Origin of the sequence: Chryseolinea serpens (assembly GCF_900129725.1) — a bacterium.
Taxonomy (GTDB): Bacteria; Bacteroidota; Bacteroidia; order Cytophagales; family Cyclobacteriaceae; genus Chryseolinea; species Chryseolinea serpens.
The window spans coordinates 1,326,447-1,384,117 of record NZ_FQWQ01000002.1 but is presented as its reverse complement, the minus strand read 5'-3'; the positions used below and the strand labels follow the sequence as shown (position 1 = coordinate 1,384,117).

The 57,671-nt window shown below is 52.5% G+C and carries 45 protein-coding genes (2 of these 45 cut by a window edge); 39 read left to right on the top strand and 6 right to left on the bottom strand.

Annotated elements, in window-relative coordinates:
• The 9 genes from BUB30_RS19750 to BUB30_RS19710 all read left to right on the top strand — a co-directional run.
• Positions 1-1,411 carry the 3' portion of a Na+/H+ antiporter gene (locus tag BUB30_RS19750; RefSeq protein WP_073137202.1) on the top strand. 176 nt of this gene lie to the left of the window's left edge, so 1,411 of the gene's 1,587 nt are visible here — the last part of the coding sequence; the start codon falls outside the window, past its left edge; its stop codon occupies positions 1,409-1,411.
• Between the two features lie 19 nt (positions 1,412-1,430).
• A complete protein-coding gene (locus BUB30_RS19745) occupies positions 1,431-2,180 on the top strand; it encodes a hypothetical protein (protein WP_073137200.1) in 750 nt (249 codons plus the stop codon).
• A gap of 217 nt (positions 2,181-2,397) precedes the next feature.
• The gene (locus BUB30_RS19740) at positions 2,398-3,669 is read left to right on the top strand and encodes an MFS transporter (RefSeq protein ID WP_073137198.1); all 1,272 of its coding nucleotides are present in this window, start codon (positions 2,398-2,400) and stop codon (positions 3,667-3,669) included.
• A 240-nt stretch (positions 3,670-3,909) separates the two neighbouring features.
• Entirely contained in the window at positions 3,910-4,467 is a 558-nt protein-coding gene (locus BUB30_RS19735) for an RNA polymerase sigma factor (protein WP_073137196.1), read from the top strand.
• On the top strand, positions 4,460-6,376 hold the full coding sequence (locus tag BUB30_RS19730; protein WP_073137194.1) for a porin family protein: 1,917 nt from the start codon (positions 4,460-4,462) through the stop codon (positions 6,374-6,376). Before BUB30_RS19735 ends, BUB30_RS19730 begins: the two co-directional genes overlap by 8 nt.
• Positions 6,377-6,386: 10 nt before the next feature.
• Positions 6,387-7,202: a cytochrome c gene (locus tag BUB30_RS19725; protein ID WP_084138244.1), complete on the top strand. Its 816-nt coding sequence runs from the start codon at positions 6,387-6,389 to the stop codon at positions 7,200-7,202.
• A gap of 83 nt (positions 7,203-7,285) precedes the next feature.
• Positions 7,286-7,831 (top strand): YceI family protein, encoded by a 546-nt coding sequence (locus BUB30_RS19720; RefSeq protein ID WP_073137190.1) that lies wholly within the window; start codon positions 7,286-7,288, stop codon positions 7,829-7,831.
• A gap of 9 nt (positions 7,832-7,840) precedes the next feature.
• Positions 7,841-8,719: a DUF5777 family beta-barrel protein gene (locus tag BUB30_RS19715; protein ID WP_073137188.1), complete on the top strand. Its 879-nt coding sequence runs from the start codon at positions 7,841-7,843 to the stop codon at positions 8,717-8,719.
• 68 nt (positions 8,720-8,787) lie between these two features.
• Positions 8,788-9,666, top strand: a complete 879-nt coding sequence (locus BUB30_RS19710) for a hypothetical protein (protein WP_245804130.1) — start codon at positions 8,788-8,790, stop codon at positions 9,664-9,666.
• A 119-nt stretch (positions 9,667-9,785) separates the two neighbouring features.
• Here the strand turns inward: BUB30_RS19710 and BUB30_RS19705 are convergent, their stop codons facing one another.
• Positions 9,786-10,187, bottom strand: coding sequence for an OsmC family protein (locus BUB30_RS19705; RefSeq protein ID WP_073137186.1), 402 nt, complete (start codon positions 10,185-10,187; stop codon positions 9,786-9,788).
• 129 nt (positions 10,188-10,316) lie between these two features.
• A complete protein-coding gene (locus tag BUB30_RS19700) occupies positions 10,317-10,739 on the bottom strand; it encodes a response regulator (protein ID WP_073137184.1) in 423 nt (140 codons plus the stop codon).
• Positions 10,740-10,777: 38 nt separating this feature from the next.
• Between BUB30_RS19700 and BUB30_RS19695 the strand changes: the two genes are divergently transcribed.
• On the top strand, positions 10,778-11,569 hold the full coding sequence (locus BUB30_RS19695; RefSeq protein WP_143164989.1) for a tetratricopeptide repeat protein: 792 nt from the start codon (positions 10,778-10,780) through the stop codon (positions 11,567-11,569).
• Between the two features lie 32 nt (positions 11,570-11,601).
• Here the strand turns inward: BUB30_RS19695 and BUB30_RS19690 are convergent, their stop codons facing one another.
• Positions 11,602-12,168, bottom strand: a complete 567-nt coding sequence (locus BUB30_RS19690) for an HD domain-containing protein (protein WP_073137180.1) — start codon at positions 12,166-12,168, stop codon at positions 11,602-11,604.
• Positions 12,169-12,375: 207 nt separating this feature from the next.
• Here BUB30_RS19690 and BUB30_RS19685 point away from each other — a divergent pair, with 207 nt between their 5' ends.
• Positions 12,376-13,068, top strand: a complete 693-nt coding sequence (locus BUB30_RS19685) for an HAD family hydrolase (protein ID WP_073137178.1) — start codon at positions 12,376-12,378, stop codon at positions 13,066-13,068.
• Positions 13,069-13,117: 49 nt separating this feature from the next.
• A complete protein-coding gene (locus tag BUB30_RS19680) occupies positions 13,118-13,699 on the top strand; it encodes a hypothetical protein (RefSeq protein ID WP_073137176.1) in 582 nt (193 codons plus the stop codon).
• On the opposite strand, the gene BUB30_RS19675 is transcribed toward BUB30_RS19680, so the two are convergent.
• Positions 13,696-14,994 (bottom strand): DUF5690 family protein, encoded by a 1,299-nt coding sequence (locus BUB30_RS19675; protein ID WP_073137174.1) that lies wholly within the window; start codon positions 14,992-14,994, stop codon positions 13,696-13,698. The two genes, BUB30_RS19680 and BUB30_RS19675, sit on opposite strands and share 4 nt — an antisense overlap.
• Before the next feature lie 180 nt (positions 14,995-15,174).
• On the opposite strand from BUB30_RS19675, the gene BUB30_RS19670 reads away from it, so the two are divergent.
• The 5 genes from BUB30_RS19670 to BUB30_RS19650 all read left to right on the top strand — a co-directional run bounded on the left by BUB30_RS19670 (position 15,175) and on the right by BUB30_RS19650 (position 24,647).
• The gene (locus BUB30_RS19670) at positions 15,175-16,299 is read left to right on the top strand and encodes a TIGR03364 family FAD-dependent oxidoreductase (protein ID WP_073137172.1); all 1,125 of its coding nucleotides are present in this window, start codon (positions 15,175-15,177) and stop codon (positions 16,297-16,299) included.
• 494 nt (positions 16,300-16,793) lie between these two features.
• Positions 16,794-20,162, top strand: a complete 3,369-nt coding sequence (locus BUB30_RS19665; protein WP_073137170.1) for a SusC/RagA family TonB-linked outer membrane protein — start codon at positions 16,794-16,796, stop codon at positions 20,160-20,162.
• Between the two features lie 29 nt (positions 20,163-20,191).
• Positions 20,192-21,718: a SusD/RagB family nutrient-binding outer membrane lipoprotein gene (locus tag BUB30_RS19660; RefSeq protein ID WP_073137457.1), complete on the top strand. Its 1,527-nt coding sequence runs from the start codon at positions 20,192-20,194 to the stop codon at positions 21,716-21,718.
• 86 nt (positions 21,719-21,804) lie between these two features.
• Positions 21,805-22,911, top strand: a complete 1,107-nt coding sequence (locus tag BUB30_RS19655; protein WP_073137168.1) for a sulfatase-like hydrolase/transferase — start codon at positions 21,805-21,807, stop codon at positions 22,909-22,911.
• Positions 22,908-24,647, top strand: coding sequence for a metallophosphoesterase family protein (locus BUB30_RS19650; protein ID WP_084138243.1), 1,740 nt, complete (start codon positions 22,908-22,910; stop codon positions 24,645-24,647). The genes BUB30_RS19655 and BUB30_RS19650 overlap by 4 nt, the downstream gene beginning before the upstream one ends.
• Positions 24,648-24,677: 30 nt before the next feature.
• Here the strand turns inward: BUB30_RS19650 and BUB30_RS19645 are convergent, their stop codons facing one another.
• Entirely contained in the window at positions 24,678-25,715 is a 1,038-nt protein-coding gene (locus BUB30_RS19645; RefSeq protein ID WP_073137164.1) for an alkaline phosphatase family protein, read from the bottom strand.
• Between the two features lie 236 nt (positions 25,716-25,951).
• Here BUB30_RS19645 and BUB30_RS19640 point away from each other — a divergent pair, with 236 nt between their 5' ends.
• The 14 genes from BUB30_RS19640 to BUB30_RS19580 all read left to right on the top strand — a co-directional run bounded on the left by BUB30_RS19640 (position 25,952) and on the right by BUB30_RS19580 (position 46,225).
• Positions 25,952-26,920 carry a purple acid phosphatase family protein gene (locus BUB30_RS19640; RefSeq protein WP_073137162.1) on the top strand — a complete coding sequence of 323 codons (969 nt, stop codon included), beginning with the start codon at positions 25,952-25,954 and terminating at the stop codon, positions 26,918-26,920.
• Positions 26,917-28,752 (top strand): alkaline phosphatase, encoded by a 1,836-nt coding sequence (locus tag BUB30_RS19635; RefSeq protein WP_073137160.1) that lies wholly within the window; start codon positions 26,917-26,919, stop codon positions 28,750-28,752. The genes BUB30_RS19640 and BUB30_RS19635 overlap by 4 nt, the downstream gene beginning before the upstream one ends.
• A gap of 669 nt (positions 28,753-29,421) precedes the next feature.
• Positions 29,422-30,354 carry a hypothetical protein gene (locus BUB30_RS19625; protein WP_073137156.1) on the top strand — a complete coding sequence of 311 codons (933 nt, stop codon included), beginning with the start codon at positions 29,422-29,424 and terminating at the stop codon, positions 30,352-30,354.
• 35 nt (positions 30,355-30,389) lie between these two features.
• Positions 30,390-33,512: a SusC/RagA family TonB-linked outer membrane protein gene (locus BUB30_RS19620; RefSeq protein WP_073137154.1), complete on the top strand. Its 3,123-nt coding sequence runs from the start codon at positions 30,390-30,392 to the stop codon at positions 33,510-33,512.
• A gap of 30 nt (positions 33,513-33,542) precedes the next feature.
• Positions 33,543-35,159, top strand: coding sequence for a RagB/SusD family nutrient uptake outer membrane protein (locus BUB30_RS19615; RefSeq protein WP_073137152.1), 1,617 nt, complete (start codon positions 33,543-33,545; stop codon positions 35,157-35,159).
• Positions 35,160-35,282: 123 nt separating this feature from the next.
• Positions 35,283-35,438 (top strand): hypothetical protein, encoded by a 156-nt coding sequence (locus tag BUB30_RS35220; protein ID WP_178377154.1) that lies wholly within the window; start codon positions 35,283-35,285, stop codon positions 35,436-35,438.
• Between the two features lie 12 nt (positions 35,439-35,450).
• Positions 35,451-35,612 (top strand): hypothetical protein, encoded by a 162-nt coding sequence (locus BUB30_RS35215; RefSeq protein WP_178377153.1) that lies wholly within the window; start codon positions 35,451-35,453, stop codon positions 35,610-35,612.
• Positions 35,613-35,635: 23 nt separating this feature from the next.
• Positions 35,636-36,574: a sterol desaturase family protein gene (locus BUB30_RS19610; protein ID WP_073137150.1), complete on the top strand. Its 939-nt coding sequence runs from the start codon at positions 35,636-35,638 to the stop codon at positions 36,572-36,574.
• Positions 36,575-36,599: 25 nt separating this feature from the next.
• On the top strand, positions 36,600-38,504 hold the full coding sequence (locus tag BUB30_RS19605; RefSeq protein ID WP_084138242.1) for an arylsulfatase: 1,905 nt from the start codon (positions 36,600-36,602) through the stop codon (positions 38,502-38,504).
• 135 nt (positions 38,505-38,639) lie between these two features.
• Complete coding sequence (locus BUB30_RS19600) at positions 38,640-40,940, top strand: arylsulfatase (protein ID WP_073137148.1); 2,301 nt, start codon at positions 38,640-38,642, stop codon at positions 40,938-40,940.
• Between the two features lie 2 nt (positions 40,941-40,942).
• Entirely contained in the window at positions 40,943-41,422 is a 480-nt protein-coding gene (locus BUB30_RS19595; protein ID WP_143164988.1) for a hypothetical protein, read from the top strand.
• A 27-nt stretch (positions 41,423-41,449) separates the two neighbouring features.
• Positions 41,450-43,090, top strand: a complete 1,641-nt coding sequence (locus BUB30_RS19590; protein WP_073137144.1) for an arylsulfatase — start codon at positions 41,450-41,452, stop codon at positions 43,088-43,090.
• A gap of 77 nt (positions 43,091-43,167) precedes the next feature.
• Complete coding sequence (locus BUB30_RS19585; RefSeq protein ID WP_073137142.1) at positions 43,168-44,811, top strand: sulfatase; 1,644 nt, start codon at positions 43,168-43,170, stop codon at positions 44,809-44,811.
• Positions 44,812-44,833: 22 nt separating this feature from the next.
• Positions 44,834-46,225: a sulfatase family protein gene (locus BUB30_RS19580; protein ID WP_073137140.1), complete on the top strand. Its 1,392-nt coding sequence runs from the start codon at positions 44,834-44,836 to the stop codon at positions 46,223-46,225.
• Between the two features lie 89 nt (positions 46,226-46,314).
• Here BUB30_RS19580 and BUB30_RS19575 read toward each other — a convergent pair whose 3' ends face one another.
• Positions 46,315-47,202: an NmrA family NAD(P)-binding protein gene (locus BUB30_RS19575; RefSeq protein WP_073137138.1), complete on the bottom strand. Its 888-nt coding sequence runs from the start codon at positions 47,200-47,202 to the stop codon at positions 46,315-46,317.
• 123 nt (positions 47,203-47,325) lie between these two features.
• Between BUB30_RS19575 and BUB30_RS19570 the strand changes: the two genes are divergently transcribed.
• The 8 genes from BUB30_RS19570 to BUB30_RS19535 all read left to right on the top strand — a co-directional run.
• A complete protein-coding gene (locus BUB30_RS19570; RefSeq protein WP_084138241.1) occupies positions 47,326-47,694 on the top strand; it encodes a winged helix-turn-helix transcriptional regulator in 369 nt (122 codons plus the stop codon).
• A 311-nt stretch (positions 47,695-48,005) separates the two neighbouring features.
• Complete coding sequence (locus BUB30_RS19565; protein WP_073137136.1) at positions 48,006-49,418, top strand: sulfatase family protein; 1,413 nt, start codon at positions 48,006-48,008, stop codon at positions 49,416-49,418.
• Positions 49,419-49,480: 62 nt separating this feature from the next.
• Entirely contained in the window at positions 49,481-50,479 is a 999-nt protein-coding gene (locus BUB30_RS19560; protein ID WP_073137134.1) for a type 2 periplasmic-binding domain-containing protein, read from the top strand.
• Between the two features lie 27 nt (positions 50,480-50,506).
• The gene (locus BUB30_RS19555; protein ID WP_073137132.1) at positions 50,507-51,370 is read left to right on the top strand and encodes a formylglycine-generating enzyme family protein; all 864 of its coding nucleotides are present in this window, start codon (positions 50,507-50,509) and stop codon (positions 51,368-51,370) included.
• Between the two features lie 30 nt (positions 51,371-51,400).
• Complete coding sequence (locus tag BUB30_RS19550; RefSeq protein ID WP_073137130.1) at positions 51,401-53,032, top strand: arylsulfatase; 1,632 nt, start codon at positions 51,401-51,403, stop codon at positions 53,030-53,032.
• A 96-nt stretch (positions 53,033-53,128) separates the two neighbouring features.
• Complete coding sequence (locus BUB30_RS19545) at positions 53,129-55,924, top strand: carboxypeptidase-like regulatory domain-containing protein (protein WP_073137128.1); 2,796 nt, start codon at positions 53,129-53,131, stop codon at positions 55,922-55,924.
• Positions 55,925-56,117: 193 nt separating this feature from the next.
• Entirely contained in the window at positions 56,118-56,660 is a 543-nt protein-coding gene (locus tag BUB30_RS19540; RefSeq protein WP_073137126.1) for a hypothetical protein, read from the top strand.
• A 274-nt stretch (positions 56,661-56,934) separates the two neighbouring features.
• On the top strand, positions 56,935-57,671 hold the start of the coding sequence (locus BUB30_RS19535; protein WP_221408744.1) for an FG-GAP-like repeat-containing protein. 1,498 nt of this gene lie beyond the right edge of the window; only the first 737 of its 2,235 coding nucleotides appear in the window; the start codon lies at positions 56,935-56,937; its stop codon lies off the right edge, out of view.

Below are 57,671 nucleotides of genomic sequence, written 5' to 3'. Positions count from 1 at the left end.
TTTTCTGCCCCCGCTCCTGTATGAAGCGGCGTGGGCCACCTCGTGGAAAGAGCTTTGGCGTTGGCGGCGCGTGGTGTCCAGCTTTGCTTTTTTGATCGTCATTGTCACTTCCTTTGTGGTGGCAATCGTGTCGAGCGCGGTGCTGCCCGGATTCACGTTGGCCCTTGGATTTTTGTTGGGTGGTATCGTGTCACCCCCGGACGCGGTGTCGGCCACGTCGGTGTTAAAGTATGTGAAGGTCCCTCAAAGAGTGACGTCCATCGTGGAAGGAGAGAGCTTGTTGAACGATGCGTCCAGCTTGATCGTGTTTCGCTTTGCCTTGATCGCGGTGGACACGGGCCATTTCATTTTTTCTGATGCGGCCATGAGCTTTGTCATCGTCATTGCGATGGGAATCGTGGTCGGCATTGGCATCGCGCTGATCTACTATGCCATTCACCGTTGGTTGCCCACCACGGTGAACATCGACATTGTGCTGACCCTCACGGCGCCCTACATGATGTATGTCACCGCGGAATCCTTTCATTTCTCCGGCGTGCTGGCGGTGGTGAGCGGTGGATTGTTTTTGTCTATGCGAAGTCATCGGTTCCTGAGCTACCGAAGTCGTTTGCGGGGAAGTAATGTCTGGTCCACGTTGGGCTTTGTGCTAAACGGGCTGGTCTTTATGCTCATCGGCCTCGAACTGCCAACCATTGTTAACGAATTGGGTTCCACGAGTATCGTCGCCGCCATCGGCTATGGTGTGCTCATTTCGGTGGTGCTCATCGTGACCCGATTGCTGAGCACCATGTTCGCGTCGGTATTCACGGTGTTCATCAGCCGCTACATTACTACGGCCGACAACCGGCCGGGCTGGCGTGGACCGTTCATTTTGGGCTGGGCCGGCATGCGGGGGGTGGTGTCGCTGGCGGCTGCCCTGTCCATCCCAATCCACCTGACCGATGGATCCGCATTCCCGCAGCGCAACCTGATCCTGTTCATCACCTTCACGGTTATTTTACTCACCCTGGTCATCCAGGGACTGACATTGCCGCTGGTGATCCGTTGGGTAAACATGGAAGACCCCGACCATCATTTGCCGGTGGAATTGCAGGAGCAAACCCTGCGTGAAAAGCTGGCAGAGAAAAGTCTGCTCATCCTGGATACCGACCATGCCGAAAAATTAAAAACAAACCGGCACCTGCAGCATCTGAAGACCCGCTTTGAAAGTGACAAATTCCATACGGACACCGCAGAGCAGGAAGACTATCGCCAGATCTATCTCAACCTGCTGGAAAAACAAAGAACCTTGCTGGATGAATTGAACAAGGGCAACGATACCGACGAAAGCGTCGTCAGGAGACATCAGAACCTGTTGGATCTCGAAGAAGAAAAACTGCGCTCCCGTTTTGACGGTGAAGAAGAATCATAAAATAGGAAGAGGTGTTAAAATGACCGGACAAAAAACCATCGACCTGTTAAGCGGCTTGCAGGAAGTACGAACGTTGCTGACGACGATCGAACTTATGGAGATGAAGCATCACGCGCAATCGGGCGACCCGGCGGATGCTTTCCATAAAATGATTGTGCTGAGCTACAACGTTTTGAAATTAAAATTATTCATCGATAAAAAATTGCCCAAACAGGAAGGACATTCACCGGCGTTGTACCTGCAAGTGACCTTCGAAATAAACGAGGATAAATTGGAGCACAGCGGTCTGTACTGTGAGGAGCGCGACCGAGAGCCCGAAATCGCTCAGTTCATCCGGCAGTCCAAATCACCGGTTGGATTTTTATGGAGCACTAAAAAGCGCGACGTTTTCTATAGTGACAGCGTCATTCAATACCTCAGCCTGGCCGATTCGATTGCTATGCAAGCGCAACACTGTGGTTTGGGTGACGATTATCAGCCAGGCTATTATAGTGAGATCGTTTTAGAAGATGCGCGCATTCACCTCAAACAAATCAATCATTGGAATGCCCGTTCCATAGACCACCGCGACGACTACTTCCTGCGCGATTTGGAGTTCGAAATTCCCCTGCAACCGGTCGCGGCACGGTCGTCGTTTCTCAACGATGCCATTGGCGATATGCAGATCTATTTTTCCGATCGATCATCCGACAAGAATAAAGGTTGTGGTCGTAACATTCAGGAGCAAATCCAGATTGCCAAAGCGAAATTTGCCGAACGCTCATCCTGAACCGGAGATACAAACGATCGACAAAAAGCCCGTCACCATTTTTTAAACTTTTTTTAAGGCCGGTGTCGTGGGCTCGTATAAATAGGGCAACCGTTATGCAGCTCTTTCTTGCATTCACATGCTGAAATCGTCGCTCATTTTAAATTCGAACCGGAATTCGAAGTTTACCCGTATTTTTAAGTCGGGATCATGCGTACGCTGATCTCATTCTCCCATCATGGCAAAGCTTCAAATTTTAAAACCGTTTCAGAGCCGCAACTACCGGTTATATTTTTCGGGACAATCCGTTTCGTTGATCGGCACCTGGATGCAGCGAACGGCGGTTTATTGGTTGGTGTACGAGAAAACGGGTTCTTCCTTTATGCTGGGAGCCGCAGTCTTTGCCGCACAATTTCCTTCGTTCCTGTTGTCGGTTTTAGGTGGCGTGGTGTCGGATCGGTATAACCGCTATCGGGTGCTGCTGTTGACACAGGTTGCCTCTTTAGTGCAGGCGCTGTTGCTCACGGGTCTTGTTATCACGGGTCAGTATGCCGTTTGGCAGATCCTTACGCTGAGTGTGGTACTGGGCATCATCAACGCATTCGATGTGCCCGCGCGGCAGGCGATGGTCTACGATATGGTCGATCACAAAGACTATGTCCCCAATGCGATCGCCCTCAATTCCTCGATGGTGCACTTGGCGCGGCTCATCGGCCCGGCACTTTCGGGTATTGTGTTGGAGAAATTTGGGGCGCCGGTTTGTTTTCTCATCAATGCGTTTAGCTTCCTGGCGGTGATTACTTCGTTGCTGTTCATGAAGCTGCCACCCCACAAACGATCGGAGCGCGTGAACACGGCCCTTGCCGACATGAAGAATGGATTTGTCTATCTGCGCGACACGCCGGCCATCGGCAAGGTCATGATCATGCTTGCGCTCATCAGTTTGCTGTCGTTGCCCTATGTCACGTTGTTGCCGGTATATGCGCGTGAGATATTCCATGGCAGTGCATCTACCTTTGGCTACCTGAATAGTTTTGTGGGGTTGGGTGCGATTGGGGGTGCCGTTTTCCTGGCCTCGCTAAAAGCCGGCACCGATCTGAAGAAGATCTTGTTTGTAAACACGATCCTGTTTGGTGTGGGGCTCTTTGCCTTTTCGCATATGACCTATTTGCCTGTGGCGCTGTTCTTCCTGGTCATCGCCGGGTTTGGGATGATGTCGCAGACCACCATCAGCAACACGCTCATCCAACTTGCGGTGACCCCGGCCATGCGGGGGCGGGTGATCAGCTACTATGCCATGGCATTTTTTGGCATGCAGCCGATTGGAAGTTTGTTGTTGGGTGCACTGTCGCATTATATCGGCGCGGCCAACGCCATGCTCGTTCAGGGTGTTGTGACGATCCTGATCGCGCTGCTTTTTATGCCCTTTCTGCGAAAACGCGAATTGAAATCCAAAGACAAGATGAAGATCGAACAATTGAAGGAACGTTCCGTGGAGACCACGGGCTAACGCATCATTGGCGGAGTGCTCAACGTAAAGGGCATAATCCGTGCCTGAGCAGCCACCATCTGTAAACAGAAAAGTGACATGTCAACAGTTGGTAATGAAGTGTTTGAGAGATCGTGAGTGTTACCTTTTTAGTGATACACCCGCGGTTCTTTCGTAAATTCGGGGAGACGCAAATTAAGTGTCAAAACCCAGGCAACCTTTTGCGGAATCGTCCCGTCTTGGCAACAAAATAAGAAACCCTTGGAAGATCCTTCACAGCTAACCACCATCATCGATGGTTGCATGCGTGGCAACCGGGAAGCTCAGAAGATGCTTTATCAGCATTACTATGGCTATGCGATGAGTGTGTGCTTGCGCTATTCGAAGACGAGAGAGGAATCGAGGGAAATTTTGAATGACGGATTTATGAAAGTGTTCACCCGGCTTGGGCTCCGCGACGAGAAGAGTTCTTTCAAATCATGGTTGCGAAAGATCATGATCAACTCCGCCATAGACCACTATCGTAAAAACAGTAAGCACTATAAATTGGAAGACGGCGACCAGGCCATCGCCTGGATGCCGTCGCACGAAAGCGATGCGATCGGTGACCTTTCACACGAAGAGCTCATTGGCATGGTCCAGCAATTGGCACCGGCTTACCGGGCGGTCTTCAACCTGTTTGTCATCGATGGCTATTCACACGAGGAAATTGCCAGCCGTCTCGATATTTCCGTGGGCACATCCAAGTCCAACTTGTTCAAGGCACGGGAGCATCTGAAGGCAGCTTTTAAAAAAAATAATATCAAGCGGTATGCGTAAGGTCACAGATAACGAGCTCGATAAAATCTTCCGGGAAGCCGCCGACCGGAATGAGCCGGAGTTTGATCCGAAGGACTGGGAGGATATGGCCAAGCGACTGGACCAGGACGATAAGGCTGCGCTGGCGCGAAGCAAGACGCTGTATACCGTAGTAGCCTTGTTGGTCATCTCCACGTTGTGGCCTCAGTTCGATGGAAAGGATAAAACGCAAACAGCATCGGTGATGAAACCACCGGCAGCGACAGAATTGAAGGATGAAAACCTGAAAGAAGGGAATCCGGCATCGACAGGAGATCCGTCTACCAAAGATGCGGCGTCCGCTTCGAAAAATGAGGAAACTATGACGGAAGGGGCTCCTGCTTCAGAGAAAGATCTGACGATCAAGAGAGAAACTGCTGCTTCAGAAAAGAGTCAATTGGTTAAGGAAGAAGTCTTGGCGTCAGGAAAGGGTCAGACAGCGAAGAAGGAAGTTTCTGCGGGGGGAGTAGATCAAACGGTTGAGCAGAGAATTCCCGTGACGAAAGAAAGTCGGCCACTACCGTCGACCAAGAGAAATGCGACCGCAACGAATGCGTTGACATCTCCCACTCCCGCGCAGGAAAATTTGTCGTCCAGTAAAGCGAAGGCTGGATTGGGTCGGGGCAACGCAGGGCTGATCAAAGCGGAATCGAATCATGCGCCATCGGCTGTCGCGGGAGCGATCGTTTCCGGGCAGGCAAGTAAAAACATTACGAGTGCGACACCTGTTGATCAGGAACAAAACCAGGCTTCACCTGCCGTGGTGAAGGAATCTTCAGGTCTTTCAATGGAACCGTCGAATGTAGAGAGGGATGCGGCCACAAAAAAGGATGGAACAACAGCGATTTCAAAACCGGCGCAAGGCATCGTAATGGAGAACAATGTGGCGAACGACAAAGAGATTTCGGACAAAACACTTCGTAAAGAACAAAGCATTATGGGAGAGGCTGCGGCAGCAGGTAATGATCGGTTGCCGTCATCCGCAAATGGGGAGATAATTTTGATGAATGACGGACAATCGCAGTTGCAGGTTCAACCGCAGTCGCCTCCCATTATTTTATTAGAAGGAATTCCAGAGACGAAGAAAGATGGCTCCCCGGGCATTGCGGCACCGAGCGAAAGCAAAGCGAGCGGCAATGAAGAAACTTCAGCAACGGCGAACCTGACAGCGCAACCGGCAGAACATGCCGGGGCTTCTGCTAAGGACTCGACGCAACAAGCTGAAAAGAACATCGCGCCGGTTCAAACGGCTGCCGATTCGGGCACGGTTCAAAAGGATTGGAAAGATGAAAAACAGGCGGTTTCGCATTCATGGTTTGTTAAGTTGCCTGTGTCGCCCGACTTCAGTTCGATCAACTATACCACGCCAGGCAAACCGGGGATTAATATAGGATTGTTGGGAGAGTATAGCTTATCGCGGCATTTTTCCGTGAGCACCGGCGCGATTTATTCCAAGAAACTATATGACTCGAAGAACCCCGACAAGTCCTACAGCTCCGGGGGCTGGACCGCGAAGGCCAAATCGCTCAACGGCGATTGCAGGGTGTTGGACATTCCGATCAACGTGACCTACTATATCTTCCCGGAATCGAAGACCAGTCTCTTTGTGACGTTGGGCTCTTCATCCTACATCATGTTGAAGGAAAAATATGTCTACACCGTGTGGGCAAATCAACGAGACTACCAATACGAAGAGAATTTTTCTCATAAGAACAATGAATGGTTCAGCATGTTAAACATCTCCATCGGCGTACAGCGCCGCATCGGTGAACATTTTTTTGTGCAGGCCGAACCCTTCCTGAAAGCACCGATGTCTGGCGTAGGCGAAGGCAAAGTGAACCTGGTGAGCACCGGTGTGTTTTTCTCATTAAAGTATAAGCTTGGTAAATAATCTGCGTTTTATGATTTTAAGAAAGGACCCTCATCCTTATTTGCTATTCCTATTGCTGGCGTTTGCCGGATGTACCTATCGCACGGACGCGGACCTGGTGAATTGCGAGATCAATCACCCGGTGATTGCGATCGACGCCAAGACGGACCCCACGGGTTGCAACACCCTGGATGGCGACATCACCGTCTCGGCCACGGGAGGAGCGCCGCCGTATCAATTCAAGATCAACGACGGCGAACTGCAAACTTCCGGCACGTTCACGCAATTGAATGGCGGCTCGTTTACGCTTAGCGTCAGCGATGTCAATGGCTGTGGAAGCTCGTCAACCGTGGTGTTGACAGTGGCTTCCAGTGATCTGGCCGCAACCTACACCAGCCAGGAAGACAACGAATGCCTGAGCGGCAACGGTACCCTGACGGTGACCGCCACAGGTTCGAATGGGCCGTTTCAGTTTAAGTTGGGAACAGGAAGTTTTGGCGACACCAATGTGTTTACCGGATTGGAACACGGTTTGTATACGGTTGTCGTTAAAGATTCGCAGGACTGTTCCCTTTCGCTTAGCGCCAGTGTGGGCCGTGGGCAAACCGGCGTGAGTTGGAGTGCCGACATCAAGCCGATACTGTCAACAAACTGTGCGATATCGGGTTGTCATGTAAGCGGTTCACAAAGCCCCGACTTGTCGGACCTGGGCAGCGTGATGAACAATGCGAGTTTGATCAAGGCACGCACCGGTAGCCGGGCGATGCCCCCCGACGGGAGATCGATCACCCAGGAACAGATCGACAAGATCGCTTGCTGGGTAGACGACGGCGTGAAGAATAATTAATCACCATCAAGAGGCGGAAGTAAAAAAGCATCTCAAAAAAGAGGTGCATGGGAATCTTATGTTTGAAAATAACCCCTGTAACCATGTATAAAAGTTTCATCATCATTTTGCTCGCCGTGTATGGGATGCCGGTGCGGGCACAAAAATTCACCACGGAAAAAACTTCGGTCGTATTCTATTCGCACGCCTCCATCGAAGACATCAAGGCTACCAACCTGAAGACCTCAGGGCTGTTCGACGCGGGTAACGGCGACATCGCCTTTGTGGTGCCCGTGAATGAATTTCAATTTGCGAAGTCACTGATGCAGGAGCACTTCAATGAAAAATACATGGAGACGGAAAAATACCCACGTTCCACATTTCAGGGAAAGATCACCGGCTACGATCCGGCAGCCAGTGGAGAGCAAAAAGTAGTTGCCAAAGGTAAACTGACGATACACGGTGTGACACAGTCGGTGGAAGTGCCGGGCACCATTGTCAAGCAGGGCGAGGGCCTGCTCATGACTTCCGTCTTTATCGTGAAGCTGGAAGATTACAAAGTGCAGATACCAAAGTTGCTCTGGCAAAACATCGCCGAACAGGTAGAAGTGACGCTGAATTTTTCATTCAAACCCACCAATAAATCATAATCGTTTCTCATGAAGAAAAGCCACACCCTTGCGTTGACCCTTTTTCTATTGCCCCTTTTTGCTTCTGCGCAGGACGACCTGCTGGGCGAATTGGAGAAAAACACTTCGGCACCTACCTACATCGCTCAAACCTTTAAGGGCAGCCGCCTGGTGAATGGCCACACCGTGGAGACCACCGGCGCGGGAACCCTCGAGTTCATTTTTGCTCACCGTTTCGGGCGTCTCAACGGAGGTGCCTATGAGCTGTTTGGCCTCGACGATGCTTTTGTGAGGATTGGGCTGGAGTATGGCATCACCGACAACCTCAGCGTTGGTGTTGGCCGCAACTCGGTCGATAAAACCATCGACAGTTATTTAAAATACAGGGTACTTCGTCAAAGCAAGAGCGGTGTGCCGGTCACGATCACGGCGTTTGGAAGTGCCGCTTACCAAACCTCACCGCGGAAAGAAGATGCCCCGGATGGGTTTCAGAACTCCGACCGCCTGGCCTACACCGGCCAGTTGCTCATCGCCCGCAAATTCACTTCGAGCTTTTCCCTGCAACTCATGCCCACCATCGTTCACAAAAATTACGTGGCCGACAACACCGGAGCCAACGATCAGGTGGCCATTGGTGTCGGGGGAAGGATCAAGGTTTCGCGGAGTGTTTCACTGAATGCGGAATACTACTACCGCGTCAATCCGGATGCGTCCACGCCTTACAAGGATGCGCTGGGGTTTGCCATCGACATTGAAACGGGCGGCCACGTATTTCAAATCGTGCTCACCAACACTCGCGGCATGATCGAGCGCGCCTTCATCACCGAGACCGACGGCGATTTCTTCGACGGCGACATTCATCTCGGCTTCAACGTGACGCGCGCATTCCAACTGAAGAAAAGAAAGTAATCCAAAAAAATCCTGTTCTATAGTTCAGCAGTCTTTTAATCTATGTTTCACATTAAATAAAACAATCCATGAAATCAACATCAGAAGTAACCAAGACCCTGTTTAGCCCGTTGGCGCGGCTAGGCATGCTGTGCCTCATCTTTGCTGCGGCAAGTTGTAGCAAGAGCGACGACGCTCAGCCCTCGTCTGCCATAAAGATCAAACTCTCATCGAGTGCGACACTTGGCAACTACCTGACCGATGGCGACGGAAACGCACTATACTTTTTTTCTACCGACGTAGCCGGCCAGAATACGTGTACGGGTGGATGCGCCACGGTTTGGCCCATCTATTTCCAGGACGGTCTCACAGCAGAAATGTTGGGCACCGGTTTGACCCTTAGCGATTTCGCCACCATCACGGCCGCCGCAGGAAAACAGCTCACCTACAAAGGTTGGCCACTGTATTACTACGCCCCGAACGGAACGCGCGAACCCGCCAACCAAACTACGGGTGAAGCGGTGGGTGGCGTGTGGTTTGTTGCCAAGCCCGACTACACCATCATGATCGCCAAGACCCAACTGAAGGGGCTCGACGGAAACAATTACAAAGGCGACTACACCTTGGGCGATGGCGCCGTGGCATTCTTCAGCGATGCAGAAGGCAGAACGATCTATACGTTCACCGTCGACAAGAAGAACAAAAATAACTTCACCAATGGCGACGGAGCCCACGATGCAAACTGGCCCATTTATGCCGAGACGTTGGCAAGCATTCCCTCGGTCCTCGATAAAACCAAGTTCGGTACCATCGATGTATCGGGCGTCAAACAAATGACGTACAAAGGCTGGCCACTCTACTACTTCGGCCACGATGCGGTGCGCGGCGATACCAAGGGGGTGAGTGTGCCGAGCCCTGGCATTTGGCCTGTAGCCATTAAGGATGCGGAAGACGCTCCGGAGAACTAGCCGGCAAGCAACCCCGTCAAATTTTTAAATTGCGATAAACGCTCTTGGGGAGAAAGGTCTTCTCCTCAAGAGCGTTTTGCTTTGCAGCATTTTGTTTTAATGAACGACCAGGGGACAGATCACAGGGTCAGCGTCACGGCTGCACCTCTTCGCAAGGTGTTGTGGATCTCGGCAATGGAATCGACGAAGCGGACAAGGTCGCTTATTTCCTGCGGGGAATGCGCAGGTGCCTGCACATTTACGTGATAGGTGATGTCGGTGGCAGGTTCGTGCTCGCGCGTAAACACTCCGGAGACCGTGACATCGACGGATTGGATCACCATGTTTTTGCGGGCCCCTTCGCGATAGATATCATTGCAAAAGCAGGTAGCCAGCGCCAGGACCAACAGCTCGCCTCCATTTATGGAGGATCCCAAACCTCCGACCTTGCTGGGAATGTTTAGCGTCTTGGTGTTACCGTCCGTTTGAACAACGATGTCGTTGGCGTCGCGGCGATTGTGAATCGTGGCTGAAAGGGTCATGATCGCATAAGGTTTAGCGTGGCAAATCTTTGTCAACATACAAAATCTGCCGGAAGACCGGGAGCCCATCCTAAATCAAAGTGACGTGCAACGATGGGCGCGGAAAAAGCGACCTCGACCTGCGATGGTTTATTTTACAGCATTCGGATGGATGCAGGCCAACCAGTACTCCATGATGCAATTCAAGGTGGCTTGCATGCCCTGCATGGAGAATTGTTTGATAAAGAAGCCCTGGACGGTGAGTGTGTACGCTTCATTCACTTGCTCTGGGATGGCCGATGTGCTCAGGAAAACAAACGGGATGCTTTTTTGGCGCAGGTGCTCGCTTTCGTTGATCTCCCTCCTGAATTCCAGGCCATTCATGCGGGGAAGGTTGATATCGCAAAGAATAACGAATGGCTTTTCAGAGGTTTTCTTTAGGAACTCAAGAGCATCGGGACAGTTGTCGAAGAGCCGCACTTCGTGGATCCCTAATTGTTGCAGCACCTCCACCAATATGGCCTGGTCGTCTTTGTCATCGTCAATCAAAACTACCGGCCCGGGGAGGTTCATGGGAAATGGGGTTTACTTAAACTTACAAAATTACCGGGGTGACCAAAGCATCCAGGCGCAAAAATTTTGACCTCCTCCCAACCCAGTGGACAAACCCTGGGATCCCAGTCTTAAGTCCTTACTCTCAAGCCTGTGAAGACTTGGCTTTTTTTGTGGATATCAATAGACTTTTTTGTTCCTTAGGCCCTATGGTACTTAAAGTTTTAACCCTTGCACCCGTTCTTGTTGTCGGTATTTGTTTTCAGGTCGGTGCACAAGGTAAGGACCAGCGGAAGTTGCAGGATGAATTCGTGGAGGCATACTGCAAATGTGTGGAGGAACATCCGGCGCCCCACGCCCTACAGTTGATGAGTGATTCCCAAGAGCAGTGTCTAAGGGCGTTCTTCACGCAGCACCAGGATGATTACGCGCACATCCTTCAGAAAGACCACGGGCGATTTGACAACTATAAAACCGATGCCGAAAAAAGAGCTGCCCTGGAGCGCGAAATCGTGCGTAACGCTATCGACGATTTGGTTGAAGAATGTTCCGCCTATCGCAAATCGATCGTAACCTACAAGAACTATTTGTTTTCTCAATTCATGCGGGAGCAAACCGAGAAATCATTGACGCGTAAGGACGAGTTGGAAAGCATCGAGCGGGTGAAGCAAACGGTTTCATCAATAAAAGAACCCAATAAACTAGCCAATGCGTATGCCATGATTGGAGTAATGTACGAATATGTTGACGAGAAAGAACAGGCCAGGAAATACTATGAAAAATCGATCGACTTGTATCCAACCACGGCGGCAAAAGCTTTGGCTGCACTTTTGAAAACTGAAAGAGACTGATCTGCCGGTATGCTGACCATGGATTGCTAAAACTAGTCGTTTTGCAACACTATCTCTATGCGTCGCCGGAGCTCTTCCCAATCCACCAGCCCTCCGCGCGTGCTCGCCGCCTGGGCATCCCAGCGACGAAGTAAAACATACTGTTGGAAAAGAGGGTCCTGTTCAAAGGCCCTGGCTTCTCCCCGCGACATCGGGCCGCCCTGACATTCCAACGTATTCCTGCCGGCTTCACTTAAATTACTGTAATACTCACAACAAGAAAAGCTGAGGTAGCGGTTTGCCTGGACATGTCCTTCCACGAGGCGGGCAAGCCGTTCGCCGAAACCACGACGGCGAAGAAAATCGGCGCCGATCTTTTCATAGTTCTTCCGGCCATAGCCACACAGTTCGTTTGGCTGGCGTCGCATCACGCAAAGCTGACCGATGTCATGAAAAAAAGCCGCGAGTACCATTTCGTTGCAGGCCCCGTCTGCGATCGCGAGTTGTGCAGTGTGCGACATGTGTTCCAGGAGTGATATGGGATCGCCAGAGCAGGCTGGGCCGCTGGTGCGATAAAGGTCGAGCACTTCTTCGACAACGGGATCGAGCGCTGTTTCCATGGGGGTAAGGATTCACTCGAAAATAAAGACATTTATATTACGGACAGGTTATCTTTTCAGACCGTCTTTTTTAAGCGACCTTTTATATGGAAAGGCCATCGTGCCGTGTTGACTTTGTTTAGTATAAGTAAAACATAAAGAAATCTTCATGTTCATTTTTATTCCCCCGGATTTTGAGGCCTTACTTTGCCGGATAATTTAAAAACTATGACCATCGACCTTGTCGTATTCGATCTTGCAGGAACCACCGTAAAGGATAACAAAGACGTTCACCGCGTACTGCAGCAAGCGCTGGCGGTCCACGATGTCACGATCTCCCTGGAAGATGCAAATGCGGTGATGGGTATACCTAAACCGGTGGCTATCCGCCAACTGTTGGAAAAGAACTATCCCGGACCCCTGCAGATCACCGACGATTGGATCGATCAGATCCACCAGGCGTTTGTGAAGACGATGATCGAGTTTTACAAGAACGATCCCTCGGTGGGAGAGAAACCCGGCGTAAGCGAGACCTTCCGGAAACTGAAGGCGAACAACGTGAAAGTCGTGGTAGACACCGGATTTGATCGCGCCATCACCGAGCCGTTGCTGAATAGATTGGGATGGGAGGAACGGGGCCTTATCGACGGCAGTGTCACCAGCGATGAAGTGCCGCGCGGCCGGCCTTACCCGGACCTGATCTTCCGGGCCATGCAACTGGCCCACGTTACCGACGCCGCCCGCGTAGCCAAGGTTGGCGACACCGCTTCCGACCTTCAGGAAGGCAATGCTGCCGGATGTGGGATGGTCATTGGAGTGACGACCGGCGCCTTCAGCCGGGAAGCCTTGCAAGAGGAGCTTCATACCCACCTGATCGAAAATATTCCCGAAGTGCTGAATATTCTGCCGGCGCGCGGTTGATGTTGTGTTAAGAAAACATTAACTTCAGGTTACCCCAAGGTAACGTGAAGTGAAAAAGTTATTCTTCCTCTTATTAGTGTTGACTACACAAATCACCGCCCGCGAGCTCGAGTGGCACGATGGTTCGGTGGTGCTCGCTTCACGCAAAGTGCTGACGGGAAAAATCACCATAGAATCCGCCTTTGATCTCGTGTTGTTGCGAGCGGGCGACAGCTGCCTGGTCTTGCCCGCACATAAGGTCTTGTCCCTCTATTTCTATGATGCAGACGAAAACATCAATCGCAAATTTGTATCGCTAAAGGAAAACGAAGACACGCGTGCCCCTCAGCACTTTTATGAGGTGGTGCTCTACGGCAAGGTGAATGTGGTTCGTCGCCTGCCGCTCACCCGTCCACGCCGCAGGGGGGCGGATGCGCAGGACTATGTATACTTTGTTCAATGGGAGAATGCATTGACAAAGTTGGATCATTTCAAAAAAGACATTTACCCAACCCTGCTTTCCTCTTCCGGAAAAATGTTGGGCGAATTTGTTTCCGCAAACCGGTTGGATCCCGCCGATGCCGCGCAAGCCATCCGCATTATAGAATATTATGATCACACGATCGTGGCCGGAGCCCTGGCCAGACACTAAACGCTTTGAAGCTTCCAGCGCCGGTGTTTCCGGTGAAAGTAAAGCATCGAACCACCGATGAGTAAACAACCTGCCGCCGAGATAATATAGGCACACGAAATAAAGAAGTCGAGCCAGCCCACGGTGGCGTAGCCGAATTCCTTGAAGAACAATACACTCACACTGCCGAGGTATCCAAACGAATCGGCTACATACATAATGAATCCCACCGTGCCCACATACTGAAAAGTGGCCAGCATGCGATCGAAGAAGATGCTGTTGAACGGAACGTAGCCCAGATACAGCCCCAGTCCAATCAGGATCATCCACACAGTAGGAGAAACCAACTGTTGTTGGAAGAGTAGCGTAGCGACACCGATGAGCGCCATGCCCAGGAGGATAATGATATGATTGACCATCAGCGCAAGCTTGTTGCTCTTGATGATCATGATGCTGCCCATCACGACAAGTACAATGATGGAGATGGGAATTTCTGTAGCGGTAAATATTTCGGGTGAATTGCCCTGGCCGAGGGCGCGCCACACTTCCGCGGAGAAATTGTCGCGAAAGTCGCGGAAGGCCGTGAGCAGCATATAGCTTAGGGTGAACAATACGATGCCGGGCCAGAAGGTGAAGATAAACTGTGAGCGCTCGGCGGCATTCATCGGTTGCCGGCGTGTGCGCAACTGTTCATCTTCGGCGGAAGGCGGGGGTAGTTTGTCCAGTAAATACAAGAAAATCAACAGCGGCACCAGGAAGAGACAACTGGTGACAAAGGGCATCCACATTTCGGAAACGCCCCAGTCGCGGATGATAAAACCGCCGATCGACTTGGCAAAGCCGGCCGAAAAAATGAAACTCACCGAAAGACCGGCGCCCAGCACTTCCGTGAACCGCCGTCCTTCGAGATAACCGAAGACCATGCCCCAGACCAACCCGAGCGGGAAGCCATTGGTAAAAAGAAAAATGATATTATAAGGAGCGGGCACCCAGGCGAACAGCAACCACGACACACCCGCGATGGCTACCATGAGCAAGATGCCCGATGCCCGCGACGCCGACTTCAGTTCCGAGATGATCTTTATCCCGGCAAATTTAGAACAAGCATACCCGATCACCTGGAAGGTGACCAACCAAACCTTGTAGCTGATGCCGGCAAACACCAACCCATCGAATGTGGCGACGGAAAATGTTTTACGGAAAGCATACACACACGTATAGCAACAAAAAGCCATGAGCGTCGCATAGAGCGCAAATGAAAATCCGTTGACACGTTTCAACCAACGTGTAATGGGCGACTCGGAAGATAAGGACATGAGGGTGAGGGAAAGGTTTTCGGCTATGGCACAAAGAACGGGCGCGGCTGTTGTGGGCTTGTTGACCTAGTGTTAAGAAATTAATAATAAGGTAAACGATGCTTTCGCCAGTGACAGGGTTTTCACAATATCTTGCGACACCAATGATTCATTGCGTTCAAAAAAAATCATATCTCACGGATGGAAAAGAAAGCAGACATCGCCATTGTTGGCGCAGGCATAGCAGGATTGGCGCACGCCTACATGGCCTTGCGCAAAGGTTATACGGTGGTGTTGTTTGAGCGCGATCAGTTTGCCGTGGGAGCGTCGGTTCGAAATTTTGGATTGTCGTGGCCGATCGGTCAGGAGCCGGCTGTTGGGTTGGAGTATGCCTTGCGGGCACGCCATCATTGGCGCGAAGTGGCGCAGGAGGCGGGGTTTTGGATGAAGCCCAACGGGTCGCTTCATGTGGTGTACCATGATGATGAGTGGGAGGTACTGCAGGAATTCATGCGTCTTTATCGCGATGCGCCGTATGATTGCACCCTGCTTTCACCGGAACAGGTAAAAGAGAAATCGGGCGTGGTCATACAAAAAGGGTTGCGTGGCGGATTGTGGAGCAGCACCGAGGGCACGGTGAATCCGCGTGAAGCCATTCGCAAAATTCCCGTGTGGTTGAAGGAGAAATATGGATTGGTGTTGCGCTACGGTCACGTGGTCAATGAAATTGCAATGCCCCACATTCATACGGCACGCGAAACCTGGGAGGTATCGAAGGTATTTGTATGCAGTGGCGCCGATTTTGAAACGTTGTATCCCGAGGTGTTCGACAATCACCCGGTGTCGAAATGCAAGCTGCAAATGATGAAGGCTGTGCCGGAGAAACCCTTTGAGCTTGGGCCGACGTTGTGTGCGGGTCTTACCCTGCGGCACTACGCCGCTTTTGGCAAATGCCCGTCGCTTCCCGAGGTTGACGCGCGCTACGATGCCGAATCGGAAGCCTACAAAGACAACGGTGTGCACGTGCTCCTCGCACAAAACCAGGCGGGCGAATTGATCATCGGCGACTCGCACCACTACAGCCGCACGGTAGAGCCGTTTGATGACGAGGAGGTCAATGACCTGATCCTGGACTATCTGAAATCATTTGCTGATCTGGGTTCGATAAAGATCACCGAGCGTTGGCACGGCGTCTATCCTAAACTGATGGGCGACATTCATTTGATCGTAAGACCCCAACCCAACGTGACGGTCGTGACCGGCCTGGGCGGTGCGGGCATGACCCTTAGTTTTGGCATCGCCGAAAAACTAATCGACGCGCTCTGACCGGGGCGAATCGGAATCGGTACCGCAAGCTTTTTTGTTATTCGTTTATGACACCGATTGCATCGGTCATCTCGGCTATGGGAAAAACGGGCCTCATGGTGCAAATGGGCGCCTTATCACGTGTATACAAGGAATAAACAATGTATATATATAGTGAACGTGGAAAATGCGCCAACGGAGGCCTCCGGAAAAGAAGTTACAACGCGTTAAATTAATATGATGACCCTATCTCCTTGCACGACAAGCGATAGCGTTATTCTATCCCGACGCTTGGACAAAACCTTCATTGAATTTTCATTTTCTGTTTCATTTTTTAATAGAGAGGTAACGCACCTCTAAACATAGGGTGACGCCGAATGGTAACCTTTGCCCAGCGTTGAGAATCTGTAGTGATGTTTTGATTATCTGTAGCGTGTTGACCGTCATGTGGGGGAGCAGATTTGAGGAAGAGATTTTCAACGTTGGTTAAAGAAGTTAACTAACCCCCCGAATATATGAACAGGACTCTACAAAGAATTAAACACTCTTTGGCCTATCCGGCATTTCGTGCCGCGCTCGCAGCCGTACTGCTGCTCCTTGTTTCCGTTACTGCGATGGCGCAGGTAACGGTGTCTGGCAAGGTCACCTCTGGCGAAGATGCCTCGCCGATTCCCGGTGTGAACATTGTGGTGAAAGGTTCCACGCTGGGTACCATCTCCGACGCCGACGGTGCCTACACCATCAACGTTCCCTCCGCAGAAGCTACACTGATCTTTACGTTTGTGGGTTACCTCCCCCAAGAAGCGTCGCTCGCGGGCCGAACGACGGTGGACATTGCCTTGGCCACTGACACCAAACAACTCTCGGAAGTGGTGGTCACCGCCTTGGGTATCCAGAAAGAAAAGAAAAGTCTGGGCTATGCCGTGCAAAGCGTGAGCGGTGAAAACCTCACCACAGCGCGCGAGACAAACGTGTCGAATCAGCTGGCAGGAAAAATTGCCGGTGTTACGGTGGTGGGCAGCAATTCCGGAATCGGTGGATCCGCCCGCGTGACCATTCGTGGCGAGCGTTCCATAGACCTCAATAAGAACCAGCCGCTCTATGTGGTGGATGGCGTTCCCATCAGCAACGGCTTCACCGGCGCTTCGGGCAGAAACAACCTGGAAGTAGATTTTGGCAATGGTGCAGGCTTTGTCAATTCCGACGACATCGAGTCGATGACCGTGCTTAAAGGCGGCGCGGCCACGGCGTTGTATGGCTCCCGTGCGGCCAACGGTGTGATTGTGATCAAGACCAAATCCGGCAAAGGCACGAAGGGCATCGGCGTGGAGGTGAATTCCAACACCACGTTCGAATCGGTTCTTCGTTTGCCGAAATATCAAAATGTGTATGGACAAGGCAATGGTAACGGCGGCGACTTCGCATTTGTGAACGGCGGTGGCGCCGGCCTCACGGACGGCACCGACGAAAGCTGGGGCCCCGCATTTAATGGCCAGCAATATCCGCAATTCAACTCACCCCGGACCCTCAATGGCCAGCCCATTCCATATCGCGGTGGCGACATGAATGCACCCGCGGGCAGTGTCATCACGCCAACCACCTGGCTGAACGACAAGGATGGCGTGAAGAACTTTTTTCAAACGGGAAGAACCCTCACCAACAACGTGGCCCTGGTCGGCAGCAATGCCCACGGCGACTTTCGTCTTTCGTACACCGGCCTGAACGAAACGGGCACCGTGCCCAACACCGACCTGAAGCGCAATACCGTATCGTTTGGCGGTGGTTATAATTTGACGTCGAAATTTTCGGCCCGTGCGTTCGTGAGCTATATCAAAAGTGAGAGCGGCAACCGCCCTTCCATCAGCTATGGCACGGAGAACATCATGTATCTCTTCAACTGCTGGTTGCCTCGCTCCGTCGACGTAGGCGCGTTGAAAGACTATTGGATGGATGGCCAGGAAGGCCGTCGCCAATTTAACTGGAACTACAACTATCACGACAATCCCTACTTCACGATGTATGAGAACACCAACGGCCAGTCGGTGGATCGCATCATCGGGAACCTGAGTTTGAAATACGACTTCGCACCCTGGCTCAGCCTGCAAGTGCGTACCGCCACCGACTATGCTAACGACCGCCGCCAGTTCCGTCGCGCCTTCAGCACACAACGTTTTCCGTTTGGACAATACCGCGAAAACAATATTGTCACGGAAGAGCGGAATTCGGATTTCTTGTTGACGTTCAACAAGGAGATCATTTCTTCTGTGTTCACCCTCACCGCATCGGTGGGCGGGAACCAATTGCGTCAGAAGTCGGACTTTCTCGAAGTCAATGCGCCTCAGCTGAACATTCCCGGCATTTACAACCTCACCAACTCGCGCGCCCCGCTGCAGACCACGCAGACCGACACCAAGAAACGCGTGAACAGTTTGTATACTTCCGTGCAATTGGGCTACAAGAATATGTTGTTCCTCGATCTTTCTGCGCGGAACGACTGGTCCAGTGCGCTGACGTTGCCCCAGGAACTGAAGAACCTGGGCATCGGCACAGAAGACAACAGTTATTTTTACTCGTCTGCCGCCCTCAGTGCAGTGGTGACGGATATGGTGCAACTGCCGGAAGCCATATCGTTTGCTAAAGTGCGGGCCAGCATTGCCCAGGTGGGTAACGATACCGATCCGTTCACGTTCACACAATCGTATAACCCCAGCGATCCGTATGGCTCCGCGCAAGTATACGGTGAGAACGACCGCCTGGCAAACTTCAGCCTGAAGCCGGAGATCAGCACCGCCTATGAAGGTGGACTTGACCTGCGTTTCTTTGGCAATAGACTTGGGGTGGACGTTACGATGTACGAATCCCGTACGCGCAACCAGATCCTCAACATACCGCTTTCCATCACCACGGGCTACAACAGCCGGTCCATCAACGCCGGTGAGATCAAGAATCATGGGATCGAGGTCATGTTGACCACCGTACCGATCCAAACGACGTGGGGATTGCGCTGGAACTTTGATGTCAATTTCTCCAAGAACAGGAGTGAAGTATTATCCTTGTCCGATGGTCTCAATAATTTCGTGATGGCCAGCCGCCGCGTAAGCATCGAGGCACGTGTGGGTGAGCGCATGGGTGAGATGTATGGTATCGGTTTTGCCCGCGTGCAGAACACGGACCCAACGAAGCCTTACTATGACGCATCGGGTCAATACACCGGACAAATGGTATACGATGGCCAAGGCCGTCCGATCGCCACGACCGATCGCATCAATCTCGGAAATTACAATCCTGACTGGATGGCCGGTATCAACAACACCCTGACTTTCAAAGGCGTGAAGCTCGGCTTCCTGTTCGACGTCCGTCATGGTGGTAAGGTATATTCCGAAACACAAACGGTGGGACGTGAAGGCGGTATCATCATGGAAACTTTGCAGGGCCGCGAGAACGGCTACTATCCGCAAGCCTCTGTACAAAACGATCCTCAGCTTTTGAACGCGCCGGCAGGCACCTATGTGGTGGGCGAAGGCGTCAACCAAAATGCTGACGGCTCGTTCCGTGTCAACGATCATCGCGTGTTGCCGCGCCAGTGGCACTCGGCTTGGACCGGTGGCAGAAGCATTGCCGAAGGGGTGATGTATGATGCGTCCTTCGTGAAGCTCCGCGAGGTGCAGATCGGCTACACTTTCCCGGACAAGTTTTTTGGTAAGGTTCCTTTCCGCAGCGTGAGCGTTGCCCTGGTGGGAAGAAATCTCGCGTTGTGGACCGATGTGCCGCACATCGATCCGGAGGTGATGTCGTATTCGGGTGGTACGGCGCTGCCCGGTATCGAATACATGTCCATCCCGTCGTCCAGAAGCTACGGTTTTAACGTGAGTCTCAAATTCTAATTTGCCGAACAACCTTAATGATCATCACTATGAAAAATATAAGAAAGATCACTTTGCTTTTTGCCGCGGTGCTGGTGGCAGGAGCCTGCGATAAAGACTTTGAAGATGTCAACACCAATCCCAACGTACCCACCGTGGTAACCCCCGATCTGTTGTTGTCGGGTGTGATCAAGAATACCTTGAATGACCAGGTGAACGAGGCGTGGAGCATCGGCAATATTGTGGTGCAACACACGGCCAAGATCCAGTTTGTAAACGAGGACCGCTACCTGTGGGGTGAGCGTACCAGCGTTTGGAACAGCGTCTTTGGGAACATGCGCAATGTGAAGAACATCATCGACATCGCGGAGAATACCGAGCCGGTTCAAAACAATTACCTTGGCGTGGCGCTGGTCATGAAATCGTGGATGTTCTCCCTGGCCACGGACGCGCATGGAGACATTCCCTATTCGCAGGCCATACAGGCAAAATCCGATGGCGTGTATCTCACCGACTATGACACGCAAGAATCGATCTATGCCGGCATCCTGGCGGATTTGAAAAAAGCGAACGAGATCCTGGGTACCAGCAACGAAGCGGTGGGCGGCGATCTGTTGTTTGGAGGTTCACTCGCCAAATGGAAAAAGCTGGCCAATTCGCTCCGCCTGCGTTACCTCATGCGCATCTCCGATAAAAAAGATGTGAAGGCCGAAATGCAGGCCATCCTCGACAACCCGTCAACCTTCCCCATCTTTGAAAGCAACGACGACAATGCCGCGCTGGTCTACCTGGCGAGCTCGCCCAATCAATGGCCGTTGTACACGTCACGGGTTGGGTCGTTCGATGAATTCAGGCTGAGCAAAACCCTCGGCGATGTACTGACCAACCTAAACGATCCACGGTTGAAAGTATTTGCACGCCCCACGGAAAAGTCGGTCGCTGCCGGTACGCCGACGATCGAAGGGATCCCCAACGGACTGGAAGACACACAGGCGCTGAGTTATAATGGCGGTCCACTGGCGGTTTCGCGGGTGGGTCTTGTCTTCGCCTGCCTGGTGTGCAACGATGCAGGCAAACCGGCCCCCGTTGCCAATGCCTCTCGTGGATTGTTGATGACCTATGCTGAATTGCAATTTATCTTAGCAGAAGCCCGCGAGAAAAACCTCATCTCCACCGGCGATGCCGAAACATTTTATACGAAGGGCATTGAAGCCAACATGGATTACTACAAGCGGATCACCCCGGCTGAATATGGAATAGACCTCACCTTACCCGCAGACTATTTCACCCAGGATGGTGTTGCCTACACCGGATCGCAAGCCGAAAAACTCGCGAAGATCGGCACGCAAAAATGGATCGCCCTTGTATTCAATGGACTCGAAGCATGGTTCGATTGGCGAAGAACAAATCTTCCCATGTTGGTTCCCGGGGCGAGCAACCTGAACAACAATAAGATTCCGGTCCGTTATATCTATCCGTTGGCGGAGCAGTCGCTAAACGCTGCCAGTCGCGAGATCGCGGTGACACGCCAAGGACCCGACAACCTGAACACCCGTGTGTGGTGGGATGCAAACTGATGTGTAATTAGTTAGAGCAAGGGAGATCGCGAACATCCGTGTCGCTTTCTCCCTTTTTTTCTTTATACGAACCGTAACTTTATCCTATGACCAAACTTTTGAGATACCCTATCGTCATACTGCTTTTGTTGCCCGCTATGATCAGCACGGCACAGAAAAAAATGAAAACGGAAAATGTTTTTATCATCACGTTCGATGGCTATCGCTGGCAGGAATTATTTCAGGGCGCGGACAAAGCGTTGATGGGCGAAAAAAAATATGTGGAGGACACCGCGGCATTGCGGAAAAATTTCTGGGCAGAAACGGTGGTGGAGCGCCGCCAGCGATTAATGCCTTTTTTCTGGTCGGTGATTGCGAAAAAGGGGCAGTTGTATGGCAACCGGGAATACGGCAACCAGGTGAACTGTTCCAATGGCATGTGGTTTTCTTACCCGGGATATAACGAGATCCTCTGCGGCTTTTCAGATGACGCCCGTATTCACAGCAACGACAAACTGGAAAATCCCAACGTCACGGTACTGGAGTTTTTGAACAAGCAGCCGGCGTTCAAAGGGAAAGTAGCGGCCTTTGGCTCGTGGGATGTGTTTCCTTTTATCATCCATGAAAAGCGAAGCGGCATTCCGGTGAATGCGGGTTATGCGCCGGCTACCGGGACAAATCTTTCTGAGCGCGAGAAATTTTTGAACGTGTTGCAAACGGAATTACCGCGGCCCTGGAGTGAGGTTAGGATGGACGGCTTCACGCATCACTACGCCCTGGAATATATCGCCAAACAGAAACCGCGCGTCGTGTTCATCTCGTTTGGCGAAACCGATGACTTTGCCCATGGCGGCAAATATGATGCTTACCTCACGTCGGCTCATCAAACCGATAAATTTATAGAGGAGCTTTGGAACGAACTTCAATCGCAACCCGCGTACAAGGACAAGACCACCCTGATCATCACCACCGATCATGGACGCGGCACGGAGCCCTTGGACAATTGGCGCAGTCATGGAACAAAAGTGGGCGGATCGGATCAGATATGGTTCGCCGTGTTGGGCCCCGACACGCCCGCGAAAGGGGAAATGAAAGAGGCAGGACAATACTATCAAAACCAGGTCGCCAAAACCGCCGCAACGCTTTTGGGTGTGGTCTATGAAAATGAAAAGAAACCCGGCGAGGCCATAACGCCTGCGCTTCCCGCCAAATGAGAAGACTGATTTTTCTTTCGGCCGTAGTGATGATGGCGTGCGGTGGACACGAGAATGTTACAGCAACCTATAAACCATACCATACGCTGTTCGCACCCGACGACGATGTGAGACGACAGCAGCTTGTCGCGGCGTTTGAGAAATTGGATGCTCCGTCATTGCCGGCAACCGCCACATTCGACAGCGGATGGGTCTACCTGCAGGGCGAACCAAAGGAAGGCTTGCAAACCGATTGCAAAAAAGTGGACGGTGTTGGTGTCAATCTTCCGCACCGTCTGACGTTGCCCAACACGCCGATGTGGTACGCGAAGGCGATCGATCTGAGCGCACCCGGTGTCCTCACCATTCGCGCAGACGACGGGGCGCAACTCTATATTAATGGGAAGCTCATACCGCGGCTGCACAACAACGATTTTCCAGTCGACACCGTGGGCCATCTGGCCATTACCATCCGCGTGTTGAACAACGCCATGGCCGGCGGGTTGCGCCACGTATCGTTTTCCACAAGCGAACAATACAAACTATTCAATGAACAGTCTGCGCTGCACATTCGCCGGAAGCGTTTGATGGAAAAAGTGCGGCTGCTGGCCGAGCCGGTGGAGGGCGTGTCTGAAAAAATGGAAACAGCTATCCTCCAAAATGACGATGCCTCATGGGCCGCGGCCGAAGCGATCTTAAAACCGTATCCTTATTTCACCGGCCCCTGGCTGCAATGGAACGACGCGAAGCGTATGACCGTATCGTTGGAATTGGACGGTGATTTGCCGGTGGAGTTGCGCCTGCAATTGAAAGGCGATCGTTGGCAGGGGCCCATGATTCAAAAAGGAAAGAAAGTATCCTTTGTCCTTGAGAACCTGTTGCCCGACACGGCCTATTCCTACACCTTGACATCCGGCAAGACGCAATCCCCTCTTTTTACTTTCCGTACACCATCTGCTGATCGCCCGTTCAGCTTTAATGTTTGGGCCGATAGCCAATCGGGTATCGAAAATTTTCAACAAAATGTGAGCAATCTCTCCGGCTACGGCGATGCCTTTGGGGTTGGGGTGGGCGACCTTGTGAGCAACGGGGCGACGTCGGAAGAGTGGCGGATGTTTTTCAACGTGCTCGGCGCGTCGTCAGCCGAAAGGCCTTATTTCCTGGTGCCCGGCAATCACGACTATGATGGCTACTACGACGACCTGCAACCCGAACAATACAAACATTATCTTCCCCACACACCACAAAATTATTTCAGTTGGCGCTATGGCCCGTGTGCCTTTATTGCGCTGGATCCAAACGAGCGATTCCCGATAGACGTGCCGGCTTCGTCCCGGCAATACCAGTGGTTTCGTGAACAACTGGAATCCGATATGTGGAAGACCGCCACATGGCATTTTGTTTTTCTTCATCAACCACCCTACTCGCAGGGTTGGGCTGGATACGAGGGCGATGAAACGATCCGGCAGTTACTCGAACCGTTCATCGAATCTTCGGCCATTGATTTTGTCGTCGCCGGTCACACACACGACTACGAGCGTCTCACAAAAATGTATGGTCGTCAGCAAACTACGTTTTTGATTGTGGGAGGCGCGGGTGGTTCGCTGGAGCCTGCAGAGTCTTCCGCCACGCCGCAGATGGATACGGTGCTGAAGGTGCACCATATGGGAAGGTTTTATATTGCGGGAAGCTCGTTGCGTTTTGAGGCGATCGATATTTCGAAAAAAGTGGTGGATAGCTTTCAGCGAACCAAGTAGAGGCTGCAGAGCACCATGACGAAGACAATTTTACCTTCCTGTATATACCGGATACACAACCGTTCCTGCAACGGCGGGTGCTACCCGGTGTGCCGGCGAGAAGTCAACACCAAGAATGTTGGCCATGGTTTGCGCCAGTTGCTTTTGGTAGTGGCGTGTTTCGGTCCTGATCTCTCCCAGTGGCGGCGTGTCCGGCCCCATCAGTGCGAACCATGTCTGTCCGGAACCTGGAGTAAAGGTGCCATGTCTGACCCAGGATGAACGTGAACTTCTTCCACGACCGTGGTCGGTGGTGATGAGCAACGATGTTTTCTCCCGGTAATCTTCCTGCGACCGGGTCCAGGTCCAGAGGGCAGCGATCATGCGGTCTATGCGGTGCGCCGCCTGTAGGTATTGATCATAGTGTCCGCCATGGGCAAACGCGTCCGTTGCGTCGAAGCTGATGTAGAGCACTTTGGGATGGTCACGTTTCAGATAGTCGAAGGCCTGGGCGAACGTGATGCTGTCGCGTGTGAACGCCGTGGTGTGGGAATGATCGTGGGGTGGATTTGTGGTGATGTGGTTTCGCTTTGCGCGCAAAATATACGGCACCGCATCCCACGTTGAAAAAACGCCCACCCGATCACGAAAGTCCGGCCGGGCCTGTACGGCTTCCAGAATGTTGCCGTTCGGGTTTTCTTTTTTCTTGTTAGACATCAGCGACTTGTCCACAAAGCCGGTGAACAGTTCGCTGTAGCCGGGATAGGAAGCCCAGTAGGGATTGGCGCAAATCACACGATTGTGGAACGCGCGGTTGCCATAAAGCTGGCCTTGGTTGGCCAGTACCTCCCAGAGGAAAGGCATTAATTTCTCCCGCCGTTCTTCAGGGGAATCGTCCCAGAATGTCGTCGTATTGAAATCAGGGTTGCTATATCGGGTGTTGAAAAGCAAGGCGGAATCGGCGCCGGCAAATACTTCCTGCCACCGGAAACCATCGAGGGTGATCACGATCAGATTTTCGGTTTTGCGCTGCTGGGCGGCGGCGACGAAGGCGATCTGGCAAAGAATAAAAGTAACAAGTATTCGCATGTGCAAAGATCGGGTGATGAAATATTCTTATCGTTACGGGTGTGTTATGGTTTTGTGTCAGGGATGGTGGTGAAGTATTTAACGGATAAGTTTGCCCGGTTGTTGACGCGATCGATGGCGCGTCCGACATGTCCGGCTACCTTCCGGATATGAAATTTTGAATTTTGTAAAACTTCATCTACGGTTGACAATCCGTAGGGCGTGGATGATTACTTTTAAGGGAACATATTCTTAACATGAAAAACGTATACATAAAGCCGATCACCCTGTTGGTCGCGGCGATGCTCGTGATCTTTTCCCTGCCGGCCCAAACCGGCAAGGCAACCACCAGCCAAGTCCAGGTAAACCCGCAGGCGCTCAATTTTATTCTGATGGGCGACTGGGGGCGCGTGGGGGCCGATCACCAGAAAGAAGTGGCCACACAAATGGGCAAGACCGCCGAAACCGCCGATGTGGATTTTGTCATTACCACGGGTGACAATTTTTATCCGGAAGGTGTCGCCAGCGAATTTGACCCGTTGTGGAGGTATTCCTTTGAGGAAATTTATACAGCCTTTTCGCTGCAACGCGATTGGCATCCCGTGTTGGGCAACCACGACTATGGTTCCAACCCGGACGCACAGGTGGCCTATTCAAAGATCAGCCGCCGGTGGCGCATGCCCGCGCGCTATTACACCGAGGTGTTCAATCTTGGCGGCGACACCACGCAGCAAGCGCTTTTTGTTTTTATTGACACCACGCCGTTGATCAAAGGCTACTATAAGGGTGATGGCCACAAGGTGCACGACCAGGACAGCACGGCGCAGGTGAAGTGGATCGAGCAAACGCTGGCCAAGGCATCGCCGAATGTGAAATGGAAGTTTGTGGTGGGACATCATCCCATGTACACCGGCGGCAGTCGCACCGAGGGCAACGACACCCGCGCCATCCGCCGGATGCTGGAACCTGTTTTTTCAAAATATAAAGTAGACGCCTACCTGGCAGGGCACGAGCATAGCCTGCAACACATGGTGGCAACCAACGGACTGAACCATTTTGTTTCGGGCGCCGCCTCGGAACATACACCGGCGCGCATGCTGCCCATCAGCAAGTTCTCTAAATCGGAATATGGCTTTATGCTGGTTTCGCTCACCCGCGAGAAATTCCTGGTGCAGGTGATCGACTACAAAGGAACTCTTCTATACACAACTCAATTGGTAAAATGACAACAAGAAAATTACTGAGCATCTGCGCGATAAGTTTTGCTGCCGTGAGCGCATCGGCACAAGAATTTAATTCATCATCCATTTTTTCACACAACGACTACAAGAACCCTGTTCCTTTTTTTGCGGCCTATGACCGCCAGGTAGGATTTATAGAGGCCGATGTGTTTCTGAACAACGGCAAACTACTCGTGGCGCACGAAGCTGCGGAGCAAGACACCAGCAAGACCCTGCAAACGCTCTACCTGCGTCCCTTGCAGGATAAAATAGCTCGTAATAAAGGCAATGCCTATGCCGACGCAGGGAAACCGTTAACGTTGATGATCGATCTGAAGACGGAAGGTGCAGCCACCTTGGATGCCTTGGTCAATAGTCTGAAAAAATATCCTTCCCTGACGGCTTGCCCCACGTTGCGCATCACCGTGAGTGGCGATATGCCCGCACCGCAGTTGTGGTCGCGCTATCCCGAATTTATTCACTTCGATGGCCGACCCGGCGTCGCCTACACCGACGAACAACTGCGTCGTGTAGCGTTGGTGAGCGCGAGTTTTGGATCGTATAGTAAATGGAACGGAAAAGGAGTGATCGTACAACCGGAGCGCGACCAACTGAATGTGGTGATCAAGGACGCGCACAGCAAAGGAAAACCCATGCGCTTTTGGGGCACACCCGATTTTGTGAACGCCTGGATCAAATTTATGGACTTGAAGATCGATGTCATCAATACGGACCATGCCCAGGAAGTTTCGGATTTCCTGATCCGTTTCCCGAAGAATTCTTTTCGCAACGCCGAAGTGCACACGGTGTATACGCCTCAATATAACGTGAAGCGTTGGAAGAAAACACCGAAGAATGTCATCCTCATCATTGGCGACGGCACGGGTCTGGCCCAATGGTACAGCGGCTATACGGGCAATCATGGGCAGCTCAACATTTTTCAGCTCACCGACATCGGCTTCTCCGTGACCACGTCGGCGGACAACTACATCACTGATTCTGCTGCCGGGGCTACGGCAATGGCTACCGGCACCAAGACCAACAACCGCTACATCGGCGTGGATCCCAAAGGCGCGAGCCTGACCACCCTTGCTGAAAAATGTAAGCGCAACAATTTCAACGTGGCCATCATCTCCGATGGCGACATCACCGATGCCACGCCCGCTTCTTTCTATGCCCATCAAGACGAACGCAGCAAAAGCGAAGCCATCGCGCAAGATTTTACATCGAGTAATGTTGATATTCTCGTGGGAGGCGGGGAAAAAGCATTCCAAAGCCGCAAGGACAATCAAAACCTGTTGACCACGCTGGCGTCGAAAAACTATGTGGTGAGCACGTCGTTTTCGTCGATCGATACGGTGAAATCAAATCGCTTTGTCATCCTGGAAGATGCTGCGGTGGTGTCGAAGATCAAGGGGCGTAAGGATTTTGTTTCGCGGTCGCTGACGAAGAGCCTGGCGCACCTTTCGGGGCAGCGGCAGCCTTTTTTTATGATGAGCGAAGGGGCCCAGATCGATTGGGGTGGTCATGATAATAATATGGAGTATGTGGTCAGGGAAGTGCTCGACCTGGACCAGGCGGTGGGTGAGGCAATGAAGTTTGTGGATCAGAATAATGAGACCTTGCTCATCATCACGGCCGATCACGAGACGGGCGGGCTGTCATTGTTGGATGGTAATATTTCGGAGGGGGCCGTGCTGGGGAATTTTAGCACGAATGATCACACAGGGATCGCCGTGCCGGTGTTTTCTTATGGACCGGGTGCGGAGATGTTCCGGGGAGTTTATCAGAATACGGAGATCAGTAAAAAGATCGAGAAGTTGTTGTCGTTGCGATAGCGGCTTGCGCGATTTTTCTTGAACCGTCTCACCTTCGCTAAAATTTCGGCGAGCGCGTGAGACTCAAAGGAGACGCAAAGTTCTTGTAGAGAGCTTTGCGTCTTTTTTTATTTCGGGCTCTTTGAGGCCCATTCCGTGTTTTTGAATCGTTTGCGGAAGGGGGTGCTCAAATTTTTTTTGGGATATTTTGGTTTTCAATATTATTTAATATTTCTTTGTCTATAGAATAAGTAGACAATTCAACGCCCACCAACATTGATTTGTCCGTAATCAATTCCCACCAGATTGATTTTATAGAAGCGAAGGGAGAGAACAGGAGCTCGACGATCTTCCGGCAATGTCCCCACCAAGAACATGCCATGACATCCTGAGGTAACATTTTTTTTTACGGGACTATAAGATCACTGCGATGAAAACACGTAGGGCGTTTCCATGCTTTCCATCACTCCATACCGGAACCAGCGGCAGCTGTTGTTGTTGCTGTTGATTTTCTCTGAGGTATAACGCCTATACCGCGCGTGCCATCCGTTTTCGGATGGGCGACACTTAATCATCATACATACCTGGCTTCGGATGCACCCGTCTTAACGAGAGACTTGGTGGTATTTCATTACGCGTGGGTGCATTCCGTCGCCGCCAATTTCACAAATCATTAAAAACACTCCACCAATGAAATCTTTTATTTCTGTACTCATTCTCTATTTCGTATTGCTGGGCGCCAGCAGTCTTTTTGCACAAGAGGCTTCCTCCAGGAAGATCGTGATCACGGGTGTGCGCTTTGCCTATCCGTTGGTTGAAAAATGGATCGAGGCCTACAAAGTGGCGAACCCCGATGCGGACATCAAGATCGAACCCCGCACCGTGACCGACCCAACTCAATACGATCTGCTGATCGAAGCCTATGAGCCCGACGATAAAATAAAGGAAAGCCGCGACTTCGTTTACCTGGCGCGTTATTCCCTGCTGCCCGTGGCCAACGCAAAATCGAGCTTTGCCAAAACCTACGCCGACAAAGGCCTCACCAAGGACAAGATCATCCAAACCTATTTCAACGATGTGACCGCCAGCCGCAAGGACGACAAACTGGATCCGGCGTCATACACCTTGTATACACGTCTCCAAAAAGCCGGCGCGCCCATCACCTTTGCGCACTATTTCGGCTATCAGCAAGCCAACATCAAGGGACGCGCCATTGCCGGCGCCGACGAGCACCTGATCAAGTCATTGCTAAAGGATTCTACGGGAGTGTCCTATGGCGTGCCCGGATTGCTGTACGACGTGAAAACACGTAAACCGCTCGAAGGCCTTGTCATCTTGCCGGTTGACGCCGACAACAACGGCCGTGTTTCAGACAATGAGAAATTCTACGATAACCTGGACGTGGTGTTGCAAAAAGTGGAAGACGAAGCGCCCAAGAATATCCCGGTAGAATACCTGCATTTGTCTATCGCGAAAAACGGGGCCAATCCTGAAGCCTTGAAGTTTCTCAAGTGGGTGCTCGACAATAGCCAGGATACCCTGCACGATTTTGGTTTCCTGAAACCGGAGCCCAAGCGCTTTTTGCCCAGCAAAGAGAAGTTCGACGGTGTCGCCATCAATTAATGTAATCAAACAACCATCCCCAATAATCCATTTTTATGAAGAGAATTTTACTGGCGACATCGTTCGTGTTGCTATCGCTTGGGTCGGCCCTGGCCCAGGAAGTCATTAAAGGAAGTGTGAAAGATGAAGATGGTGGTCCGCTGCCAGGTTCGTCGGTCTATATCAAAGGCACCACCAATTCGGTTCTGGCCGATGCCAACGGCGAGTTTTCGTTGAAGGCCGGCAAACAATTTCCCTTTACGCTCACCGTGAATCTTGTCGGCTACAAAGCGCAAGATGTCGACATCTATGAATTGCCCGAAGAACCATTGGACGTGACGCTGAAGATCGACAACGTGCTGGACGAAGTGGTGGTGGTCGGCTACGGTGAGTTGAGACGCAAGGACATTACCGGCTCGGTCGCTTCTGTTCCCGTGGAATTGAAAGCACAGCCGGTGAGTTCGCCTGAGCGTTTACTGCAGGGCGCCACTGCCGGGGTCACCGTAACCCAAACCACCGGTCAGCCTGGCGGGGGTGTTAGCGTGCAGGTGCGTGGCAACAACTCCATCACCGCGGCATCCGATCCTTTGTATGTCATCGATGGTTTCCCCATTAACAACGATTACAGTGTCACCGACGCCGGTGTGGTGGACGGACCCAAACTGAACCCGCTGTCTTTTTTAACCCCCAATGATATTGCCGACATCGAAGTGTTGAAGGATGCTTCGGCCACGGCCATCTATGGTTCGCGCGGCGCCAACGGTGTGATCATGGTCACGACCAAAAAAGGAAGCAAGACCGATCGCTCGTCCATCGTGTATGATGGGTATTACGGTGTGCAGGATGTGATCCGCACGGTGCCGGTGTTGAATGCCCGTCAATGGTGGGAGTTGCGCAAGGAGGCGTATGTCAATACACCCAACGGAAAAGCCCCTACGCTTCCGGCCGCGGGAGCATTCAAATACGACACGATTGGTGAAGGAACCGACTGGCAGAAGGCAGCCTTCACGCAAGCCGCCGTGCAAAGTCACAGCCTTTCCATCTACACCGGTTCCGAGCGCACGGCACTGGCCATTTCCGGCAACTACTTCAACCAGGATGGCGTGTTGAAAAACACGGGATTCAAACGCTACGCTATGCGGTTTAGCATCGATCATGAGGTTAACGAAAAATTCAGGATCACGTCCTATGTCACCGCGGCGCAAACGCTGGGGAAGATTGCCCCCAACGCCATCGTGCCCAACCTGCTCCTGACCTCACCGGCCATCCCGGTTTATGATACGCTGGGCAACTTCGTGAAGAATACTTCCACGGATTCGCCGCTGCAGAATCCGATCAACTCGCTGCTGAACCAGGTCAACGAGTCGCGTACGTCGCGTTTGCTGGCCAACGTGGCGGGGGAATACAAACTCATCGATGGCCTGGCGCTGAAAGTGTTGTTGGGAACGGATATTGTGTACAACCGTCAGAACCGGTACTTGCCCAACAGCACCTATGAAGGCAATCCCTCGGGGGGGGTGGGTACGGGGGGTATCGCTACCATCGGGTCGCAATTCACCACCAGTTGGTTGAATGAGAACACGCTCACCTATAGCAAAGTGTTCAACGACAAACACAACCTGAACGTCGTGGCCGGGTTTACGGCACAAGCCTCGAAGACGCAAGGGGAAATTGCCTCTGCCGCCGTCTTTGCTTTCGATGATCTCACGTACAACGCCCTTCAAAACGGAACCGGTGCCCGGACACCAAGCTCCTCGTCGGTGAATTGGCAGCTGGCCTCCTTCCTGGGACGTGTGAATTATGTGTACAATGAAAAATATTTGCTCACGGCTACCTTGCGTGCCGACGGCTCTTCGCGTTTCGGTTCTGGAAACAAATGGGGATACTTCCCTTCGGCAGCTTTGGGATGGAATGTGAATGAAGAGGAGTTCCTGAAAGACATCCGCCAGATCAGCTTCCTGAAACTTCGCGTCAGCGTGGGTACTACGGGTAACCAAGGCATTCCGCCGTATTCTTCCCTGGGACAGATCGCACCCAACCGCTACAATTTCTCCAATACGACCGTGCAAGGCTATGCACCGCTATCGGTAAACAACCCTTCCCTGGGTTGGGAAAAAACCTTCCAGACCAACGTTGGTTTTGATTTGGGTTTGTTCAATAACCGCGTGAACCTGATCGTCGATGCCTACAACAAGAAGACTACCGACCTGTTGCTGAATGCTGCTGTTCCGGGCACATCGGGTTTGTCCTACTACGATCCCAACACCAACCCAAGCCAGCAATCGACGGTTTACCAGAACATCGGCGAGGTGTCAAACAAAGGGATTGAAGTTGCCCTGAATACGCAAAATGTAGTGACCAATAATTTTCATTGGAACAGCATCTTCGTTTTCTCCAAAAACGTCAACAAAATTGTAAGCCTTGGTCCGGGTGTGGATCGGATCATTCCTACCATCAGCCAACCCTCGGTCTTGCAGGTAGGCGCTCCGGTAGGGTCCTTCTATGTATACCAGACGGATGGCATCATTCAAGCTGAAGAAGCCGGCGCTTCCGCGCTCACGCCCCAGGCCAATAAAAGCGCCGGTGGTCAGAAGTACAAGGACATCAGCGGTCCTAACGGTGTACCCGATGGTGTGATCACGCAAGCGTACGACCGCGTGCTCATCAAAAATCAACCCGGCACCAACTTCGGTTTTACAAACACGGCGAGCTATAAGACTTCCTTTGGCGATTTCGACCTCACCGTATTTTTTCAATCGAACGTGGGCGGCAAGTTGTACAACAACAACCGCGCGACGCTGGAATTGGGCACGGGCTATTACAATGGATCGACCGAAATGCTGAACCGGTATACACCCTCCAATACCAACACCGACGTGAAGGAAGCCTACCAGGATCCTGCCGTGACGATCTCCGATCGCTTTATTGAAGACGCTTCCTATTTGCGGTTGAAGAATTTGACGATCGGCTATACGTTGCCGACAACCTGGACATCGCGCATCCATATCCAGCGGTTGCGGATCTACGGCTCGGCGCAGAACATTGCCACCTGGACGAACTATACCGGTTACGATCCGGAGGCGAGCTTTTCGGGCCAGTCGCTCGTAAACCGCGGCATCGACAACGGCGTGTACCCCAACTCTAAAACGATACTGGGCGGCATCAGCCTGACTTTCTAAAATCATTACAGACTTTCTACAGATAACGATATGAAATCTCTTAAATATATTTTTGCCCTCAGTGGATTGGTTGCGCTGCTCGCTTCCTGCGGCAAATTCCTGGAAGAAGATCCGAAAGGATTTGTGACCACCGATAATTTTTACAAAACGGAAGCCGATGCTGTAAATGCGGTCACGGCAGTATACTACCTCCTGAACCAGGGCGGTAACTCGGTGCAAACGCCGTATAACACCTTGTTCAACACCGGCCTCAACTTCGAGTGCGACGATGAATTCCCTGGCCCCGGCGCCACGAACCCCGACGTGCGTTCCATGGCTAACCTGCTGCACACCTCCACGAACCTCCGTGTCTATGAGTTATGGCAGCAGCATTATGCGGCCATCAAAAAGGCCAACCTGGCGCTCGACAACATCCCTGCCATGACCACCGTGGGTACGGCATTGAAAAGCCGCCTCCTCGGTGAAGCCAAATTTCTAAGGGCGCTGTGGTACTTCAACCTGGTTCGCCTATATGGTGATGTGCCGCTCATTACGCATGTACAGAGCGGGATAACAGCCACGGACTATGCGATCGAACGCACCCCCTCGGCACAAGTATATGACCAGATCGAACAGGATCTGAAGGAAGCCGCCGACGCGCTACCCAATTCTTACTCCGCACCCGACGTGGGACGTGCTACAAAAGGTGCCGCCATTGCCTTGCTGGCTAAAGTTTATCTGACCAAAGCTTCGCTGCCCCTAAACCTCACGGCACACTACCAGGACGCCGTCACCACGGCAGAGAAAGCACTCTCGCCCGCAGAAGGTGGCACAGGCACGTTCGGTTACGCCTTGCAGACCGACTACTCGAAAGTTTTTCTGCCGGCGTTCAAGAACAATTCTGAGCATATCTTCTCTGCACAATTCAAGTCGGGTTCCAGCTCCAGCTTCCTCACACAAGGCAACAACCAAAATCCCAGGTCTATACGCACGCAGGTTCCCGGTCTCGCCGGTTCCTATGCCGATCAAACCTGGTTCTATACCGTAGACGATGCTACCAAGCCCGGTGGTAAAGACAAGTTTTTCAGTGTGTTCAAATTGTACACCTCCAAAGACAAACGCAGGGACGTAACCTTCGTGACCAACTTCAAAAGTCCAACCAATGGCAAGAAGTATGGTGCATTGAACGACCCGGCCATCTCCGGTCACAAGGTCGACTCCATTCCTTACTTCAATAAAACATGGGATCCCGCTACAACGGCCTTCACCAGTGAGTCGGCTGCGAACGTGGCCATCATCCGCTATGCCGAATTGTTGTTGATCCACGCGGAAGCCGAGAACGAATTAAACGGCCCCACAGCGAAGGCCTATGCGTCGCTTAATAAAGTGCGCAACCGGGCTGGGTTGGACGACCTCACCGCGGGCCTGTCGCGCGATCAATTCCGCGACTCACTGTACCTGGATCGTCGTTTGGAATTGGTGTTCGAATACCAACGGTGGTTTGACCTGGTTCGCCAGAAAGACGCAGGGGGCAACTCCATCTTTGTGAAGACGCTGCAGGCCGCCGGCAAGCCGAATGCCCAGGACAAACATCGCCTGCATCCGCTGCCGCAACAAGAGATCGAATTGAATCCCAAGCTGGAAGGCCATCAGAATCCTGGATATTGATCGATGACTATTGAGAAAGAAATTGAAGATAAAGATTAAGACGTCGTGAAAACGACATCCTGCTCCTCCGTTGGTGGCGGAGTGAGCAGGAGCTTAATCTTGCCACATCAAAACAAAAAAAGTATGACTGCTTCCGATGTAACCCTTTTAGCCCGGAAGATCCTTGTGGGGATCGTTGTAACGCTTGTTCCTTTCCTGATCCTGTTTGGTGGACTTTGGTTGACGAAGAGCGTGCTGAACAAGAGTCGCGAGGGAAATTCGGTTCAAACGACAAAATAAAACGCATCGCCTATGAAAATGGAATCACACATTGCCAACCGGATCGTCAGAAATGTCCTGTTGAGCGTTTTCATCTACGCATTGCCTGTATTGCTCATGTTGCTCACGTTCTACTTCACCGGCCAGAGGCCGTGGGAGAAGAAGCCGGTTCCCGCTGCTCAAGGTTCAAAGTAACGCTATCAACCTAAATCAACCCTATGATCAAATTCATCGAAGCCATTTTTCAAAACCTCAGCACGTGGGGACTGCCCGTGTTGATGCTCATCCTGGGTATAGTCGAATTCTCGTTCGGTCTGTACAAAAAGCATTGGAACACCAATGAAAAGATCCTGGACCTCGTGTGCTACACCATACCGCGTATTGTCGTGCGGCCGTTGGTAACGTATTTCGCTTTGAAGTTCCTGCCCTATGCGTTGCCGGGGTTGAAGGATACTTTCAGCTGGGTGCCTTTCTGGTGGGGCTTTGCCATTCTTTGCGTGGCCGATGACCTGACACAATACTGGTATCACCGCCTGCACCACGAAGTACCCTTCCTGTGGCGGTTTCATCGCACGCATCATTCGGCGCCCTACATGGGGATGGCCATGGCCAGCCGTCAGAATGTGATCTACACGATGTTCTTTTCGCAAACCTATCTCACCACGGCATTGGTTTACCTGGGACTGGGATATCCCGCGTTATTTGTGAAAGGGATCAAGTCCATCATCACTACGCTCGCCCACTCCAGCATTCCCTGGGATAAACCTTTTTATGAGAAGAAATGGCTTCACCCTGTGGCTTGGGTATTGGAGCGCACCATCTCGACACCGGCGACGCATCACGCGCATCACGCCGACAGCAACGACGATGGCATCGGGCATTACAAAGGAAATTTTGGCAACATGTTTTTCTTGTGGGATGTGATCTTTGGCACGGGACTCATCACGCGTCAGTATCCCAAAGCGTATGGCATCAAACATTATCAGCAGGAGGAATGGTATGCCCAGTTTCTCTGGCCGATCCTGAAATCCAAAAAAGAAGGCAGCGAACTGGCGGCCAACGGCCCGATGGTAAAAGAAGACGATGCCGCTGTTCCCGCGACGGCGGAGGAAGCCCCCGCTAAAATTGCAGTGTCTTCCGAATTGAAATTGACTTAATACAACCTTATCACCCCAAACCCCAATGAAAACCCCATTTCGTTCCGGGTATAGAAACCTGAAGTTTTTATCCCTGGCTTTGGTAGCGGCGCCATTCTTTTTGTCGCCTGCCTTAGGACAACAAAATCCGGATGCTGCCTGGAAAGGAAAGATCAGCAAATCGGCAAAAGACTCGCAGCCGTATAAAGTCGAATACGTGAAGAAGGCGGCCGCCAATTCGCCTAACATCGTGTGGATCATTTTGGATGATGTGGGCTATGGTGCGACCAGCGCGTTCGGGGGATTGATCCAGACCCCTCATCTCGATTCACTGGCCAACCAAGGCCTGCGCTACACCAATTTCCATACCGCCGGCATCTGCTCGCCCACGCGCTCGGCCTTGCTCACGGGCCGCAACCACCATTCGGTAGGCATGGGGTTGTTCCCCCATTTTTATCTCTCCGCCGATTACCCCGGCTACAACGGCCACATCCTTCCACAGAAAGGCACCATCGCCGAAGTGCTTCACGAAAATGGTTACAGCACCTATCAACTGGGCAAGTGGCACCTTACACCCGATGATGAATCGACCGACCTGGGTCCGTTCCTGCGCTGGCCTTCCGGTAAGGGCTTCGATCACAACTATGGTTTCCTGGGAGGAGCCACTGACCAGTACAAGCCAGACCTGGTGGAAGACAACCAACACATCAAATCCGACGGCCGCCACCTGAATGAGCTGTTGGCCGACAAGGCGATCAGCTACGTTAAACGCCAAAAAGAACTAGCGCCGGAAAAACCTTTCTTCATCTACTATGCTACCGGCGCCGGTCATGCCCCGCACCAGGTAGACAAAGTCTGGTCCGACAAGTACAAAGGCAAGTTCGATGAAGGATGGGATGTCTATCGCGAGAAAGTGATCGCCAACCAAAAGAAACTCGGTGTGATCCCCGCCAATGCACAGTTGCCACCGCGCGATCCGTATCTGAAGGCATGGAAAGACCTGCCTGCGGAAGAGAAACATTTGTATGCGCGTTTCATGGAAGTGTATGCCGGCTTCCTCGAAGAAACCGACCACGAGATCGGACGCTTCATCAATTATTTGAAAACCTCCGGCCAACTCGAAAACACGGCGGTGTTTGTGATGATCGGCGACAATGGTGGTAGTAAGGAAGGACTTGAGTACGGTGTGACCACCAAGTCCATTCGCTTTGGTGCTGACGCGATCACGCGCGACGAATACAAGAAGTTTATCCTGGGCGAATACGATAAGATCGGAACCAAAGAAGTGGCCAGCGTAGCCAACTATCCCCTGGGCTGGGCGCAGGCCACGAACACGCCTTTCCGTTTGTGGAAGAGCGATGCCAACGCCGAAGGAGGCACGCACAACCCGCTCATTGTCTACTATCCGAAAGTAGTGAAAGAAAAAGGCGGTATCCGAGAACAATACTCCCACCTGATCGATCTGTTCCCGACAACGCTGGAGCTGACGGGCGTGAAACAACCGGAAGCCATACAAGGCATCCAGCAGGATCCGTTGCACGGCACCAGCCTCGCCTTCTCGCTCAACGACAAGACAGCGGCCACGCGCCATACGCAACAGTACTATTGCATTTTTGGCAACCGGGCCATTTACAAAGATGGCTGGAAGGCTGCAGCAGCACACCATCCTACTTCATTGGAGTTGTTCACCTACAAAGGCGAAGCCAAGCCGGCCATTGAAAACAATCCTGAAAAAGAAGTTTGGGAACTCTACAACCTGAACGAGGACTTTAATGAGTTGAAAGATCTCGCAAAAAAATATCCTGAAAAATTGAAAGAACTGAAAGACCTGTTTGATGCGGAAGCGGCGAAGTATAATATCTACCCGCTCATCGATATCGAACATGCCGCGGAGCGATACAAACTTCAGCCGCCGCCAAAAGCGCCGGTAAAGACCACCGCGTCGAAGTAACAATGTGCCCGATGGGCGGAGGTAATTGCCATTCCTTCGCCCATGGTGGATTTCATGCCGATGGCCTCGCGTGAGTGAGACCCATTCGGACCTGAATCAAATACAATCTTAATTTTTTCTAACAAGAACATAGTCATGAAAAATATACTTGCCACCGCGCTGATGGTCACCACCAGCGCCACGCTGCTGATCGCGCAATCGGACCCGCAGCAACCCTACCAGGGAAAGATCGGAAAGACCCTCGCAGAGACGCAACAGTGGTGGCCCGAAAAGAAAAAAGCCCCCGAAGGAGCACCCAACATTGTATGGATCCTGCTGGACGACATCGGCTACGGCGCCATCAGCACATTCGGCGGACTCGTCCAAACCCCGACCCTCGATTCATTGGCCAACCAAGGCCTGCGCTATACAAACTTTCACACCACGGCCATTTGCGCGCCTACACGCGCAGCCCTGCTCACGGGACGCAACTCGCACTCCGTGCACATGGGTCTCTTCCCGGAGAACGCCGTAGGGACACCGGGTTACGATGCACGCATGCCGTTTGAGAAAGCTACTGTCGCTGAACTCCTGAAGGAGAATGGGTACAATACCTATGCCCTTGGTAAATGGCACATCACGCCACTCGCCGATCTCACCGCCGCCGGACCTTTCAACCGCTGGCCTACCGGCCGCGGCTTCGAACATTTTTATGGCTTTCCCTATCGCGGAAGCCAGGATCAATTTCACCCGCAGCTTTGGGAGGATACCCGTCGTCAATATGAAGACACCAAAGGCAAGCATCTTAACACGCTCTTAGCCGATAAGGCCATTCAATATCTTACGGAACAAGAATCGTCGGCACCGGATAAGCCGTTCTTCTTATATGTAGCACCGGGCGCAGGTCACGCGCCCCACCAGGTCGCCAAGGAATGGTCTGATCGTTACAAAGGAAAATTTGATGCGGGTTGGGACAAGTACCGCGAGGTGGTTTTGGCAAACCAGATCAAGTTAGGCGTTGTGCCGAAGAACACTGTACTTCCACCGCGTAATCCCGGCATCAAAGACTGGAACACGCTTGGCGCGGACGAGAAGAAATTATATGCACGCTTCATGGAAGTGTACGCAGGGTTCCTCACGCAAACGGACTATGAGATCGGAAGGATCATTAAATACCTGAAGAAGACCGGTCAGCTCGACAACACACTCATCTTTGTTTCCGTGGGCGACAATGGCGCCAGCAAGGAAGGAACGTTTGTGGGCGTGGTGAACAACACCGACCCATCACTGACGCAAGAGCAAGTGTTGCAAAAAAATATTCAGAACATTGACCTGATCGGTACGGAGTTCTCCAAAGTGAATTATCCACTGGGTTGGGCGATGGCGGCCAACACGCCTTTCCGGTATTGGAAACAAGATGCCAACACCGAGGGAGGTACGCGCAACCCGCTCATCGTTTTCTATCCGAAAGGCATTAAAGAAAAGGGTGGCGTTCGTCATCAATATGGTCACGTCATCGATGTGTTGCCGACCACGCTCGAGTTGATCCATGCGCAAGTGCCCGCGTCGATCAACGGCTATAAACAAGAACCGATCGAAGGCACCAGCCTGGCGTATAGCATCAACAACGCGGCGGCTCCTTCGCAGCACGCCGTCCAGCACTATGAAGTGAAGGGATCGCGCTCTATTTATAAAGACGGCTGGAAGGCCGGCGCCCTGCACAAAGACGGCGAGGACTTCAACCAGGACAAATGGGAATTGTATAACCTCAATGAGGACTTCAACGAACGGACCGACCTGGCGGCAAAGTTCCCGGAGAAGTTGAAAGAACTGCAAGAACTCTTTGACAAGGAAGCCTACAAATACAATGTATATCCTTTGAAAGATCTGGCCACCCCCATTGTTGGTCCTACGATCTTCGATGGACGGAATGTCATCGTGTTCTATCCCGGATCGTCCACCATTGTGGAACTGGCGGCTCCTGACCTGAGAAATAAATCGTTTAGCCTTACGGCGGATGTGGAAATCCCTGCGAAGGGCGCGGACGGTGTGTTGTTCTCCACCGGTGGTCGCGACAACGGCACGAGCTTCTTTGTGCAGGATCAGAAGCTGAACTTTACCTATAACTTGGGATGGACGAAATTCAACGTCACCTCGTCGGCCAAGGCGATCACGCCCGGTAAAGCCTTGTTGAAATTTGATTTCAAGTACGACGGCGGTCCGAGGAACTCCGGTGGCACGGGCACATTGTATGTGAACGGCACAAAAGTAGGGGAGGCGCGTATTGATAAAACCTCCAATAGCATCTTCGGACATGAAGGCTTGAATGTGGGCTTTGATGATCTCACGCCCGTGTCGGATACTTACAAAGTTCCGTTTGCTTTCAGTGGCACCTTGAATAAAGTCACCGTCGAATTAAGACAACCTGAAACGGCTACTGTAACCGGAGGGAAATAAGAATGAGGAGGAATATGTTATTTGCGGCTGTATTGTTCGGCTGCGTTGCACTCACAGCCTTTAAGCTGACGGAAGGAAACGAACGCGGATCGCACGAGATCGACGCGAAGGTGAAGGCCGAGGTGTACAAGGTGCTGGACGATTACATGAACACTTTCAACGCGAAAAACTTGAAAGCGTGGGAAGCCACGTACCAATTTCCCCACCACCGGCTGGCCAGTGGCAAGATGAATGTGTTGGAGAACGCGGGACTTCGCGATTCAGCCAGCGTATTTGTGCCCTTGCAAAAAGGCGGCTGGGATCACAGTGCATGGGATCACCGGAACATCGTTCAGGCATCCGACACCAAGGTGCATGTGGACACACGGTTCAGTCGTTATAAAGCGGACGGTTCCAAGCTAGGTGTTTACGAGTCGCTGTACATCCTCACGAAAGAAAACGGACGCTGGGGCGTGAAGATGCGCTCCAGCTATGCCGAATGATGCTTTGTTAAAAAAGAGAAACGACTCATGAGAATACGTTTTGCTACGGCCGTTGCCGTTTTATGCGCTGTCCTTCTCGCGCCGGTCATGGCACAGTCACCGCCAAAGACCAAGGGTAAAGGACCAGCCAAGCCCAACTTTGTTTTGATCCTCGTGGATGACATGGGCTTCTCCGACATTGGTGCGTACGGTTCGGAAATTCCTACGCCCAACCTGGACCGACTCGCCGCCGGAGGATTGCGGTTCACCCAATTCTATAACACCTCTCGTTGCTGCCCGACACGTGCGGCGTTGCAGACAGGTGTGTACCCGCATCAGGCGGGGGTGGGTTTCATGAACGGCAACCTGGGCAAGCCTACCTACCAGGGCTACCTGAATAGAAATGTGATCACCATTGCGGAAGGATTGAAGACGGCCGGTTACACCACGCTCATGTCGGGTAAGTGGCACGTAGGCAACACGCCGGAGCAATGGCCCGGCGCACGTGGCTATGATAAATACTTTGCATTGATCGGCGGCACGAGTCATCAATTTTATCCCCATCCCTTTCAATTGGGGGATATGGACTTCTTTGTGAAGAACGTACAGAAGTTGGAAAACTTTACGACTGAAAAAAAGCCGGAAGGATTTTATCTGACCGACGAATTTACCGATCATGCACTTGGCTTCCTGGAAGAAACGCGCACGGAAGGCAAACCTTTCTTTTTGTTCACGGCCTACAACGCGCCCCATTTTCCGGTTCAGGCCCGAAAGGAAGATATCGCCAAGTACCGGGGCAAATACCTGCAGGGTTGGGATGTCGTGCGCAGTGCTCGCTATCAAAAATTATTGGCCTCCGGCATGCTGCGGCCGGAATGGAAATTGTCGCCACGCGACTCGCTCATTCCCGGATGGGATCAACTCCGTCAATCCGAAAAGGAGGCTTGGGATCTGAAGATGGCGGTGTATGCCGCCATGGTTGACCGGATCGACTACAACGTGGGACGCATTCTGCAAAAACTAAAAGACCTGGGCGTGGAAGACAACACCTATGTGATCTTCCTCTCCGACAATGGCGCCAGTCATGAGTATGCGTTTCCCGGAAAAAAACAGACAAAAGAGGTGGCTGACTATGTGAAGCCGCTAACGGCCGACAATCCGGAGTCGTATGTTTCGTATGAATACAATTGGGCGAACGTGAGCAATACGCCCTTCCGCGCCTTCAAACATTGGGAGCATGAAGGTGGGATCAGCACGCCGTTCATTGTTTATGCGCCGGGCAAGATCCAACCGAATACCCTGCAACATACGCCAGCCCATGTCATCGATATTCAACCGACACTGCTTGCCTTGGCGGGCGTGAAGTACCCGGTAGAATACAAAGGCGCCAGGCTGATACCGCAAGAGGGCCTGTCATTAAAGGATGCCTTCGAAGGAAAACCGTACGCCGGCCACGACGCCATTTACTGGGAACACCAGGGCAACCGCGCCGTGCGCAAAGGCGACTGGAAGATCGTGTCGTTCTATCCTGAAAATAAATGGGAGCTCTACAACCTGAAAGACGACCGCACCGAGCTGAAAAACCTGGCGGCATCGAATCCTGATAAGCTTCGCGAACTGGTTGCCTTGTACCAAGCCTGGGCAACCCGGGCGGGCGTGGTGGAGTGGGCATCCTTGCAAACACCATGAACCCCGATTACGTTTAAGAAGAAACAGCGGAGCGCCGCGGGCGATCCGTAACCCAAAACCTATTTGCATACTTTCTTATGACCGCTACCCAATCGCCACCGCGCTGGAAAAAAATACTCCGCATTTTTCTTGCCATCGCCGTTCCCTTGGCGGTCGTGTTTTCCATCGTGCTCAGACCGTATGCGTCGCATGACTGGGATATTGTTTTTGACGAAAAAGGCATCGAACAAAAAAAACAATTTTTATCCGCACCGGTAGTTCGCGATACGGCCGAACGTCCACCCAACATCATCATTTTGGTGGCCGACGACCTGGGGAAAACGGACATACCGCTCTACGGACCTACTCCCGTGAAGACACCTTACCTCGACAGCCTGGCGGCAACGGGAGTGAAGTTCACCGAGGGTTATGTGACCGCTTCCATTTGCAGTCCGTCGCGCGCTGGACTCTTAACGGGGCGCTACCAGCAGCGCTTTGGTCATGAGACGCAGCCTGTGAACCGGTACATACACAACTACCTGGAGCGCTCACTGGCCAACACATTCATTGACCGGCAGCAACTCGAGTTTGCGGATCTGACAAAGACACCGACAGCCGAAAGCATCGCGAAACAAGGGTTGCCATTGCAAGAGATCACGCTGGCCGATTTGTTGAAACACAATGGCTATGCCACGGGCATCATTGGAAAGTGGCACCTGGGCGCGGCCGAAAGTTTCCAGCCGCTGAACCGGGGCTTCGATTATCATTATGGATTTTATGAAGCATTTTCCTGGTATGCCGATACGACGGATCACGATTTTGTGAACGTGCGCAACCGCGGCATTATGGACTCGCATGTGTGGGAATTCGGACGGGAGGGAGATGCATTGATCCGGCGCAACAATGAGATCCTGGACGAGAAGGAATACCTGACCTACAAGATCGCTGGTGAAGCCATAAACTTCATCGATCAAAAAAAAGACAAACCGTTTTTCCTCTACGTTCCCTTCAACGCCCCGCACACACCGTTTCAGGCACCAAAAAATGATGTAGCCAAACTGGAAGCGCAAGGGATCGATCGTCGGAAAGCCGTGTATTATGCCATGATCGAAGACCTGGACAATGCGATCGGTGCGATCCTGAAGAAAGTGAAAGCCTCGGGGCTGGAAGAAAATACATTGATATATTTCATCAGTGATAATGGTGGAGCAACCTATACCGGCGCCACGGACAATGCACCCTTGAAAGGCGGAAAGATGTCGCTCTACGAAGGCGGCATCAACGTTCCTTTCATCGTGCGGTGGAAGGGTCACTTGCCCGCGGGCAAGGTGTACGACAAGCCGGTTTCGTCGCTGGATATATTCACTACGTCCGCCGCCGCAGCACATGCTGAACTTCCGCCCGGCCGCGAGTACGACGGCGTGAATCTTGTTCCTTACCTCACGCAAACCGATTCAGTCGTTCCGCACGAAACGTTGTTCTGGCGGGCCGGAGCTAACAAGGCCGTGCGCAAAGGCGATTGGAAACTCGTGATCAACCGTTACGACAACATCACGGCGCTATATAACCTGGCCACCGACAAATCCGAACGTAACAATGTGGCCGGGGCGAATCCCGCAAAGGTAAAGGAACTCGAGAGCGCCCTGGCCGATTGGGAAAAGAAACTCGTGCATCCCCTTTGGCCCAGCAATGGATTTTTTGTGAATGAATTTGATGGCCAGGAAGACCGTTTTACTTTGTAGCTTTGATAAACCACCGAAAGAAATGAAAACCCGCTCCCAAAAAATAATCATGGTTGCTTTGCTGCTGGCGTCATTGGTCCATGCCATCGGCACGAGCGCTCAATCAAAATCAAAAAAAACAAACTTCGTCTTCATCCTCTGCGACGACATGGGCTACAACGACGTCGGACCATATGGTGCCACCGACATTCGCACACCCAACATCGACAAGCTGGCTTCGGGTGGGCTCAAGTTCACTTCGTTCTACACGCCGTCGCCGGTATGCAGTCCTACGCGTGCCGGTTTGCTGACCGGCCGGTATCCAAAGCGATTGGGCATCGATCATGTTTTCTTCCCCGAGAGTTTTACAGGCCTTTCGCCGGATGAGGTCACCCTTGCGGAAGCGTTGAAGACACAGGGTTATGCCACCGGCGCCATCGGCAAGTGGCACCTGGGGCATCACCGCGAATACCTGCCGCTGCAACAAGGCTTCGATGAATACTTCGGTATCCCCTACAGCAACGACATGCAGGGTGTGGTGTATCTGCGCGGCAATACAGTGGAGAATTTTTCGGTCGACCAGCACTATACCACCAAAACCTATACGGAGGAGTCGGTCAAGTTTATCAACAAACATAAGAACGGCCCTTTCTTTCTCTACCTGGCCCACTCGATGCCACACGTGCCCCTCTATGCTTCGCCCGCATTTGAAGGCAAGTCGAAGCGCGGGTTGTATGGCGACGTGATCGAAGAGATCGACTGGAGCGTAGGAGAGGTCGTGAAAGCTTTGAACGCGGCCGGCGTGGCGGACAACACGCTCGTGGTTTTCACCAGCGACAACGGGCCTTGGTTGATCTTCGATGTGGAGGGCGGCTCGGCCAAACCTTTGCGCAATGGAAAGGGCACCACCTTTGAAGGCGGTCAGCGTGTGCCGGCTATTTTCTATTGGCCGGGAACGATCCAGCCCGGAACGGAGAACAACGACCTGGCCCTCATGTTCGATATCTTCCCCACGTTCGTGAGACTTTCGGGAGCTACGGATTACAAATTTAAAAATCCAATCGATGGTGAAGATATCTCCACCGTGCTCACGGGCAAGACCAAACGCAAGGGCGACGAGTTCATCTACTATTACAACGGCAAGATCGAAGCATTCCGCAAAGGCGACTGGAAAATCATTTTCCCCGCAACGGCCCCCCCAAACCAACCCGTCACCGCCGACAATGCGCACGATACGCTGCTCTTCAATCTGCGGACCGACGTGGGTGAGCAACAAAACGTTTTAAAGGAAAAACACGACGTCGTGCCCGGTTTGCTGAAGGCGCTGGACGCTGCCACAAACAAGCTTGGCAAAACACCGCCGCCACTGGTGCAGCGTATGCCGTCTGATGACAGTCACATTGCAAAACGAAAGCAACGCCAGGGAAGTAAGTGAGGGAATAAAATGATATAGTGATAAAACCGCCTTTCTTTTCTTCTTGCGATGAATAGAAAGGCGGTTCTGTTTGCAGGTTGCACGGCTTATTAATTGCTGGCCGCAAAGGCGCCCGCGAATTCCTTGGCGAATTGCTCCAATTTGGTCGGCGCAAAAGCAGGGAGATGTTTCAATAGATCCTCCTGCATCTTTCCCGTCCGGAGCGCGTTGCCCATCTCTACAAATGGAACCGCGTGGCTGGAAGGAACACCGGCTTGCAAAAGACCCTTCAATTGATCTTCGTCAGAAAAGACAACCCATGGAAACTTCTTGCCCACGGCTTCACCCAACACTTGAGCGATCTCGTTGCCCGTCCGTAGATCGCTCACGATATAACGCACGGAGTGGCCGGTGAAGTTGAGTTGGATCAATTCTTCCAACGCGATGCCGGCAATATCATTCGTATGGACCAGGGGGATCTTTTGCTCGCCGTAGTTATTTCCCATGATGCCCGCTGCTTTGATCATGCCGATCTGGTTTAGCAGGTTATAGTAGAACGATGCAGGCCGTAAATGTTTTACATGCAAGCCGTCGATGCGGTTCAGCGATTCTTCGAACGCGTGCAAGGCATTGACCGGGCCGCATCCTTCGCTGAGATGTGCACCGATGCTGCTAAGCGTCACCACGAAGGGAACCCGGTTCGCTTTGATGGCTTCGACATACGCGTCGCCCACTTCGTCTTGCGCGCGCCGCCAGTTGTCGGCTTGCCAGATGGGAGGGATCATGGCGTAGACGACTTCGGCGCCGCGAAAGGCGGCGGTGACAAACGCCGGGTCGGCCACAGAGCCCACCAGCGCTTTCGCCCCTAATGCTTCGATTTCTTTGACCTTACCCGCATCGCGGGTGATGACGGTTACGTCTTTCTTTGCCTGGATCAATCCCGCTACAAGCGGTTTGTTGATGTGGCCCAGGGATCCGGTGATGACATATTTTTTCATGACAGAATTTTTTTTGGGTTAAAATTGTAAGGCAAGAGTACCGCTTCGGTCTTGAAAATGTAAGTAGGCATCAAAAACGGATGTAGTCAGTTTTTTCTTACCCACACTGAAAATGAAGGCATTATGAAAATGAGTTTAGACAATGTTGAACACTGCCCGGTCGTATCGACCATGGCGGTGATTGGGGGAAAATGGAAAATCTTCATCATCCACCTCATCAACAACGACATCAACCGCTTCGGTAAGCTGGGCATGCTCCTGAAACACATCAGCCGCCAAATGCTGACGACCCAGCTTCGCGAGCTGGAGCGGGATGGTATTCTCGAGCGCGTGGTCTATGCCGAAATTCCGCCACACGTAGAATACTTCCTCACCCCCAAAGGCAAGGCCCTGATCCCGGTGCTGACCGCGTTGAAAGACTGGGGCTTCGAATATGCCTCGACAGAAACGATTGCAGTACCCCAAAAGACGAAGCCCGCCATCCCAGCCTAGTGCCAAAAAAATAAATCCTTTTCCGGGCTATTGCTTATGGGCAATTCATTGCTATTTTTGTCTATAGGATTAGTAGAGATCAATGCCACCAGATTGACCTCCGCCTGTCCCGGAAGCGATTTCCGGGCAGATTGCCTGTAACCCAATATTCCTTCACATGGTGGAAATCATCACGCGTATAGCTTATATCGCCGCGGCAAATCTTTCCGCAGCACCACGACCTGCTCCTGCTATGGGATGTTGTTGTTGACGCTTTCCCCTGCGCCAAACGCTCATCCTTATTTATCTCCACCACATTTGAAATCGCCTCGATGAAATTGTATCTGTATTTTCTGTTGATCGTTGCCCTGGCAACAACCGGCATCACCAGCCAAGCCCAACCCGGTGGGGCTACACGCCGACCGAACGTTGTGCTTATCCTGGCCGATGACCTGGGATACGGTGATTTGTCATCCTTTGGCTCCCCGGGATGGCAAACACCCAACATCGACAAACTGGCTGCCGAGGGCGCCAAGCTCACACATTTCTACACGCCCACACCCTATTGTGCCCCCACGCGGGCGTCGCTGCTCACGGGCCGGTATCCCTTGCGCCATGGCCTCATTCTCAACCCCAATCCGGAGAAAGTAAACAGCAGCTTTCAAACCTTCCGTGGCGGCGACGACATCGGGATCGGGGATGATCAATTGTTGTTGAGCGAAGTGTTCAAGACGTCTGGCTATGCCACGAAGATCATCGGCAAGTGGCACCTCGGTCACAAGCCCCAGTTCTTTCCTACGCGTCACGGCTTCGATGAATATTTTGGTATTCCCTACTCCAATGATATGAGGCCGGTATTGCTGATGGAAAACGAAAAGGTTGTGGAGTACCCCGTTGTTCAGACTACGCTCACCAAACGCTACACGCAAGCCGCCGTGTCGTTCATCGATCAACACAAAGACAAACCCTTCGTCCTGTATCTCCCCCAGGCGATGCCACACAAACCGCTGAGTCCTTCGGAAGAATTTTATACCCCGCAAACGAAAGACGACCTGTATGCCGACGCGATGCGTGAGTTGGATTGGTCGGTAGGAGAGGTCCTGAAAAAGCTCGCGGAAGCGCACCTGGAAGAAAACACGATCGTCATTTTCCTCTCCGACAACGGTCCCTGGTTTGGTGGCTCCACAGGGGGACTGCGGGGCATGAAATCGCAGAACTGGGAGGGAGGCATACGCGTGCCGCTGTTGGTGAAATGGAAAGGACACATCGCGCCCGGGCACGTGAGCGCTGAGGCCGCGGGGGTGATCGACTTGTTTCCTACCCTCGTCAAAGCAGCGGGACTCGCGCTTCCGAAAGATCACCTGTTGGATGGCCGCGACATTTTCAGCCTGTTCACCTCACCTGCGAAATCGCCACACGAAGCGCTGTTCTCATTTTACAACGACAAACTGCAAACCGTGCGCAGCGGCAAATGGAAACTCCACCTGTTGTCGCCGGAGTCGGCGCAGTTGCCCTCCGACGAAAGTTGGATCGACCCGCGGCTTCCCGATGGCGTGACCCTGCTCGCGCCCTTTGAGCAACCTAAAGCAACCCGCTTCCCGGGCGTGAAGACGGGCACACCCGCTTTAGCGGGACTGCTGTTCGACCTGGAGACCGACCCCGCAGAACAACGCGACGTAGCCGCCGAGCATCCCGACATCGTGCAGCAACTGAAAGCAAAGGCCGCGGCCTATCGCTTCAAATAACAGGAGTGAACCACGGAGGATAGAAATGAAATGTTAAAAAATATAACCCTAATCAAACAAATATGAAAAAGTACGGAATCCTGCTCTTGCTCCTCGTGAGCGTTTCGTTTGCCTTCGGGCAGCAAAAAGAAAGCGGTGTCGTGAAAATTCGCGGTACGCGCCTGGCCTATCCGTTGATCAATAAATGGATAGAAGAATTTAAAAAGGTATATCCCAACATCCAGGTCTCCATAGCTCCGTCTGCCCCGGCCGATAGCATCGACTTTTCGATTGCTGCCTATGCATTGACCGATAAAGAATTGACCGAGACCCGCGGTGGCGTGGCCTTTACGCGCTACGTACAACTGCCGGTGGCCAACAGCAAACGTCCCGATCTCGCACAGTTGCAGGCACGCGGTTTCAGTGAAGCCGATTTTAGAAAATTGTACTTCACCCCGGAAACGCCAACGTTCTTTGCGTCGTCACAAAATCCTTCGCCCATCACGTTGTACACCCGCGAAAAACCCGCATGTGCTGCAAAGACCTTTGCTGCTCATTTCGATCACGACCCCAAAGCCATTCAAGGCGTGGGTGTGAAAGGCGACGACCAGGATCTGGCGAAGGCGGTGAAGTCGGATGTGAATGGGATCTCGTTCAACAACCTTGGCTTCATCTATGATGTCAACACCCGCAAGGTGGTGGAAGGCCTGGCGGTCATTCCCCTGGATTTGAATGAGAACGGCAAAGTGGATAAAGAGGAGCAACTGTATGGTTCACTGGACGAGGTGATCACCTACGTCGAGAAAACGAACATCAGCAAGTTCGTGACCGAAAATGTAAACTTCCTGTTCAACAAAAATTCATCGAATGTAGCCGCCGGCATTTTCCTGCATTGGGCACTCACCCAAGGTCAGCAATTCAGCCACGCGCTGGGCTTCCTGGCATTCGATGACCAAACGCTGCAAGCCCAACGCACGCTTGCCTCCGCTACCTTCAAGACCCTTTCGGTCTCCTCGTGCGAAGGTGCCGACGACCTGATGAAAACGCGTCGCTCGACCAAGACGGCCCGCAATAATCCTTAAGAAATTGATTACCTTAGTCAGACACCCATGAAACTTTCATTCAAAAAGAATACGCTGGCGGTGACCCTTCTGCCGTTGGCGATCCTGGCAGGCTCGGTTCTTTTCTTCGCCTTTACACGGCTTGAAACAAGAGACATGGCGCTGGTAAAAGGGGGAGTGCTTTACACGACCGACCCGGTAACCAAAGCCAACAAGGAAGTGAAGATCAAATCGTTCTTGCTGGATAAAAACCTGGTGACCGTAGCGCAGTTCGACGAATTTGTGAACGCCACCCACTACGTCACCGAAGCGCAGCGATTTGGCAACGGCGGTGTGTTCGACAACGATACCCACGGCTGGACGTTGATTGACGGTGCCGACTATCACTACCCGTTTGGAAGAGACAAACCCAAAGCACAACCCACACACCCCGTGACACAGGTCTCCTGGAACGACGCCGTAGCCTATGCGAAGTGGAAAGGCAAAAGGCTACCCACGCAATGGGAGTGGGAACACGCCGCGAAGAACGGCGAGAACTCGCGACAACAATACACCTGGGGACAAGACCTGGTCGTAGCCGGCAAATACAAAGCCAACACCTGGCAAGGCAGCTTCCCTTCCTACAACACGGTGGAAGACGGCTATGCCGCAACGTCACCGGTAGGCGCCTTTGGTGCAAACAAACTCGGCCTCACCGACATGGGCGGCAACGTATGGCAATGGTGCTCCGACGACATCCAACCCCAGGGTCGCGACGCCGAAATGGATCCTGCGATGCGCAAGGTCACACGGGGAGGTTCTTTTCTGTGCGATCCCATGGTTTGTCATGGCTTCCAGGTAACGGGCCGGTCATCGTCAACGCCCGAATCGTCTATGGTGCACATCGGCTTTCGATGCGCGAAGGATATCTGATCATTTAATTTTTCTTTCTGCAACCCTGCTATGAACAAACGCTTTGCCACCGCCCTTCTCATCTTGTTGTCCTGCGCTTTTGCACACGCACAGAAAACCCCACCGCCCAACCTGATCCTGATCATGGTGGACGACATGGGCTATTCCGATCTCGGCGCCTACGGATCGGAGATCCAAACACCCACGCTGGACAAGCTGGCCGCGGAAGGCATTCGCTTTCGTGAATTTTATAACAATTCCATTTGCGCACCCACGCGGGCTTCTCTGCTGACGGGCCAATATCCACACCGTGCCGGTATGGGCTTCTTCGATGTGAACCTCGGCTTGCCGGCCTATCAGGGTTTCCTCAACAAAGAATCGCTCACGCTTGCCGAAGTACTAAAAGCCAACGGCTACAGCACCTTGATGTCGGGCAAATCGCACCTGGGCAAGGACAGCCTGGCGTGGCCGAACCAGCGCGGCTTCGATCAGTTCTACGGATTCATCCCCGGCGCCAGCGACTATTTTGATATTGGCAATTATGGAAAGGCCGACCCGGTGATCCTGGTTAAGAACAACAAGAAAGAAAAGTTGAAGCCCGGCGAATACCTCACCAACACGATCACGGACAACGCGCTGGAATTTTTGACCGAACAAAACAAACAGAACAAACCATTCTTTTTATACCTCGCTTTCAACGCGCCACACTGGCCGTTGCAGGCGTTGCCCGAGGACATCGCGAAGTACAAGGGGCGTTATGACATCGGATGGGATTCCTTGCGACAGCAACGCATCGCCCGCCAAAAAGAGCTGGGCATTTTGCAGGCGGGCCAACGCGTGGCCGACCGCGATCCCGACGTGCCGGTGTGGGACAATCTTACCTACGATCAGAAACAACTTTGGGAAGCCAAAATGGAAGTGTACGCTGCCATGCTCGACCGCGTAGACCAAAACATAGCACGGGTGTTGAACAAATTGAAGGAGCTGAAAAAAGACGACAATACCCTCATCGTTTTTATTTCCGACAACGGTGCGCAAGGCGGTTATTCCGGCAATGCCCGCAAGCCAACGCGCAACTCAGGCCCGATCGGCACGGCCGGTTCATACGATTACCAGGAACAACCCTGGGCCAACGTGAGCAACACACCGTTTCGTCAGTATAAGAACAACATGCACGAAGGTGGCATCAGTTCGCCGTTCATCGCCTGGTATCCCAAAAAGATCAAAGCCGGCACACTCGTGAAAGGCACAGGGCACCTCATCGACATCGCGCCGACATTTTATGAATTGGCAAAAGCAACCTATCCGGCTAATTATCACAATGTAAAATCCAATCCACTGGTTGGCAAAAGCCTTGCGCCGGTGCTATTTGGACAAGCCACGGAAGTGAATCGTGGTGAGCCACTCTTCTGGGAGCGCGCCGGTAATCGTGCCGTTCATAAAGGAAAATGGAAACTGGTATCTACCTTTCCAAGCTACACCTGGGAACTCTACGACCTGGAAACAGACCGCGGCGAGACCACCGATGTGGCCGCGAAATTTCCCGCGGTGGTCAACGAACTATCGGTGGAATATTTTCAATGGGCGGAACGGACCGGTGTGGTGGACTATGATAAGATCAAGCCCGCACAGCCAATGAACATCCCAGGCCAAAGCGCACCGGCGAGGACACGAGGAAATTAGAGAAACAGCCTTCAGGGTGACATCCCATCGCGGCGTTTTCTGGGCGCCGCCGAATCGGTATTTTCATTATATTTCCATACCGATAACCCTCAACGTATGCGCCAGGTTTTCTTTGGAACATTCTGCTGTATCTTCCTGGCAGGCTTGGCCCAGGCCCAGACGAGTGGCATCCGGGGGGAGGTGATCGACGAGGAGACGAAGGAACCCCTTCCATTTTCCAGTGTATACATCAACCAGACCACCATGGGCACCTACACGGATGCCAGCGGAGACTTCGTGCTGCCGTTGGCGCCTGGCGACCATGAGGTGGTCGTGTCGTTTGTAGGCTACAAGCCCCATCAAACTTTCGTGCATGTAACAGAAGGTCCGCTTCAATACATGCGGTTCTCGCTAACCGCCACGACGTTGAAAGAGGTTGAGGTGAACACAACAAAAGACACGGAATGGCCAAAGCAATTGGCCAAGTTCACAAAACTATTTCTCGGCACCGGACGACAGGTATCCCAAACCAAAATATTGAATCCTTGGCGCCTGGAGTTTTCCGAAGGGAAGAACGGTATGCTCAACGCCTCTTGCCCGGTACCCCTTCAGATCGAGAATCTGAACCTCGGCTATATGCTCACCTACGATCTCCGGAATTTTGCCGTGAGTCCCAAACAGTATGTCATCGCCGGCTATGTGCGTTACACCGAGATTGAAACGACGGACTCGGTATTGATAAAGCGCTGGCAGAAAAATCGCGACGCGGTCTACAAAGGATCGGTCCGTCATCTCCTGGCGTCGCTGGTGGCCGGAACTGCAAAGGACGAAGACTTCAACCTGTTCCGGGATAACGCCAAGGCAACCGATGCACGCAATGCAACCTTCATGGGCAACGTGGATTGGCTGGTCAACATCTTTAAGACCGACAGCATTGTCAAGCCCGCCAAGACACCCGGATGGTATACCGTAAAGCTGCCGCCACGCCTCGAGATCCACTACGCTCACAAAGCCACCGTCGCCAAAGTGTACAAAGACATTCCCTATCCCGTGAGTTGGATTGAGGTGAAGGGTGGATCGCTGGAAGTCAATGCCGACGGCATTGTATCGAATCCGGCAAGACTGACGGTGTTGGGCGAGATGGCCGATGCCCGGGTGGCCCAAACACTGCCCGCCGACTACAGGCCCCAGAAGACCACACCGCATCATAAAAAGATCTTGCCCAACATCGCAGGCCGCCTCGCCGTGCTCGCCGAGATGCCCTACTTGCATACCGACCGCTCTTATTATTATCCGGGCGAAACGATGTGGTTCAGTGCGCACATGCATTATTATTCGCCGCCCATGCGCGATTCGCTGAGCCGCGTTTTGTACACCGACATCGTCGAACCTTCCGGCAAGACCGTCATGACCCGGATATTTCCACTTTCGCGTGATGGAGGTGTCGGGCAAATCGAACTTCCCCGCACATTGAAGAAAGGAAACTATCAGCTTCGAGCCTACACGCGGTGGATGTTGAACTTCGATAAGCAATTTGTTTTTGTAAAACCGATCCGCATCCTCGACGAGCAGGAATGGGTGCACTATCCGAAAACGGAATGGGAGGCAGATACCACCAATGTGATCGTACAAACCGACCAGGACGAATATCGTGCGCGCGATAAAATCACCGTCACGCTAAGGGTCACGCCTTCCGAATTACACTTAGCAACGGGGTTGTCAGTGTCCGTTACCGACCTGGACCAGGCAGTGCCCGCCACCAATGAGACCACCATTCTTTCGGCCCAAATGCCGGAGGTGGTCATGCCCGATACCCTCGAACGGAAGACCATGTATCCCATTCAATATGGCATCGATATCAAAGGACGCTTCACGACCAATCGTGGCAAAGCGGAAGCGGGTTTGCTCATCTTCACTCAAAAAGCATCCAAAGACGTGTTCACGGTCGACACCGACGAAGTTGGAAATTTTTATGTGCCGGATTTGTTGCTCTACGACACGGCGAAAATTTCCGTCCATCCTAAAACAGCCGGCGGAGGCCGTGGTGGAAAAGTGATCGTAGACACTTTGGTGGTGTCGGCGCCGCCAACGCCGTCCGATACACTCGGCATCGATGTGTATCGCGAGACGACCACGCGCTTGCGCGACCACGCCATGAACAAGCAAACCCGGGTGTTGAAAGAAGTGGTGGTGACCAGCACGCGCATCGCCGACACTGCGCCGACGCGGTTGGGGTTTGCCGATGTTTCGGTGGACGGAGAATTTTTCAGATCATCCGGGTTTATTGATATGCTCTCGGCCTTGCAGAGCAGGGTACCCGGGTTGCACATCATCGCTTTTCTTGGGGCCGACTCCTATCCCAAGAAGTATATTGTCTTTAGTGGGTCTTCGACTTTGCAGGGATCGCCCGAAGCGAAAGAACCCGTGGTGCTCATCGACGGTCTGGTCGTCAACGCCGGCGATGGGGGTACGGCCGATCGCATATCCCAACTCAACCCCAACGAGATCGACCGCATCGAAGTCACCAAGTTTGGCAACGGCGCAGCCTACGGCGCCCGCGGTGGCAATGGGGTGATTGCCATCTACACGCGCAACACGTATAAGGTAAAAGGCAAAACGCGCGCGCCGCTTTACAAAGAGGAGAAATTGGTAACGCTGAACATACACGGCTATGCCGCGCCGCGAAATTTTACAGCCCCCGATCATTCCGTTGGCGGCGATGTTCAGGGCGTGCCGGACTATAGGGCCACACTCTACTGGAAACCGCTGGTGGTGATGGATGAACATAACCAGGCCACCCTAACCTTCTTTGCCGCCGACCTGCCCACCCGCTATCGCATCGTGGCGGAAGGATTTACAGCCGAGGGTTTGCCGGTGCGCGGGGAAAAGATCATCACCGTCAGGGACCGGTAGCAGGGCAACGCCTCCCCCGGTCTCAGCCTAAACCAACGCCAAAAGCATGATTTTGGCATAGCCGCCTCCCGAGGATGGGGGGTATGACGAGGGGGGTCTGCCGCACACGCCGAAAACACGCTCAACGCGCCTGGTAGACGCTTTGAATCTTTCCCGTTTTCCAGTACTTTTATTAACTATTGGCCGGACCCGCGTGAAAAGACTCTTCTCGATATTGTTCTCCATCCTCATCCTCATTCATGTGATCGGGTACTATGGCCTGTTTTGGGGGCTTACCTACCAGAACGAGCAGGCGATGATCGAAAAGCTGGATGCCGGCGAATACACGCCATCCGAAACCATCCTCATTAAAATTCCCATTGCCATTCCCTACATGGCCGACGCCAGCCGCTTCGAACGCGTGGACGGGACGTTTGAACGCGAAGGTGAATTTTACCGCCTGGTGAAACAGCGCTATTCGCGCGATACGCTGTTCATGGTGTGCGTGAAAGATCAACAGCGCAAATCCATAGAGGAAACCCTGGCCAGCTTTGTAAAAACCTTCACAGGAAAACCAGCGAATGCGCACGGCGGGGCCAAAGTACTGCCCACACTCATCAAAGATTATGTAGCACAAACGTTCGCCATTCATTCCGTATCCCCGGGCTGGGCGCACAATGTTGTAAAAGCGACGCCGGTTATTTTGCCGACGTCCGATCATTATCCCTCCATCATCCATCCGCCTGAGCGCGGCTGATCCTCTCAAATTCTCTTTGTAGAATTTACGAACTGTCCGTTCTAAAAAAAGGAAGGGCATGCCCGTGTGTTGCGTTTTGTTCAAAACAACATGGCACGTTAGCATGCAGGCTTCTGTTGATCGGATAAAAACCATCCGTCTTTTTTAGTTTCTCGTCACGCTTGGCTTCACCACGCAAGGCCTACCCTGCAGCGTTTGTTTGGGGTGACGCGAACCTGATAAGCCGGGTGATCCTATGATCCTCTACCCTCGCGTACCCGGAACTAACCAAACTATGAAACGAAATTTACCTGTCTTATTACTCTCCCTGGTGACGGCCATGAATATGTTGTCGTGCGCAAAGAAAGATGCGTGCCACGATGAGATGGTTGCCATCCTGGATCGCGTACACAAAGCCTCTTATCGCCCGGCCAACCAGTTTTACCCGGAGGCGGGCTTGCCCTATATGGATTCCCTGCTGGGCCTCCCGCACAGCACCCCCAGCCAGGTCCGCTACTGTCAATATTTAAAGGCTAACATTTACCTGGAGTTGGGCCAGGAAGAAAAAGCCGTCGAACTCCTGGAAGGCGTCGTGAGAGATGACCCTGAATTTCAGGTGGAGCTGGCCTGGAAGGATTTGGCCGTGGCCTATTTGCGTCAAGGCGAAAGAGCCAATTGCATTTCCAACCACGCTTCCGAATCGTGCATCATGCCCGTGAAAGGTATGGGCATACACGACGATCCCCTGGGATCGCGGAAGGCCATTGAAATTTATCAGCGTCTGCTGGAGAAACATCCCAACGACATCGAGTCGCGATGGTTATTGAACCTGGCCTACATGACGCTGGGAAAATACCCGGCCGGTGTGCCCGAAAAATTCCTGATCCCCGGCATGGAAGGCGACACCACCGTGAAAGTGAAACCCTTCGACGACATCGCTGCCGACCTGAAGCTCGACGTGAACAACATGGCCGGAGGAAGCATCGTGGAAGATTTTGACAACGACGGCTACCTCGACTTGCTCACCTCCGG

Coding starts and splice junctions, on each gene's coding strand:
- BUB30_RS19580 (WP_073137140.1), top strand. CDS start 44,834: ATGAAAACCCGCTCCCAAAAAATAATCATGGTTGCTTTGCTGCTGGCG.
- BUB30_RS19545 (WP_073137128.1), top strand. CDS start 53,129: ATGCGCCAGGTTTTCTTTGGAACATTCTGCTGTATCTTCCTGGCAGGC.
- BUB30_RS19675 (WP_073137174.1), bottom strand. CDS start 14,994: ATGTCCTTATCTTCCGAGTCGCCCATTACACGTTGGTTGAAACGTGTC.
- BUB30_RS19605 (WP_084138242.1), top strand. CDS start 36,600: ATGAAAACCCCATTTCGTTCCGGGTATAGAAACCTGAAGTTTTTATCC.
- BUB30_RS19575 (WP_073137138.1), bottom strand. CDS start 47,202: ATGAAAAAATATGTCATCACCGGATCCCTGGGCCACATCAACAAACCG.
- BUB30_RS19710 (WP_245804130.1), top strand. CDS start 8,788: ATGAAATCAACATCAGAAGTAACCAAGACCCTGTTTAGCCCGTTGGCG.
- BUB30_RS19560 (WP_073137134.1), top strand. CDS start 49,481: ATGAAAAAGTACGGAATCCTGCTCTTGCTCCTCGTGAGCGTTTCGTTT.
- BUB30_RS19590 (WP_073137144.1), top strand. CDS start 41,450: ATGAGAATACGTTTTGCTACGGCCGTTGCCGTTTTATGCGCTGTCCTT.
- BUB30_RS19625 (WP_073137156.1), top strand. CDS start 29,422: ATGAAATCTTTTATTTCTGTACTCATTCTCTATTTCGTATTGCTGGGC.
- BUB30_RS19715 (WP_073137188.1), top strand. CDS start 7,841: ATGAAGAAAAGCCACACCCTTGCGTTGACCCTTTTTCTATTGCCCCTT.
- BUB30_RS19585 (WP_073137142.1), top strand. CDS start 43,168: ATGACCGCTACCCAATCGCCACCGCGCTGGAAAAAAATACTCCGCATT.
- BUB30_RS19610 (WP_073137150.1), top strand. CDS start 35,636: ATGATCAAATTCATCGAAGCCATTTTTCAAAACCTCAGCACGTGGGGA.
- BUB30_RS19570 (WP_084138241.1), top strand. CDS start 47,326: ATGAAAATGAGTTTAGACAATGTTGAACACTGCCCGGTCGTATCGACC.
- BUB30_RS19720 (WP_073137190.1), top strand. CDS start 7,286: ATGTATAAAAGTTTCATCATCATTTTGCTCGCCGTGTATGGGATGCCG.
- BUB30_RS19745 (WP_073137200.1), top strand. CDS start 1,431: ATGACCGGACAAAAAACCATCGACCTGTTAAGCGGCTTGCAGGAAGTA.
- BUB30_RS35220 (WP_178377154.1), top strand. CDS start 35,283: ATGACTGCTTCCGATGTAACCCTTTTAGCCCGGAAGATCCTTGTGGGG.
- BUB30_RS19650 (WP_084138243.1), top strand. CDS start 22,908: ATGAGAAGACTGATTTTTCTTTCGGCCGTAGTGATGATGGCGTGCGGT.
- BUB30_RS19655 (WP_073137168.1), top strand. CDS start 21,805: ATGACCAAACTTTTGAGATACCCTATCGTCATACTGCTTTTGTTGCCC.
- BUB30_RS19685 (WP_073137178.1), top strand. CDS start 12,376: ATGACCATCGACCTTGTCGTATTCGATCTTGCAGGAACCACCGTAAAG.
- BUB30_RS19690 (WP_073137180.1), bottom strand. CDS start 12,168: ATGGAAACAGCGCTCGATCCCGTTGTCGAAGAAGTGCTCGACCTTTAT.
- BUB30_RS19670 (WP_073137172.1), top strand. CDS start 15,175: ATGGAAAAGAAAGCAGACATCGCCATTGTTGGCGCAGGCATAGCAGGA.
- BUB30_RS19730 (WP_073137194.1), top strand. CDS start 4,460: ATGCGTAAGGTCACAGATAACGAGCTCGATAAAATCTTCCGGGAAGCC.
- BUB30_RS35215 (WP_178377153.1), top strand. CDS start 35,451: ATGAAAATGGAATCACACATTGCCAACCGGATCGTCAGAAATGTCCTG.
- BUB30_RS19635 (WP_073137160.1), top strand. CDS start 26,917: ATGACAACAAGAAAATTACTGAGCATCTGCGCGATAAGTTTTGCTGCC.
- BUB30_RS19705 (WP_073137186.1), bottom strand. CDS start 10,187: ATGACCCTTTCAGCCACGATTCACAATCGCCGCGACGCCAACGACATC.
- BUB30_RS19645 (WP_073137164.1), bottom strand. CDS start 25,715: ATGCGAATACTTGTTACTTTTATTCTTTGCCAGATCGCCTTCGTCGCC.
- BUB30_RS19725 (WP_084138244.1), top strand. CDS start 6,387: ATGATTTTAAGAAAGGACCCTCATCCTTATTTGCTATTCCTATTGCTG.
- BUB30_RS19565 (WP_073137136.1), top strand. CDS start 48,006: ATGAAATTGTATCTGTATTTTCTGTTGATCGTTGCCCTGGCAACAACC.
- BUB30_RS19665 (WP_073137170.1), top strand. CDS start 16,794: ATGAACAGGACTCTACAAAGAATTAAACACTCTTTGGCCTATCCGGCA.
- BUB30_RS19550 (WP_073137130.1), top strand. CDS start 51,401: ATGAACAAACGCTTTGCCACCGCCCTTCTCATCTTGTTGTCCTGCGCT.
- BUB30_RS19615 (WP_073137152.1), top strand. CDS start 33,543: ATGAAATCTCTTAAATATATTTTTGCCCTCAGTGGATTGGTTGCGCTG.
- BUB30_RS19660 (WP_073137457.1), top strand. CDS start 20,192: ATGAAAAATATAAGAAAGATCACTTTGCTTTTTGCCGCGGTGCTGGTG.
- BUB30_RS19700 (WP_073137184.1), bottom strand. CDS start 10,739: ATGAACCTCCCCGGGCCGGTAGTTTTGATTGACGATGACAAAGACGAC.
- BUB30_RS19600 (WP_073137148.1), top strand. CDS start 38,640: ATGAAAAATATACTTGCCACCGCGCTGATGGTCACCACCAGCGCCACG.
- BUB30_RS19640 (WP_073137162.1), top strand. CDS start 25,952: ATGAAAAACGTATACATAAAGCCGATCACCCTGTTGGTCGCGGCGATG.
- BUB30_RS19740 (WP_073137198.1), top strand. CDS start 2,398: ATGGCAAAGCTTCAAATTTTAAAACCGTTTCAGAGCCGCAACTACCGG.
- BUB30_RS19595 (WP_143164988.1), top strand. CDS start 40,943: ATGAGGAGGAATATGTTATTTGCGGCTGTATTGTTCGGCTGCGTTGCA.
- BUB30_RS19555 (WP_073137132.1), top strand. CDS start 50,507: ATGAAACTTTCATTCAAAAAGAATACGCTGGCGGTGACCCTTCTGCCG.
- BUB30_RS19620 (WP_073137154.1), top strand. CDS start 30,390: ATGAAGAGAATTTTACTGGCGACATCGTTCGTGTTGCTATCGCTTGGG.